This window comes from Pseudomonas sp. GW821-FHT09C10, from assembly GCF_059418085.1.
In genome coordinates this window covers 319358-376497 of record NZ_JBWKPE010000003.1, presented here as the reverse complement: position 1 = coordinate 376497, position 57140 = coordinate 319358, and the positions used below count along the sequence as shown (strand labels likewise).

Sequence of the window (57140 nt, the reverse complement as noted above, 5' to 3'; positions counted from 1 at the left end):
TAGGCATCAGCAACTGGAGATCCGTTGATGCCTACCCCGATCAAGCTCGAATTTTCCGAAAAGTACGACGACCAGCACGCCCACGAATATTTGCTCAAGCATCAGGACAATCTGGCGCGCCGGTTGTCACACAAACGCGACGAGCAACTGGCCCGTGGCGCGTTGGCGATGGCCGGCGAGCCAGGCCTGGTGCTGGACCTGCCGTGTGGCGCCGGGCGTTTCTGGCCGCTGCTGGCGGAAAAACCCAACCGTGTGATCATCGGCGCCGACAATTCGGCCTCCATGTTGAAGGTTGCGATGGCCGCCCAGCCCGCAGAAGTGGTGAAACGGGTACGGCCCTTGCAGACATCTGCCTTCGACATCGATTTGCCGGATAACTCGGTCGACAGCATTTTCTGTATGCGCCTGCTCCACCACATCGGCGATCCGGCGCACCGTCAGGCAATTCTGCGGGAGTTTCAGCGGGTTACCCGTGACAGCGTGATCATTTCGCTGTGGGTCGATGGCAATTTCAAAGCCTGGAAACGCAAGCGTCTGGAAGGAAAGCGTCGCAAGACAGGTGAGCAGGAAGGTTACCAAAACAGATTTGTGTTACCGGCTGCTACTGTTGAATCAGAGTTCGAGCAAGCCGGTTTTCGTGTTCAGGAGTCCCTGGACTTCATACCGCTCTACGCCATGTGGCGGGTGTATGTATTGCGCAAGAGGTAACAGGATGGCAGTTGAGTGCGTAGCAGGCAGTCACGTAACTCCCGAAGAACGCTTCGATTATTTCTGGCGTCAGCAAGGCGAGTGGGTCGAAGAGCCCAATCGCCGGCGTGGCGGTGAAAGTGGTGTACAGCGTGTACTCAGCGCCAATGGCCGTTTGCTCTACAGCAAGCGTCAGACGGGCCATATCTACCGCAGTTGGCTGCATCCGTTTGGACGCCCAACCGTATTGCGCGAGCGGGATGCCCTCAAGGGCCTGCGACTGCTGGATGTTCGCGTGCCCGAAATGGTCTTTTGTGAGGCGCGTCGTGACCCCGAGCACCGCTGGAAGGCACTGCTGGTGACCGCCGCGCTCGATGGCTTCGACGAAATTGAAAACTGGTACGCCGCCGGTGGTCGCGAACAGTATGGCGAGCAGGTGCACGAGCGCTTGCTCAAGGAGTTGGCCGCTACCCTGGCCCGCATGCACAAGGGACGCTGGCAGCACGGTTGCCTGTACATCAAGCATATTTTCGTGCGGGTGACGGGCGAGGGCGACTCGGCCCAGGTGGAAGTGGCGCTGCTGGACTTCGAGAAATGCCGCCAGCGCTTGACCGCTTATCGGGCAGCCTCCCATGACATGTTGCAGCTGCGTCGCCATTCGTCGTGGAACAGCACCGACTGGGAAAAACTCAGCTACTTTTATGAAGCGGCGTTTGGCAGCGCTATCAAGGGTTTAACCAGATGAAGCTAGAAATAGCACGAGGTCTGTTCCTGGTCGGGGCGATGGGCATTGCGGCCCTGGCCCTGGCCGCATGGGAGCAACCTCGCACACAGGTACTCAGTGCGGTGCAAGGCGGCGGGCAATGCCTGTTGCCCCGCGTCGCCAAGGCGAGTGCGGCGGTCAAGCCTGATCATGAGTTGCTGTTGTTCATGTTTGGGATGTCTCAAGGGATGAGGCCGCAAAGTTGAAACGATTCAAACCCCCGAAGAAGGGCCTTGCGATGCGAGGCCCTTTTTTTTTGCCTTTCAAACCTTATCCGCAAGGCATCTGCTACGGGGGCGCGATGTTGGCTAGACGGTATCTACGCAGCTCAGATCAGATGCAGGTGGTTATCCCAGAGCCCTGCCGGCAATTCCAACGGTTTGGCGACCAACTGTTTCTGGCGGCAATCGTAGTAGCGGCAACGCCCTTGGCCCGAGGTGACGACAAACCCGTCCGCCACTGCGCCGACGCCTGCGCAGTCGGGCAGCGGTCCATCCAGGCGCAGCTCGGCAGTGTCCATGTCCCAGATAAAGAAACGGTTGCCACGGGGTGCGGTCAACGCCACCAGGCGCAATTCGCTGTGCACGGCGACACTGGCGGTGTAATGCCCCATGGCCTGCAACTGCTCATCGGCCACCGGGAACGCCACGAACGGCTGGCCCGGGCGCTTGATCGCCAGCAACTCGGAGCGCTCCTGGGACGGCCCCATGAACTGCTGGCCGGTGAGAAGGGTGCCATCGCTGGCGATGCCCATATGGCGCACGCTGTTCATCTGCTGGCCGAGGGTTTCCTTGCTGATCAGCGTGCCGTCACGGTGCATCAGCACCAGGCTCGGTTCCATGGCGTTGAGGTTCATCTCCACGCGGCTTTCGGCTTCGGTGCGAATGCCGCCGTTGGCCACCGCCAGGGTTTCGCCGTCGGGCATCCACGACACCTGGTGCGGGCCGATGCCATGGGTGGAGATCTCGCCGCTGTGCACCAGGCGCTCGCCTTCGAACTTGTACACACCGAGCAGGCCACGGCCGGGGTCGGACGTGTCGTTCTCGGTGGCGTACAGCCAATCGCCGCTCTTGTGGATGACCGCATGGCCATAGAAGTGCCGGTTGGCGTTCGAGGTGATGGTTTGCAACAGTGCGCCATTACGCAGGTCGATCAGGTAACTCTCGGTGCCCGGGCGGCGGGCAACAAACAGTGCAATCGGCAGCGTCGGGTGGTTGATGATGTCGTGGCAGCGCTGGCCGACCTGGGTGGCGAACACCTGCTTGCCGTCCAGCTGAAAGCCCACGGCATAGTGCTTGCCGTCTGCATCATCGCGGGCCGACAGCAGCAGCGGGTGCTTGTCTTTCCCTTTGAACAGCGTCCAGCCACCCAACGTGAGTGCGCTGAGCAGCACGCTGCCGATCGCCAAAGCCTGTCGCCTGAGCATCATCAGTCACCGTCGTTGGCATTGAAGCCCAGTTGGATTCCCAGCGCCTTGGCCAGCTCGCCTTCGTGCAGGCGGTGGACGACGTTGAGGCTGTCGTAGATGTCGTTGAGCTGCTGGCGCCCGGCGTCATCGTTCAACAGTTCGTTGAGGGTGCGCTGGTTGCTGGCGAACAGTTTCAGCGCGGCGGCATAGGCTGCGTCGATCTTGTCGGCAAGCGGCTTCTGATCCGCCGGCAGCAAACCACGCAGGCCCTTGTTGTCCACGCCGACCCATACGGTCTGGGCGGCGGCGAGGCTGGCTTCCAGGCTTTGCAGGGACGACTGGCTGCGCCATGCATCGGCCTGGAACGGCTGCGGGATACCCTTGGTCTGGCGGCCCATGGGCGTGCCGAGTTTTTTCTTCAGGGTGTCCAGTGCGGTCACTTGTACGCGCAGCAGATCGGCGATGGCTTCGTGGGAGTCAGCGTAGCGCTGGTTCGGGAACTTGCTCATCTGCGCGAGCATGCCGTCGGTGCTGTTCCAGCTGGCCAGGATCTCTTCGGCCAGGGCTTTCTGGCGCTCACCGATGGCCACCAGCAGCGGGCAGTAACGGGCTTTCTGCGCCTCGTCGGCGATGTCGGTCTTGGCGTCGTAGAGGATGTATTCGTAGGCCGACAGGCCCTGCACCACCACGCTGGACTTGGCCAGTGCGGCACCGTCGATCTGCGGCTGGGCGGCGACCAGTTGCTCGACCTGGCGGCCCACCAGGTTCTTCTTGTCCGGCCAGAACTGTACCTGCCACGAGCGGTTGCCCTCGGCCAGCGGGCCGATCAGCAGCGGTTGCAACTCGGCCCAGGCTTTTTGCGCGTGGAGGAAGTCGGCGCGGGCAGTGTCCAGGCTTTCCTTGCCCTGGCAGTAGGCGAGGGCGCTGACGGCCAACTGGCGGTCGGCTTCGACCCAGCGGCTGTAGGTCGGCAGGATCACCTGCTTGGCGATCGCCGCCGAGGTCACGGCTTGCGGGTCTTGTGGCGAGCAGGCGCCCAGGGCGAGGGCGGCCAGGCTGGTGAACAACAACTTGGGACGGAACATGTCGAGCTCCCTTCTGTAATTGGGGCGAAGCTTATAAAGAATTCAGGAACGCCAGCAACGCAGCGCGCTGCTCGGCATTGAAGGACAACACATGCTGCTGCGCCGCTTGTGCTTCGCCGCCGTGCCACAGCACGGCTTCGAGCAGGTTGCGGGCGCGGCCGTCATGCAGGAACTGGGTATGGCCACTGACGGTCTGCGTCAGGCCGATGCCCCACAACGGCGGCGTGCGCCAGTCGCGGCCACCGGCCTTGAATTCCGTGCGGTTGTCGGCCAGGCCTGGGCCCATGTCGTGCAACAGCAGGTCGCTGTAGGGGCGAATCACCTGGTTGGCCAACTCGGGTTCGGCGGCATTCGCAGCGGTGGTGAACGTCGGTTTATGGCAACCCTGGCAACCGGCCTGGTAGAACAGGTTTTTCCCGGCCAGCACCTGCGGGGTGTCGACGTCGCGGCGCACGGGCACGGCCAGGTTACGGGTATAGAACAGCACCAGGCGCAGGATGTTATCGCTGACTTCCGGCTCGCCCTCGGGGCCATTGCCGTTGGGTGCCTGTTTGCAGGCGACTTGGGCGTCGGTGCAGTCATCGAAGGGTCTCAGGGAGGTGGTGAGGCCCATATCACCAGAGAACGCGTGAACATTTTGTTGATTGAGATTGGGTTGCCCGGCTTTCCAGCCAAAACGTCCGAGTACGGTTTTTTGCTCGGCGTCATCCCAGACCCGATTCGCGCGGCCGACGAGGGCTTCCTTGTCGGCGGTCTGCGGGTCGGTATTGCGCAGGATGTCTGCGTCGCTGATGGCTTCGAGCAGGCCCAGGCCGATCATCGGCGGGGCGATGCGTGCGGAGAAGCGTGTATCTGGATGCATCGGGCCATAGCCGAGCTGGGTGATTTGCAGGTCGGGCTTGCGCAGCTCGACGACGGTGCCGTCCTTGAAGGTGACGTTGACCGGCGTGTAGTCGACGCGCACCTTGCCTTCCGGCGGCACGCCGGGCACCGCCATGTCCTGCAGTTGCCCGCCGTAGACGGGCTCGGGTACCACCCCGACTTGCTCGATGAGCTTGGCGTAGGGCGGCTGGTCCTGGGTAGACAGGGGAATCGACAGGCGCACCAGCATCGACACCGCATTGGCCGCGTCGGGCAGCGGCGGGTGGCCACGGCCGTCCTTGATATGGCAGTTCTGGCAGGCGTTGGTATTGAACAGCGGGCCCAGGCCATCGCGGGCGGTGGTGGTGGACGGCGCGATCACCCAGGGGCTGCGGAAGAAGCTGTTGCCCACGCTGAAATCCAGGCGGCGCGTGGGCGACAGGTTGGCCGAGGGCAGGGAAAACGCATTCTGGTCGCGCTTGTTCACCGTCGTCGCGCCGCCCGCTCGCGCTTCACCCTGCTCGGCCTTGGTGAAGCGTGGGGCGTCGTCGCAGGCGGCCAGGCTCAAGGCCATCAACGCTGCGCACAGGCGAAAAAGCGAACGAAACATCGAGTTTCCCGGACCAAGGCTGAAAATAAGGTCGCAAAGTCTAACAGGGCGGGGCGGATTGAATAAGAGCAATTATCGTTTGGTGGCATCCCGATTCATTCCCGCTAGAATGACCGCACATTTTTTTCTGGAGGTGGCCAATGCAGGCTCTCGACGCTTTGCTCAACCGTGTTTCCGTGCCGCGTTTGCTGGAACCGGCACCGACCCAGGAGCAGCGCGATGTGCTGTTCGCCGCAGCCATGCGTGCGCCCGACCACGGCCAACTGCGCCCTTGGCGTTTCCTCACCGTGGAAGGTGCCGCCCGTGAGCAGATGGGCACGCTGTTGGCCGAAGCCGCTCGCCTGCAGGACGCCGATGCTCCCCAGGCTGTCATCGACAAGGCCCAGAACGGCCCGCTGCGGGCGCCGCTGGTGGTGGTGGTGATTGCCCGCCTGCAGGAGCACTTCAAGGTGCCCAAGTCTGAACAACTGTTGGCAGCCGCCTGCGCGGCCCACGGTATTCTGCTGGCGGCCTATGCCCAGGGGATTGGTGCGGTGTGGCGCACGGGTGAGTTGTCCTATTCGGCTCATGTCGCCGAAGGCCTGGGGCTGACGGCGGATGAGGAGGTGATTGGCTTCCTTTATTTGGGTACACCGCAGAACCCGCCGCGTACGGCGCCGAAGGAAGATGTGGCGGCGTTTGTGCAGGCCTGGACGGGTATCTAAGCAGTAGGCGGTCAAAATGTGGGAGGGGGCTTGCCCCGATGACTGAGTGTCAGTCTACTTATCTGTAGCTGACACACCGCTATCGGGGGCAAGCCCCCTCCCACATTTGACCGTTGGTGTGTCTTACACCTTGAACTGATCCATGAGTTTCATCTGCTGGCTGGCCAACGCATTGAGCTGGCTGCTGATGGCCGCCGACTCGGTGGCCTGGCCGGTGAGGGTTTCGGTCACGGTGCGGATCGCCGAGACGTTGCGGTTGACCTCTTCGGCCACGGCGCTTTGCTGCTCGGCGGCGCTGGCGATTTGCAGGTTCATGTCGCTGATCACCGTCACGGCATCACTGATCTTGCCCAAGGCCTGCGCGGCTTGATGGATCTGTCCGGCGTTACTCTGGGCCTGGCTCTGGCTCGAGTGCATGGTTGCCACTACACCACGGGTGCCGCTCTGGATGCGTTCGATCACCTGGCGGATTTCCTCCACCGAATCCTGGGTGCGCTTGGCCAGGTTGCGCACTTCGTCGGCCACCACCGCAAACCCCCGGCCGCTTTCCCCGGCGCGTGCGGCTTCGATCGCCGCGTTGAGCGCCAGCAGGTTGGTTTGCTCGGCAATGCTGCGGATCACTTCCAGGACTGAACCGATCTGCTCGCTATTGACCGCGAGGGCTTCGACTTCGCCCACCGCTTTGCTGACTTCTTCGGCGAGGGTGGTGATGTCGCGAGTGCTCTGCTCGATGATCGACATGCCTTCACGGGCCGACTGGTCGGCGCCGCGTGCCGCGCTGGCGGCATTGGAGGCGCTGTTGGCGACGTCATGGGCGGTGGCGCTCATTTCGTTGGACGCCGTGGCCACCTGGTCGATTTCGCGGAACTGCACCTGCATGCCTTCGCTGGTCTGGCGTGCGATGGCCGAGGACTGGTCAGCCGTGCCACGGGCTTCGGTGATGCTCTGCTTGATCTGCGCGATGGTCGGTTGCAGTTTATCGAGGAAGCGGTTGAACCAGTTCACCAACTCGCCCAGTTCATCTTTCTTGGCATAGGCCAGGCGCTGGGTGAGATCGCCGTCGCCGCTGGCGATGTCCTTGAGCATGGCGGCGACGCTGTTGATCGGGCGGGTCACGCCGGTGGCGGTGAGCCAGATCAGCAGCAAGCCGAGCAGGCCGGCGGCGGCGCCGACCAGCAAGGCCTTGAGCGTGCCGCTGGCCTGGGCGTCGTCGAGTACCGCCTGCAGCTTGACGTTATCGGCCAGCATCACGCTTTTGGGCAGTTTGATCACCACGCCCCATGGCTTGGCATCGGCGAGTGGCTTGACCGGGTACACGGCGCGAATAGTGTCGCCCTGTTCACGGATCATGCGGTTGTCACTGGCCAGCAATTGCACGATTTCCTTGCCTTCGGCGCCAAGGGTGTCGATCAGGTTCTTGCCGACCTTGTCCGGTTCGCCGCTGTAGGCGGCAATCAGGCCGGTACTGGAAAGAATCTCCAGGTGCGCCGCGCCGTTGAACAGGTCTTTCTGTGCGGCGTCGGTGGTGGCTTGCAGGGCGGTGAGGGCAATGTCCACACCGATGACGCCGATGAGTTTGCCGTCGACGATCAGCGGCGAAGCGATGGTGGTCATCAGCACCTTTTTGCCGCCCACCGTATCTTCATACGGGTCCAGCAGGCAGGTAGTGCGGGTGTCCCGGGGGCAGGTGTACCAGATGTTGTAGGGCGTACCGTTGAGGGTGAGGGTGGTCTTGTTCAGGTCCTCTTCGACCATGACGGTGTTCAAGCCTTCGCCGCCGGCACGGCTCCAATAGCTGGAGAAGCGCCCTTTTTCGTTGGAGGCGCGCGCTTTGTCATCGACGAATTCGCTGTCCTTGCCATCCAGGCTGTTGGGTTCGAACGACAGCCAGAAACCCAGCACCTTGCTGTTGCGATCGAACGTGGTTTTCAGGCTCTGGTTGATTTCTTCGCGCAGCGCGCTGGCGTCCAGGCCACGCTTGCTGGCCATGGTGCGCAGGTCCTTGACCTGGTCGGCCAGTGCGGTCAGCGCCAGCAGGCTGTCGCCGAAGGTTTTCTGCAGTTGCACTGCCTGTTCGGCCGCCCTGGCTTGCAGCAGTTGTTCCACGCCGTCGGTAAGCATGCGCGAGCTTGAGTCGCTGACCAACTGATCGTTCTGGTTGGTGTTGTAGATGTTGATGCCGACCACCAGCGCAATCACCCCCAACAGGCAGAGCCCGGACAGCAGCACGATTTTCAAGCGGATAGAGAGGGTGTCGAACATAGGTTCACTCACGAATGGGCATGTTGGAGGGCTCGCAGTGCAGGCCAAGTCCATTCAGCGCTATGTCTGAAACATCGGCGTAACAAATTAATTCATGAGAGGCAGGCGATGAGCGGTAGGAGAACGGCTACAGCCGGCGTCACACAGGCTGTGCGAGCCGTTCCGGGCGTGACCAGATCCACAGGTTGCCCAGGCTCATCCCGGCAATCGCCAGGTAGATCGGCCAGCCGTGGTCGAGCATCACCAGCATCAGGATGGCGCACAGCAGCATGCTCACGGTGGCGCTGACTTTGGCCCGGCGCGCGATGATCCTGCCGTTGCGCCAGTTGAACAGGATCGGTCCGAACAGGCGGTGGTTTTCCAGCCAGGCACTGAGGCGCGGTGAGCTTTTGGTCGCGGCCCAGGCGGCCAGGAGGATGAACTCGGTGGTGGGCAAACCCGGCACAACAATCGCCACCAGCCCGATGCCCAGGCTGACGTAGGCCAGCAGGCCGAAGAGGATCTGTGCGATTTTCGAGGTGGATTGGGGTTTGCGGGTCATGGTGTGTGCAAAGTAGGGGATAACAAAAGAGTCGGCATTGAAATGCGGTTTAAATGTGGGAGGGGGCTTGCTCCCGATAGCGGTGCATCAGCCAACAAATAGGTACCTGACCCTCCGCCATCGGGGGCAAGCCCCCTCCCACAGTTGATTGCATTTCAATGTGGGCGATCAGGCCAGTTCAGGGGCGCTAGCGTACGCCTGTTCCAGCAACACGGTGAAGCGTACAAACGCATCCACCGCGCCTTTTTCCGCTGCGGCTTCTTCCTCGGCGCTCAATTGCAACGCATCCAGGGTGCGAGTGAAGCTTTTCCAGCCTTCGGCGCGACCACCGGCCGGCTCACCCAGGTGGCGGGCACCGAAGGTTTCGCTCAGGCCCAGGCCTACGGCGCGCTTGATCAGGAACGCCGCGCCCAGCTTGGAACCTTCGGACACGAACAACCAGCCCAGGGCCTCGGCCTTGCTCGGGTTTTTCAGCGCGCCGGGGAACGGTGCTGGCACTTCGGTATCCAGGTCAGCCAGGTCCAGCCTGGCGGCTTCGGCGCGGCAGCGTTCGGCCAGGTCAGGCACGATCTTGATCAGTTCGGCATCGTTGTACAGGGCCACCAGTTCCGACTGGAACAGGTACTGCGCCACTACGAAACGCGCGAAGTTGGCCTGGGTTTCAAACGGCGCGTGGGCCTTCACCAACGCGTCCAGCTTGGTGTGTGGCTCGTGGGTAATCTGGTTCAGGCGCTGGGAGCGCAGGCTTGGGCGTTCTGCGGTAGAAGAAGCGGTCATGAAAAAGTCCTTGAGAAGGGGGAGCGCCTTATGGCCCTTAAAGAGAGCTGTTATCAACTAGACGAACAAGAAGACGCGGCACAGTAAAAAATCCTCACCTCGCCGCTGACATTTCGACGAGGTGAGTCGGGTGTCGTCAGATGTCCCAGATCAGGTTGATCGCAACGTTGCGGCCCGGCTGGGTCAGGCGGTCGAGGTTGGCCGGTCCGGTCACCGCGGCTTCGCCGACACTGTCGTAGCTGCGTACGTCATCCCAGTTCCAGTACTTCTTGTCGGTGAGGTTGTAGAGGCCGCCGTTGATGGTCACGTCCTGGGTGACTTTGTAGAAGGCGGTCAGGTCGACAACACCGAAGCCCGGAGTCTTGAAGGGCCCGCTGGTGTCGCCGTCCGGCGCGTGGAAGGTACTGCTGTCGACGCGATCTTGTTTTTTCACCAGGGTCCAGCTCAACAGACCACCGTAGTTGTCCTGGTCGTAGCCCAGGCCAAACACGCCCTTGAGCGGGTTGACGCTGTTCAGCGGCTCGCCGTTATCGTCGTTACGACCGTAGGCATAGGACACCGAACCCTGGGTGTAGAGGCCTTGCGGGGCGCCGAATGCATCCAGGTTCAGGCGCCCTTTGGCTTCGGCCCCCTTGATGGTGGCGCGCTTGATATTGATGGCCTGGAACTGTTCGACCGTGCCGCCGACGACGGCGTTGTCCTCATCGATAAAGTCGCGGTACTTGTTGTAAAACACGGCGATTTCAAAGGATCCCTCGTCAAACTTGCCGCGAATCCCGGTTTCGATGCCCTTGCTGGTTTCTGGCTTGAGGTCGGGGTTCGGCTCGACGGTGTAGCCCAGGTTGAGGTTTTCAAAGCGGCCGTACAACGCCTTGGCGGAGGGCGTACGGAAACCTTCGGCATATTGGCCGAACCAGGTGTATTGATCCGTCAGGGCGTAAGTCAGGCCGAACTTGGGCGTCACACGGTGCCAGGTTTTTTCCTTGTCGCTCACCGGGTCCGTCCCCGTCGGGTTGACGGTGTTGAGGAACTCCTGGGTCAGCTTGGGTTTGAGCTGGGTGTAGTCGTAGCGCACGGCGGGCAGGAAGGTCCATTTGTCCCAGCTGATCTGGTCCTGTGCGAACAGCGAATACGTGTTGATGGTCGGGTCGGGGAAGTCACTGGACTTTTTCACACTGTCGGAGGCCATCGGGCTGGGCGCGCCGATGGCGGTGCAGCCACTGCCGACGGCCACACAGGTCGCGCCGCCCTCGCGCGAGCCGGTGACTTTCTGCTGCTTGAGGGTAGTGCCGTAGGTCACTTGGTGATCGGCCTCACCGAGGCTGAACGCTTTGTCCAACTGCGCATCGAAAATCCACTGTTTTTCCTGGTACAGCGTGTCGCGGGTGCGCAGGACACGACGACCTGACTGATAGATCTCGGCAGTGGTCTGGTCGGTCTTGGCGATCTGGTAGTTGAGGCTGGTCTTGATCCGGTCGGCAATCGGCGACTCAAGGGCGAAGCTGTTTTCCAGGCCGAAACGTTCGCGGGTAATGGTGTCGTTACCACGGCGATCACGGTAGAGGTTGAAGCCTCGGCCGCCGATGAACGGGCCGCCCACCGCGTTCTTCAGGTTGACGTCGCGATCATCCTTGTACTTCTCATAGGTCAGGCCCAGGCGGTTGTCATCGCCATAGTTCCAGCCGAGCTTGGCCAGGATGTTGGTGGTGCGCGCGTCCTCGGGGTTGGCGCCGGTACGGGCCAGGCCGGTGGCGTTGTTGCCGTCGTAGGATTCGGTCTCATGGCCATTGCGCTGGCTCAGGTGCAGCAAGCCATCGAAGTCCTGCACGCGGCCGGCGACGGTGCCGGAGGTCAACCAGCTTTCGTCGGCGGAACTGTAGCCGGTCTTCAGGCGTGCGCCGACGTCCTGGCCGGGCTTGATGATGTCGTCCGGGTCGAGGGTGAAGTAACTCACGGCGCCGCCGATGGCGCTGCTGCCGTAGAGGGCCGAGGCCGGGCCGCGCAGGATCTCGACGCGCTTGACGATTTCCGGGTCGACGTAGTTGCGGCGGGTCTTGGCGTAGGGGCCGTTGAAGAAGTTGTCGGGCACTTCCACACCGTCCACCTGGGTAAGGATGCGGTCGCCGTCGATCCCGCGGATGTTGAACCCGGCATTGCCGGCGCGGGTGCCTGCGCCGCCGACCGAGACGCCGGGCTCGTAGCGCACCAGCTCACGGATGTTGTTGACGTTCTGGCGGTCCAGTTCTTCGCGATCATGCACGCTGACGGTGCTCGGTACGCTGTTCACATCCTGCGCGTTACGGGTGGCGCTGATGGTCACCTGTTGCAGGTTGAGGGTGCTGCCCGCCGTGCGCTTTTCCAGGACGATGTTGTTGTTGCCCAGCTTGCGGTAGCTCAGGTTGGTCCCCACCAACAGCCGGTCCAGGGCTTTCTCCGGCGACAGGGCGCCGCGCACCCCAGGGGACGACACACCCTGGCCCAGCTCGGCGGGCAGGCCGACTTGCCAGCCGGTCACGCTGGTAAAGGCGTTCAGCGCCGAAACCAGTGGCTGTTGCTCGATGCTGAAGCTGTAGTTGCCGTGGCTGCGGGCGGCGGGTTCGGCGGCAGTGGCGGCAGTGGCGGCCATCACTGGCGAACCGGCCAGCAGGATGGCGGCGGTCAGCAAGGACAGCACGGGGGAGGAGGACCGGCGGTTGAAACGAGAGGACATCGAGAGCGCTCCGGAAGGTACGAATCTTATAGTTGCGAACCGAACCAAATAGGAATCAGTTGCATTGGCTAAGACGAGACGTACCGCCGAAGGCTATCGAGTAAAAATAATTCTCATTTAGTTCAAAATCACCAGCGCGGGGTATTCCGACAACTTCGCTGAGGTGATGTGGGCCAGGGAGCGCACCACATCCAGCGGTTGGTCGAGGCGGTAGTTGCCGGTGACGGCGACGCTGGCGAGCTTGTCGTTGGTGTTGACGATCCAGCCGGGGTAGTAACGACGCAGTTCGGCGAGCACTTCGCTCATCGGGCAGTTTTCGAAAATCAGCCGGCCTTGCACCCAGGCCAGGTCCTTGCTGGCATCCAGCCGGGCCGGTTGGCCAAAGCCCTTGGGCCCGATGCGGATGCTTTCGCCGGCACTCAGGCGCACGCGGGCATCGTCGAAGGTGTTGCTCAGGTCGACATCGCCGCGCTGCACCTGCACCTGGGCTTCGCCGTTGAGGTAGCGCACGGCGAAGGCGGTATCACGCACGCTGGCTCGCACGGGGCCGGCGTCGATTTCCAGGGGCAGGCCATGGCCGGGCATGATTTCGAAAAAGGCTTCGCCCTGGTACAGGCGAACGATCCGCTGGTGGTCCTTGATGCTGCTGGAAAACGCCGAATTGGTGTTCAGCAACACTTTCGAGCCATCGTCCAATTGCAGGCGCTGGCGTTCGCCCACCACCGTGAGATGGTCGGCTTGCAGGCGTACCGGCAGGTTGCTGAAGCTGAACAGGCCGATCAACAGCACGGCGGCGGTGGCCAGCGGTTTCCAGTGCGGCTTGATCCGGCGCCAGCCCCTGGGCTTGCGCGGCGCGGCCAGGGCGACGGCGGCGCTGTGCACCGGCGCGCCACCCCAGGCGGCCTGGGCCTTGCCGAAGGCGTGGACGTGGGCGGGGTCTTGGGCCAGCCAGGCTTCAAACTCGGCCTGCTGCCCGGGCGCTGGGCACTGCAAGGCGATCAGCCAATCGAGGGCCTGGTCCATAGCCGTGTCTTGCAACACCTCATGAGCCAGCTCATGGGGGCGCAGTTTATTCGGGTCCGTCACGGTGTTCCTCGGGTCTTCGCCACGTTCTATTCATCTTTCCTACAGCTTGGGTCGACAATTCTGTCGGCTGAAGCTTAAGGCCGATCCAGTCTTTCGGCCACACCTACACAAATGGCCATGATCAATTTCAGTTCCTTTTGCACGGTGCTCAAGGACACGTCCAACTGATCGGCGATCTCCTGGTAGCTGCAGCCGTGCAGGCGGCTGAGGATGAAAATCTGCTGCTGGCGCGCGCTCAACTGGCCGAGGCTGATGCTCAGGTGTTCAAGCAATTGCTCGGCCTGGGTTGCATCTTCGGGGGTGCTGATGGGGGCGGCGACGCTTTGCAGGATCTCCAGCGGTACATCTTCCTGCAGGGTGCGCGCTTGAATCCTGCGTGAACGCAAGTGATCCAGCGCCAGGTTACGCGCGGTCTGGTAGACGAAGGGTTCGAGGTGATCGATCGGCCGCTCGCTGAGGGCCCGGGTGACGCGCAGGTAGGTTTCCTGCAACAGGTCCTCGGCGGTGCTGTGGTTATTCACCATCCGCTGCAAGGTGCGTAGCAGAATCACCCGTTGGGTGAGAAAGACTTGGTTGAAGCGAGATTGGCTCACAGTGATACCAGACCGATTTGCAGTTAATGATAATGCTTATCATCAACTCAAATGGCAAGTGGCTATTCCTCTGTGTCTACATAGAACAATTGTGGGAGGGGCGGTGCGACGATTCGAATTGCCCCTCCCGCAGGACCGCATTACTCGGCGTTGCACAACGCCAGGCAGTTATCCAGCATGCGGTTCGAGAAGCCCCACTCGTTGTCATACCAGGCCAGCACTTTCAGCAGCTTGCCGCTGACCTTGGTGTGGTTGGCATCGAAGATCGACGACAGCGGGTTATGGTTGAAGTCACTGGAGACCAGCGGCAGGGTGTTATAGCCGAGGATCTTCGAGTGTTGGCTGGCTTCCTTGAGCAGTGCGTTGACTTCGTCGGCAGTGGCGTCTTTCTTCAACTGCACGGTGAGGTCCACCAGCGACACGTTGATCACCGGTACACGCACGGCCATGCCGGTCAGCTTGCCTGCCAGCTCCGGCAGCACCAGGCCCACCGCTTCGGCGGCGCCGGTCTTGCTTGGGATCATGTTCTGGGTGGCCGAACGCGCGCGGTACGGGTCGGTGTGGTAGACGTCCGTCAGGTTCTGGTCGTTGGTATAGGCATGAATCGTGGTCATCAAGCCGCTTTCGATACCCAATTCGCGATGCAGCACCTGGGCGACCGGCGCCAGGCAGTTGGTGGTGCACGAGGCGTTGGAGATGATCTGGTGGGATTGACGCAGGATGTCGTGGTTCACGCCGTAGACCACGGTCGCGTCCGCGCCTTTGGCCGGGGCGGAGATGATCACCTTGCGTGCGCCGGCGGTAATATGGGCGGCAGCCTTGTCACGGTCGGTGAACAGGCCGGTGCATTCGAACACCACGTCGACCTTGTGCGCCGCCCACGGCAGGTCGGCCGGGTTGCGAATGGCACTGACGGCAATCCGGTCACCATTGACGGTCAGGCTTTCCTGATCGTGGGCAACCTCTGCATCGAAAGTGCCGTGCACGGTGTCGTATTTGAGCAGGTGGGCGTTGATCGAGCTGTCGCCCAAATCATTGATGGCGACGATCTGCAAATCCTGGCGATAGCCTTGGGTATACAGTGCGCGCAGGACATTACGGCCGATACGGCCAAAACCATTGATTGCGATACGAAGAGTCATTGGAAAGTGCCTGTCGTCGATTTGTTGTAAGAATTACAAGATTATTCGCATAAAAATAGAAAACAAGCCTTTTTAGTGGCAATATTTTGTTCAATCTACAACGAGTGACCTGAATCAACTGGTCCGATGATCCAAACGACTCTCTGCCATCCCATGAGCTGCGGGCGTTTGATCAGCATAGACACTCAGGTCGCCACATCCGTTAGCCTGGAGTTCTACACATGCATCCCCGCGTCCTTGAGGTCACCGAACGGCTTATCGCCCGCAGCCGCGCCACTCGTGAGGCTTACCTTGCGCTCATTCGCGGCGCAGCCAGCGACGGTCCGATGCGCGGCAAGCTGCAATGCGCCAACTTCGCCCATGGCGTGGCCGGTTGCGGCACCGAAGATAAAAATAGCCTGCGCATGATGAACGCCGCCAACGTGGCAATTGTTTCGTCATATAACGACATGCTCTCGGCGCACCAGCCGTACGAACATTTCCCGGAACAAATAAAGAAAGCCCTACGCGAAGTCGGCTCGGTCGGCCAGTTCGCCGGCGGCACCCCGGCCATGTGCGACGGCGTGACCCAGGGCGAGCCCGGCATGGAGCTGAGCCTGCTCAGCCGTGAAGTCATCGCCATGTCCACGGCGGTAGCGCTGTCCCACAACATGTTCGACGCCGCGCTGATGCTGGGCATCTGCGACAAGATCGTGCCCGGCCTGATGATGGGCGCGCTGCGCTACGGCCACCTGCCGATGATCTTCGTACCGGGCGGGCCGATGCCGTCGGGCATCTCCAACAAGCAGAAGGCCGATGTGCGCCAGCGCTACGCCGAAGGCAAGGCCACTCGCGAAGAGCTGTTGGAATCGGAGATGAAGTCCTACCACAGCCCCGGCACCTGCACCTTCTACGGCACCGCCAACACCAATCAACTGCTGATGGAAGTGATGGGCCTGCATTTGCCGGGTGCCTCGTTCGTCAACCCGTACACGCCGCTGCGTGACGCCCTGACCCGCGAAGCCGCGCACCAGGTCACGCGCCTGACCAAGGCCAACGGCAACTTCACGCCGATCGGCGAGATCGTCGACGAGAAATCCATCGTCAACGCTATCGTTGCGCTCAACGCGACGGGCGGTTCCACCAACCACACCCTGCACATGCCGGCCATCGCCATGTCGGCGGGCATCATCCTCACCTGGGATGACATGGCCGACCTCTCCGAGGTGGTGCCGACCCTGTCCCACGTGTATCCAAACGGCAAGGCCGACATCAACCACTTCCAGGCAGCGGGCGGCATGTCGTTCCTGATCCGCGAGCTGCTTGAAGCCGGCCTGCTTCACGACGACGTCAACACTGTGGCGGGCAAGGGCCTGAGCCGTTATATCCAGGAACCATTCCTGGTCGACGGCGAGCTGGTGTGGCGCGACGGCCCGATCGAAAGCCTCGACGAAACCATCCTGCGCCCTGTGGCGCGCGCGTTCTCGCCGGAAGGCGGCCTGCGTGTGATGGAAGGCAACCTCGGCCGCGGAGTGATGAAAGTCTCTGCGGTAGCGCCTGAGCATCAGATCGTCGAAGCGCCGGCGGTGGTGTTCCAGGACCAGCAGGACCTGGCCGATGCGTTCAAGGCCGGCCAGCTGGAAAAGGATTTTGTCGCCGTGATGCGCTTCCAGGGCCCGCGCTCCAACGGCATGCCGGAACTGCACAAGATGACGCCGTTCCTCGGCGTGCTGCAGGACCGTGGTTTCAAGGTGGCGCTGGTGACAGACGGGCGTATGTCCGGCGCGTCGGGTAAGATCCCCGCCGCGATTCACGTCAACCCCGAAGCCCAGAGCGGCGGGCCACTGGCACGGGTCAAAGATGGCGATATCATTCGCGTGGATGGCGTGAAGGGCACCTTGGAGCTTAAGGTGGACGCCGAAGAATTTGCAGCGCGCACGCCTGCCACGGGCCTGTTGGGCAATAACGTGGGGGCCGGTCGCGAGCTGTTTGCATTTATGCGCTTGGCCGCAAGCTCCGCAGAGCAGGGCGCCAGCGCCTTTACCTGTGCCTTGGAGACGCTTAAGTGAAGCTAGCGCTGGTCGGTGACATCGGGGGTACCAACGCCCGTTTTGCGTTGTGGCGAGATCAGGCACTGCATTCGATCCGGGTGCATGCCACGGCGGATCACCAAAGCCCTGAGGACGCGATCAAGGTCTACCTCAAGGAAGAAGGCCTGCAAATCGGCGAGATCGGTGCGGTGTGCCTGTCGGTCGCCGGGCCGGTGAGCGGGGATGAATTCAAATTCACCAACAATCATTGGCGCTTGAGCAAGACTGCGTTTTGCCAGGCCTTGCAGGTGGATGAACTGCTGCTGGTCAATGACTTCTCGGCCATGGCCCTGGGCATGACTCGCCTCAAGCCCGACGAATTCCGTGTGGTCTGCGAAGGCACGCCGGAACCGTTGCGCCCGGCGGTGGTGATCGGTCCGGGCACCGGCCTGGGCGTCGGTACCCTGCTGGACCTCGGCGCAGGCCGCTTTGCGGCGTTGCCGGGGGAGGGTGGCCATGTCGACCTGCCCCTGAGCAGCCCACGGGAAACCCAGCTGTGGCAGCATATCTACAGCGAGATCGGCCACGTCAGCGCCGAAACCGCCTTGAGCGGTGGCGGTCTGCCGCGTCTGTACCGGGCGATTTGCGCGGTCGATGGCCACACCCCGGTGCTCGACACCCCCGAAGCCATCACGGCGGCGGGCCTGGCGGGCGACCCGGTGGCCATGGAAGTGTTGGATCAATTCAGCATCTGGCTGGGCCGGGTAGCCGGCAACAATGTGCTGACCACCGGTGGGCGCGGTGGTGTGTATATCGTAGGTGGGGTGATTCCGCGGTTTGCCGACTTCTTCATCCACAGCGGTTTTGCCAGGAGCTTCAGTGACAAAGGCTGCATGAGCGACTACTTCAAGGGCATCCCGGTGTGGCTGGTGACCGCGCCGTATTCCGGGTTGACCGGGGCGGGCGTCGCATTGGAGCAGGCGTTTGCCTGACCCGCACCCCCTATAACAACAAGGAGGACCCCGTGAGCGTAATCAGTAAATCGATTCTCCTCGTCGACGACGACCAGGAAATCCGCGAATTGCTGCAGACCTACCTCAGTCGCGCCGGTTTCCAGGTGCGTGGCGTGCCGGATGGCGCGGGGTTCCGCCAGGCGATGAACGAGGCGCCGTGCGACCTGGTCATCCTCGATGTGATGCTGCCGGACGAAGACGGTTTCAGCCTTTGCCGCTGGATTCGCCAGCACCCGCGCCAGGCGCAGGTGCCGATCATCATGCTCACCGCCAGTTCCGACGAAGCCGACCGCGTGATCGGCCTGGAACTGGGGGCCGACGACTATATCGGCAAGCCCTTCAGCCCCCGCGAGTTGCAGGCGCGGATCAAGGCCTTGTTGCGCCGCTGCCAGTTCGGCCAGGAGCGCAGCGGCAATGGCGATGTGCTGGTGTTCGATGAATGGCGCCTGGACATGATCAGCCATCGGCTGTTCCACGTGGATGGCGAAGAGGTGATCCTCTCCGGTGCCGACTTTGCCCTGCTCAAATTGTTTCTCGATCACCCGCAACAGATTCTCGACCGCGACACCATCGGCAACGCCACCCGTGGCCGCGACCTGATGCCCCTCGACCGGATCGTCGACATGGCCGTGAGCCGCCTGCGTCAACGCCTGCGCGACACCGAAAAACCCCCGAGGCTGATCCGCACCGTGCGCGGCAGCGGTTATCAACTGGCAGCCAGCGTGGTTGCCGGCAATGCCCACTGAGCCGCTGAGCGAACGCCGCCGGCGCTTCCCGGTACCGCGCTCGCTGCTGGGGCGCATGTTGCTGCTGACCTTGCTCGCGGTGCTGTTCGCCCAGGCGCTGTCCAGCGTGATCTGGGTCTCGCAGTTGCGCGCCACCCAGCTCGAAGGCCTGGTCACCAGCGCCCGTAGCCTGGCGCACTCGATGACTGCCAGCGTGAGTTATTTCCGTTCGTTGCCGGTGGCCTATCGGCCGTTGGTCCTTGACCAGCTGCGCAGCATGGGCGGCACCCGTTTTGTCGTGACCCTCAATGATCGGCCCCTCGACATGCAAGTGTTGCCGCAAACCCCGCGCAAGCAGGCGGTGCTGGTGGCCGTGGATGAAGTCCTGCGCCAGACCCTGGGCGCCGACGTGCCTATCTCGGTGGAGTTCGTCAGCGCCGAAGACCTGCGCATCTTCAACGCCGGCTTGAAACTGGATGAGTTGCCGCGTTCCTGGGCCCATTACGCGCTGACCCTGGAACCGGTCAACCCGCCGGTATTGGTGACCCAGATCGAACTCGCCCCCGGCGAATGGCTGTACATCGCTTCGCTGTTGCCCGAGCCCTACACCAGCCTTGAAGAACAGGGCCTGCCGTCCCAGCAAGTGTGGTTTATCGTGCTGACCAGCGGCTTTTTGCTGCTGTTCATCGGCCTGCTGGTGCACTGGCAAAGCCGGCCGCTCAAGCGCCTGGCGCGGGCGGCGCGTGACATGTCCCTGGGCGCCGATGTGGAACCGGTGGCCGAAGGCGGCGGCAGTGAAGTGGTGGAAGTGGGCCGCGCGTTCAATGCCATGCGCGAACGCATCAGCCGTTACCTCACGGAGCGCAGCCAGTTGTTCAGCGCGATTTCCCACGACCTGCGCACACCGATTACCCGCCTGCGCCTGCGCGTGGAATTGCTCGAAGACGAGAACCTGCAAACCAAATTCGGCCGTGACCTGGATGAGTTGGAGTTGCTGGTCAAAGGCGCGCTGCAATGTGTGAAAGACACCGATATCCACGAGAACATCCAGCCGGTCGACCTCAACCATGTGCTCGAATGCCTGGTGGAGCCTTATGTGGCCCCCAACGGCAACGGCCGGGTCACCCTGGACGGCGCAGCGGTGGCGGCGTACCCGGGCAAGCCGCTGGCGCTCAAGCGCTGCATCGGCAACCTGATCGACAATGCCTTGAAGTACGGGCAGAACGCCCATTTGCGTATTGAGGACGATGGCGCGGAGTTCATCCTGCACGTCGACGACGAAGGCCCTGGCGTGCCGGAACAGCGCCTGGAACAGGTCTTCGAACCGCATTTTCGCCTGGCCGGCCAGCAGCAGGGCTACGGTTTGGGCTTGGGTATTGCGCGCAATATTGCCCATAGCCATGGCGGTGAAGTGAGTTTGCAGAATTTGCGTGAGGGCGGCTTGCGGGTCACCCTGCAACTGCCTCGAACCCTGGACTGAAAAACACCATTGGACAAATAGGGGAGGGGCAAGCCCCTTCCCACATTTTGATCGTCTTTGTGTCAGACGCTTTGGCGCAGTCGTGCCAAATCCCTCAGCGGCGGTGCCCCAAACAACCGGCTGTACTCCCGGCTGAACTGCGACGGGCTTTCATACCCCACCCGATACCCCGCCGCCGACGCTTCCAGCCCTTCGGCAATCATCAGCCGACGTGCCTCCTGCAAGCGCAGCTGCTTTTGGTACTGCAACGGGCTCATGGCGGTAATTGCCTTGAAACGGTGATGCAGGGTCGAGACGCTGAGGTTCACTTCCTTGGCCAGGTCATCGATGCGCAGCGGTTGTTCGTAGTTGCCATTGAGCCACTTGATTGCCTGGCTGACGCGATGGCTCTGGCTGTTGGCCACGGCAATTTCATACAGACGATAACCCTGGGGACCGCGTAGCAGGCGGTAGAGGATTTCACGGTTGATCAGCGGCGCCAGCATGGCAATGTCTTTGGGCGTATCCAGCAGGCGCGCCAGGCGCAGCACGGCGTCGAGCAACTGGGGATCGATGCGGTCCACATACATCCCGCGCGATGTCGGGCGCGTGGGCACGCCCATGGGGCCGGCCTCGGCGATCAAGGCAGTCAGCTGCGCCGGGTCGATATTGATGCGCACTGACAGGTTTGGATCTTCCGGCGTGGCATCGATGATTCGCCCGGCCACGGGCATCGCCACCGAGAACACCAGGTAATTGAGCGGGTCGTAGGCAAAGATTTCGTCGGCCAGGCGCACTTCCTTGCTGCCGTTGGCGAGGATGCACAACGCCGGCTCCACCAGTACCGGCATGAAGTCACGCGGCGTGTTGTGGCGGTTCAGGAACAGTGACGTAATCGCCGTGCCATAGGAGCCGTCTTCCCAGGTGTGACGATGTACGATGCTCGCCAACTCGGCGCGCTGTTTTTCCGTCTCGGCGTCGAGGGGCATGGACTGATGTTCGGGCGACGGCATAAGGCGTCCTCTGCATGCTTTTTTGATGGGCTCAGCTTAGCGGCGGCTTTTCAAACAGTGTTAGGTCGATTCTGCACAATCCTTGCCTGATCCTGCGACGCGTCGTGAATCAGGCAAGTTCTCGGGCTGTCATGTCCCTGAAACAAGGCGTTTGCCTGTGGAATCGAATCGGCGGTCCCTCCGTCCTTCCTACGCTTCTCGCAGGATTGTGCAATAAGCCTGCAGGAATTGACTAACCGCGCCCGCACCCGCGCCGTTATCTTTGATCCTGTGGCAACACGCCCCCACAGTGCTTGCCGAGCATCACTTCTCAACGGGAGAGTCGAACATGTCCACCCCCATTCCCGCGAGCCATATGGCCTTTATCCGCGCCCGCACCGGGTGCAGCACCGAACTGGGTGCACGCTTGAGCAGTTTGATCGAACCGGGCCGTCAGGCTCAGGGTTGCCTGCAATTTTCGTTGCAGCATTCCCAGGTCGATCCCGATGTCTGGTTGATCTCGGGTTTCTGGAGCAGCGAGCAGGCGATGAGCGCCTACTTCAACTCGCCGGCCCTGATGATCTTCACTGAGCTGTTGAACGACATGGTCGTGCGCAGCATGGACTTCCAGACCTTCACCGATGCCTCCGCCGCCAATGCCTACGGCGAGTACCTGCAACTGGCCGGTTAATGGTTAGAATGGCCAACTTTTCCATTGGCCAGGACCTGCAACATGGCACGTAAACAATTTGCCCACCACGAAGCCGTTTCCGCCGTAGTACCGGGTGAAGGGGGCTACAGCGCCGCCGTCGCCGTCAAGGCACTGGATGGCATGGGCGCCCCGCAGTTTCACAAGATCCTGGATGGACAGACGTTCAAGACTGCCTCCGACGCCGATGATGCCGCCACCGTGCAGCTTGAGCGGTTGATCGGTGTGGATGAAGAGGGTCAATTGACCTGGGCGAGCGCCGCGAGCTGAGCAACGCCGACCCTCTAATGTGGGAGGGGGCTTGCTCCCGATAGCAGTGTGTCAGCCAACAACGATGTTGGATGTGCCATTGCCATCGGGGGCAAGCCCCCTCCCACTTTTTTGGTGTATTTCAGTCAGGGTTGGGTGGCGCCTGGGCGGTACATCTTGAACAACGCCTCCGGGCCCAGCTGGAAGTAATCCGCCGGGCCACCGCCACGCAAAATAGGCTCCGCGGCTGCGGTGTCGTACACCCCATCCTTGAGCAGCCACTTGGCAATGTGCACCGCGACCACCTCGCCCAGCACCAGCCAGCTGGGCACCAACTGCTGGTCGGCGCGCTGCAGTTGGATGATCTGCGTCACCTTGCACTCGAACGACACCGGGCACTCGCCCACTCGCGGCACGCCGACGATTTTCGACGCCACCGGTGTCAGGCCGGACAACTCGAACTCATTCACCTCCGGCGAGACGGCCGCGCAGCTCTGGTTCATCTGCTCGGCCAGCGGGCGGGTGGCCAGGTTCCACACAAACTCGCCGGTCTGTTCGATGTTGTTCAGGCTGTCTTTGCGCCCGACGCTGGAAAACCCAATGATCGGTGGAATGTAGTTGAACGCATTGAAAAAACTGTAGGGCGCCAGGTTCAGGCGCCCGTTACTGTCGTGGGATGAAATCCAGCCAATCGGCCGTGGCCCGACAATGGCATTGAACGGGTCGTGTGGCAGGCCGTGGCCGTTGGCCGGTTCGTAGAAGTGGATATCGTCAGGCATGGCCGGGTTCCTGCTGCGGGGTTCTGGGAGGCCGTCATAGTGCAATCCACGGCGACGAATTTCCATCGGCCCTATGGAATTTTCATTCAGCGGCCACCTATTTTTCACAGCGGCCCGTTCAGTCTGCGCCCAAGGTCGATACCCCCTATAAGACTGAGCCTCGGAGCCTTCTACCGCATGAATAAACTTCCTCAGATCACGCTGGCGTTCTGGGTCATGAAAATCTGCGCAACCACCCTGGGCGAAACCGCCGGGGACTTGTTGTCGATGACCCTGAACGTCGGTTACGCCATCAGCTCGATGATCCTCATCAGCGTGTTCCTGGTCACTCTGGTGACACAACTCTGGTCGAAAACCTACAACCCGGTGCTGTACTGGATCGTGATCCTGTCCACCAGCACCGCCGGCACCACCATGTCGGACTTCATGGACCGCACCCTGGGCCTGGGCTACGCCACCGGGTCGATGATCCTGATCGTGATCCTGATGATCATCTTTGCCTTGTGGCACCTCAGTGGTGACTCGCTGAACGTGAACAAGGTGCAGACTTTCCGAGGCGAGCTGTTCTACTGGATGGCGATCCTGTTCTCCAACACCTTGGGCACTGCGTTGGGCGACTTCCTGGCGGACGATTCGGGGCTCGGCTTTGCCGGTGGCGCCTTGTTGATTGGCTCGACCATTGCCGCGGTGGTGGCGCTCAAGTACTTCACCCAAATCTCGTCGGTGCTGTTGTTCTGGGTGGCGTTTGTACTGACCCGGCCGTTTGGTGCAACCCTGGGCGACTTCCTGACCAAGCCCCATGAAAAGGGCGGGTTGGATTTCGGCACCATTGGATCATCGGCGGTATTGGCGGCGGTGCTGGTGGTGATGATTGTCGGGGCGTCGTATGCACAGCGACGGTATGGCCGGAGCCCGGTAGCAGAGGTGTCCTGATTCAACAGGTGGGAGCGGGCAAACCCCAATGCCAGTCAGTTAAGGAGGAACACTGTAACTGTGGTGAGCGGGCTTGTCGAATCGTCGCACCGCCCGCGTCGGGCTGCGAAGCAGCCCCAAAACACAGCCCCGGACCTGTCTGACACACTGCAGCGCGCTTATTGGGGCTGCTGCGCAGCCCGACGCGGGGCAAGCCCGCTCGCCACAGGTTACTGTGTGCCCGTTCTATCTCTTAACTAACAGGCATTAGGGCTTGCCCGCTCCCACATTTGTTACTGCATCCAACCGTCAGTCCGTGGTGATGCGCGAATGCTTGCGTGTGTCCTTCATGGTCACATAGACCGCCAGCGACACGGCAATACACGCGGTCACATACCAGTAGTAACCGGTTTCCATGCCGATGCTCTTGAACCACAGCGCGATGTATTCAGCGGTACCGCCGAAGATCGACACGGTCAGTGCATAGGGCAGGCCCACGCCCAGGGCGCGGATTTCGGTCGGGAACAGTTCAGCCTTGACTACGGCGTTGATCGAGGTGTAGCCGCTGACGATGATCAGCGCGGCCATGATCAGGAAGAACGCGCCCCACCAGGTCTGGATAGTGTGCAGGGTGGTGAGGATCGGTACGGTGAACAGGGTGCCGAGGATGCCGAAGGCGATCAGAATCGGCCGACGCCCGACTTTGTCCGACAGCCCACCGACGATCGGTTGCAGGCACATGAACAGGAACAGCGTTGCCGCCGAGATCGTGGTGGAGTCGGAAATGCTCATGCCGACGGTGTTCACCAGGTACTTCTGCATGTAGGTGGTGTAGGTGTAGAAAGCCAGGGTGCCGCCCATGGTCAGGCCGACCACGGTCATCAGTTCCTTGGGGTGGCGCATCAAGGTGCGCATGGCGCTTTCCTTGGCTTTTTCCTTCTTGGTGAACGACTCGGTTTCTTCCATGCCGCGACGCAGGTACAGCGCGACCACTGCGCACAGGGCGCCGATGGCGAACGGGATACGCCAGCCCCAGTCGTACAGTTGCTCTGTGGTAAGGATCTGCTGCAGCACGATCAGCACGGCCAGGGCGATGAGCTGGCCGGAGATCAGGGTCACGTACTGGAAGCTGGAGAAGAAACCGCGACGTTCCTTGGTGGCCATTTCACTCAGGTAGGTGGCCGAGGTGCCGTATTCGCCACCGACCGACAAGCCTTGCAGCAGGCGGGCGAACACCAGCAGGATCGGTGCGCCGACGCCGATGGTTTCGTAACCGGGGCTCAGGGCGATGATCAACGAGCCGAAGCACATCAGCAGGACCGACGCCATCAATGCTGCTTTGCGACCCGCACGGTCGGCGTACAGGCCCATCAGCCAGCCACCGATGGGGCGCATCAGAAAGCCCACGGCGAAGATCGCGGCGGTGTTGAGCAATTGGGCGGTGGTGTCGCCTTTCGGGAAAAAGGCTTTGGCGAAGTAAAGCGAGAACGCGGCGTAGACGTACCAGTCGTACCACTCGACCATGTTGCCGACCGATCCGCTGAAGATCGATTTGATCCGGCTTGTGGTGGTACGTTCTTTGGCCGGCGCGGCCGCTGACCCCAGGGGCAAGGTGTTGGAGTTATCCATTGAAGGATCCTTCATCTAGTTGTTTTTATGGAGCGGCGCGAGCGCAGCCTGGCTGGGGCTATAGCAGGAGCTGTGCCAGGTAGATGAAGGCCCGGTCTAGAAGGGGCTGGGGTTTATTTTGAGCGGAAAGTCGCTGATGTTTTTTAGGGTGATGAGCGGAAATCCGCTCATTCATCTTTCAGGAACATGTCCCTGGCCAACCCATGGCGCTGCATCTTTTCGTTGAAGGTGCGCCGTGGCAGCTGCAACTCCGCCAGCACCGCCTTGATATCGCCTTTATGCCGGGTCAATGCGGCCTTCAGGCAATGGGCCTCGAACGCCTCCTGCTGCGCGGCCAGCGATTGCCCGGCTTCGATCCCTTCCGGCTCCGGCTCGCCAAGGCCCAGCACCTGGCGTTCGGCGACGTTGGCCAGCTCACGCACGTTGCCCGGCCAGTCATGGCTGAGCAGGCGGCCCAACTGCGCGCCGCTCAGCGGTTCCACGTTGCGGCCCAAGCGCTCGGCGGCGCTTTGGGCAAAGTGATCGAACAGCAGCGGGATGTCTTCGCGGCGCTCGCGCAGAGGCGGCAGGCGCAGTTGTGCAACGTTCAGGCGATAGGCCAGGTCTTCGCGAAAGCGCCCGGCGCGGGCTTCTTCCAGCAGGTCCGGCTTGGTCGCGGCAATGATGCGTAAATCCACATGAATGCTTTGATTGGAGCCCAGGCGTTCCAGCTTCTGATCCTGCAACACCCGCAACAGCTTCACTTGCTGGGCCAGGGGCATGCTTTCGATTTCATCGAGGAACAGCGTGCCGCCATGGGCGTACTCCAGTTTGCCGATGCGCTTGCCCTGGGCACCGGTGAAGGCGCCGCTTTCGTGGCCGAACAGTTCAGCCTCGAACAGCTGCTCGGGAATCGCCGCGCAATTGAGCGCCACAAACGGTTTTTTCGCACGGGGGCCGAAGTCATGCAGGCAGCGGGCGACCAGCTCCTTGCCGCTGCCGGTCTCGCCACGGATCAGCACGTTGACCGGCAAGGTCGCCAGGTCGAGTACCTGTCGGCGCAGGTTCTGCAAGCCACGGGACACGCCGAGCAGGCTCGACTCCAACTGCGCCCGATGATCGGCCTGTTGGTGCAGGCGGCGGTTTTCGAGGATCAGCCCGCGCTTGTCCAACGCGCGGCGCAGGCTGTTGAGCAAGGCATCGGGGCTGAAGGGTTTTTCCAGGAAGTCGTAGGCACCGTCGCGCATGGCTTCGACGGCCATCGGTACATCGCCATGTCCGGTCAGCAGGATGACGGGCAGGTCGGCGTCACGGCGCTGCACTTCGGCCAGCAGCTCCAGGCCGCTGAGCCCGGGCATGCGCACGTCGCTCAGGATCACTCCGGGAAAGTCCTTGGGCAGTTGCGCCAGGCAGGCTTCGGCGCGGCTGAACAACTGCACCTCGAACCCCGACAAGCTCAGCCATTGCTCGACGGCCGTACGAATGCTGGCTTCGTCATCGACCACAATCACCGCGTTCAACATAAGTCGGGTGTCTCCAGCGCGATAGGCAAGGTCAGGGTAAATACCGCGCCGTCGCCACGGTTACTGGCGCTCAGGCGCCCGCCCAATTCGTGCACGATAGCGTAGGAAACTGCCAGGCCCAAGCCGAGTCCGTCGCCCACCGGCTTGGTGGTGAAGAACGGATCGAACACGCTGTTGAGGTGCTCCTCGGCAATCCCGCCGCCGCTGTCGCTGACCGTGAGTTGCCACAGTTGCTGGTCGGCATGCAGGCGGATTTCCAGGCGTTTGCGGGGTTTGTCGGCCATGGCGTCGAGGGCGTTGCGCAGCAGGTTGATCAGCACCTGTTCGAGGCGGATCGCGTCGCCGCGTACCCAGGCGGGGCGGGTCAGGTCCAGCACGCTGCCGATGGCTTCATCACGCAGGCGCGCGTCGAGCAGGTGCAGGGACTGGTCGACCACGGTGGCCAGGTCCAGGCGTTCGCGCAGGCCGCTGGGGCTTTTGCGCGCAAAGGTCTTGAGGTGGCCGGTCAGCGCGGCCATGCGTGTGAGCATATCGTCCAGCGGGGTCAGGGCCTTGTAGGCGTCGTCCACCCGACCGTGGTCCAACAGCAACCGCAGGGTCGCCAACTGCATGCGCTGGGCGGTCAGGGGCTGGTTGATCTCATGGGCGAGGGCGGCTGACATCTGCCCCAACGCCGCTAATTTCGCCGATTGCACCAGGCCATCCTGGGCAGTGCGCAGGGCCTGGGTGCGCTCTTCCACAAGCTGTTCGAGTTCTTCGCGGCTGCGCTGGCGCAAACGGGCCAGGCGCCAGCGTTGGCTGAGGAACAGCACCAGGAACACCAGCGCCAGCCAGGAGCCGGCGGCGGCAAGGCCGGCGTTGCGCTGGTCTTCAAAGGCGAGCTGGGGTTTGCGCAACAGGTGCAGGGTCCAGCCCTCGGCTTTCAGCGGCAGGGACTCCCAGATGTAATTGGCGTTGCCTTCGGGGCCGTTGACGCGCATCAGGTGGCTGTTTTCGTCGAAGCGTTGCAACGTTTGGGTGTCCAGTGGCTGCAGTTGTTTCTTGTCGTATTGGCGGGTGGCCTTGAGTTCGACCAGGTCGCTGGCCGACAACGGGTGCAGGTTGCGATAACGCCAGCCCGGTTGGTTGGCGATAAACACGATGCCGCGTGCGTCGCTGACCAGCAACAGGTCATCGCCCTGGGCCCATTCGCGCTCCAGCTCAGGGAATTCCAGTTTCACCACCATGGCGCCAAGGAACTGCTCGTGTTCATCCAGCACGGCGCTGGAGAGGAAATACCCCGGGATCCCGGTGGTTACGCCGACCGCGTAAAAGCGCCCGGTGCCCTGGCTCTTGGTCTGGCTGAAATACGGCCGAAACGCGTAGTTGTGCCCGACATAACTGCTAGGCAAGTTCCAGTTGCTGGCGGCCACAGCCAGGCCGGTGCGGTCCATCAACTCCAGGGTGGAAGACTGCGCCGCCCCATTGATGCGTTCGAGCTTACGGTTGAGCAGGTCCTGGGTGCCGGCGTCCAACGGGCCTTTGAGCGCGTTGATCATTTCCGAGTCCAGCGCCAGCACGGCGGGCAAGGCGCGGTAGCGTTCGATCAGGGTGTGCAGGGAATTGGCGTACAGCGCCAGCTGCTGGTTGGCGCGGGCCGCATCGTCCACCAATGCCTGGCGTTCGGCATGGCGCGTGGCCAGGGCCGCGGCCAGCAGCGCACCGGCGATGATCAGCAGGGAGTAGAAGGTCAGGCGCAGCGGGCGAGGGATCACGATCATACGGTGATAGGCAGGCACGGTAAGGGGAGTGCACCATAACATGAGCGGCTTGGGTCTTGTGGTGAGGGGCTGTCGTGGCTGAAGGGGAGAGTGGGCTTCTTGTGGTGAGCGGGCTTGCCATAGGTGAATCAGCAGGCAATAAAAAAGCGACCGGGCCATGGGCCGCGGTCGCCTCAGTCTTGGGGAGGGTGCTTACTGCACTTCTACCGCCAGGCTTTCACTGATCTTTTTCTGCCAGATGGCCGGACCGGTGATGTGCACGGATTCGCCCTTGCTGTCCACCGCAACGGTGACCGGCATGTCTTTCACGTCGAACTCGTAGATCGCTTCCATGCCCAGTTCGGCGAAGGCCACCACACGCGACTTCTTGATGGCCTGCGCCACCAGGTAAGCGGCGCCGCCCACCGCCATCAGGTACACGGCCTTGTGGTCCTTGATCGCTTCGATCGCGGTAGGGCCGCGCTCGGATTTACCGATCATGCCCAGCAGGCCGGTTTGCTCGAGGATCTGACGGGTGAACTTGTCCATCCGCGTCGCCGTGGTCGGGCCAGCCGGGCCAACCACTTCTTCGCGCACCGGATCAACCGGGCCGACGTAGTAGATAAAGCGACCCTTGAGGTCCACCGGCAGGCTTTCGCCCTTGTTCAGCATCTCGACCATGCGCTTGTGCGCGGCGTCGCGACCGGTGAGCATCTTGCCGTTGAGCAGCACGGTTTCGCCCGGCTTCCAGCTCTGCACTTCTTCCGGGGTCAGGGTGTCGAGGTTGACGCGACGGGCCGATGGGCCGGCTTCCCAGACGATTTCCGGGTAGGCGTCCAGCGGTGGCGCTTCCAGCGACGCCGGGCCCGAACCGTCGAGCACGAAGTGCGCGTGACGGGTGGCGGCGCAGTTGGGGATCATGCACACCGGCAGCGAAGCGGCGTGGGTCGGGTAGTCCATGATCTTCACGTCGAGCACGGTGGTCAGGCCACCCAGGCCCTGGGCGCCGATGCCCAGTTGGTTGACCTTCTCGAACAACTCCAGGCGCATCTCTTCGATACGGTTCTGCGGGCCGCGCTTTTTCAACTCGTGGATGTCGATGGATTCCATCAACACTTCCTTGGCCATCACCGCGGCTTTCTCGGCGGTACCGCCGATGCCGATGCCGAGCATGCCCGGTGGGCACCAGCCGGCGCCCATGGTCGGAACGGTCTTGAGCACCCAGTCGACGATCGAGTCGGACGGGTTGAGCATGGCCATTTTCGACTTGTTCTCGGAACCGCCGCCCTTGGCCGCCACGTCCACTTCCACGGTGTTACCCGGGACGATGGAGTAGTGGATCACGGCAGGGGTATTGTCCTTGGTGTTCTTACGTGCGCCGGCCGGGTCGGCCAGGATGGAGGCGCGCAGGACGTTTTCCGGCAGGTTGTAGGCGCGACGCACGCCTTCGTTGATCATGTCGTCCAGGCCCATGGTGGCGCCATCCCAACGTACGTCCATGCCCACGCGCACGAACACGGTGACGATACCGGTGTCCTGGCAGATCGGGCGATGGCCGGTGGCGCACATGCGCGAGTTGATCAGGATCTGCGCGATGGAGTCACGGGCTGCCGGCGATTCTTCGCGCAGGTAGGCCTCGTGCATCGCCTGGATGAAATCAACGGGGTGGTAGTAGGAAATGAATTGCAGGGCGTCGGCAACGCTCTGAATCAGGTCGTCTTGCTTGATCACGGTCATGAGTCGCGCTCCTCTATAAGGGAACATTCAATAAAGGTGGGCTCAGTGGGGTGCATCGGTCGGCTGAGTCCACCTTTCCAAGGCACGCCAAGTGGTGCAGGCGCGACGCTAAAAAGGCGCGGCAGTATAACCCGGCACGGTGGCCGATACACCCGACTATGGTCAAACTGTCGCAGGCATGATTCCCTGTGCGCACCCCTTGTGATCGAGCCCTGCTATGCCTGAACTGTACGTCGGTGAACGCCATTGGTCGGTAGCCACCGGCAGCAACCTGCTGGATGCCTTGAACCAGGCGGGTGTGGCCGTGCCCTACAGTTGCCGGGCCGGCAGTTGCCATGCGTGCCTGGTGCGGTGCCAGGGCGAGGTCGAGGACCGTCAGCCCGCTGCCTTGAGCCCGGCACAACGCCAGGAGGGCTGGCGCCTGGCGTGCCAGTGCCAGGTGATCGGCGATCTGCAGGTCGAGGCGTTCGACCCGCTGCGGGACGGCCTGCCGGCCCTGGTGGTGGGGGCCGATTGGTTGAATGCCTCGGTGCTGCGCCTGCGGCTGCAAGCGGAGCGTGGACTGCGGTATCGCGCCGGGCAGCACCTGGTGTTGTGGGCCGGGCAGGTGGCACGGCCTTATTCCCTGGCCAGCCTGCCTCAGGAGGACGCCTTCCTGGAGTTTCATATCGATTGCCGTCAGCCCGGCGCATTCAGTGATGCCGCGCGCGCGTTGTCGGTGGGTGATCGCCTGCGCCTGGGAGAACTGCGTGGCGGCGCCCTGCAATACGATCCCGACTGGCAATCCCGGCCGCTGTGGCTGCTGGCTTCCGGTACCGGCCTGGGCCCTTTGTGGGGTGTGCTGCGCGAGGCGTTGCGCCAGGATCACCAGGGCGCCATCCGTATGATTCACCTGGCCCATGATGCCGACGGTCATTACCTGGCCGAGCCCCTGGCCGAACTGGCTGCGCGTCATCCGAACCTGACGGTGGAGCTGTGGACTGCGGCCGAGTCGGCCCAGGCATTGGCGCAACTGCGGCTTGTTTCCCGGCAAACCCTGGCCTTACTCTGCGGGCATCCTGTCAGCGTCGAGGCCTTCTCCAAGCGGCTGTTCCTGGCGGGGCTGCCGCGCAATCAACTGCTGGCCGATGTGTTCCTGCCCCGTGGTTGAGTGCTGAATTCCACTGCCGTGAGATTCGCCATGACCGACGCCATCCTGCTGCAACACGAGCGCGGGCTGCTGACCCTGCAGCTCAATCGCCCGGATAAGAAAAACGCCCTGACCCGAGCCATGTACAGCCAATTGGCCGAGGCGTTGGAGCAGGCCGATGCGGACCCGCAGATCAATGCCGTGCTGATCCAGGGCAGCAGCGAGTGTTTTACCGCCGGCAACGATATCGGCGACTTTCTTGAACAGCCGCCCAGCGACCTCGACAGCCCGCCGTTTCACTTTATGAAAAGCCTGCTCAACTGCCGCAAGCCGGTGATCGCAGCCGTAGCGGGTGCTGCGGTGGGTATCGGCACCACCCTGCTGCTGCATTGCGACCTGGTCTACATCAGCCGCGATGCACGGTTGCGCATGCCGTTCGTCAATTTGGGGCTATGTCCGGAGTTTGGGTCGAGCCTGATCCTCCCCCGTTTGCTGGGACACGCGAAGGCGGCTGAACTGCTGTTGCTGGGTGAGGGCTTCAGCGGCGAACAAGCGGCCGCGTGGGGGATTGCGACCGAAGCGTTGGGCAGTGGCGAGGCGGCGTTGGCCAAGGCGCGGGAAATGGCCGAGCGCTTTGAAACCCTGGCGCCGGGAGCGGTGCAGGTCTGCAAGCAGTTGATGAAGAGCGTGGACCGGGAGCAGTTGCGGCAAGTGATCGAGGAAGAGGGGGCGTTGTTTGTGCAGCGCTTGAAGTCGCCGGAAGCGATTGCGGCGCTGTCGGGGTTTATGGACAGGCGTTAACCCCATGTGGGTGCGACGATTCGACATGCTCCCTGCCACACGGAAAGCAAAAAGCCCCGCCATTCACATGGCAGGGCTTTTGTTTTTCAGCCTGTCACTCAGACCATTGGGTCGCCAACGTGCAGGATCTTCATGCCGTTGGTGCCGCCGATGGTGTGGTAGCTGTCGCCTTTGGTCAGGATGACCCAGTCACCTTTCTCCACTACGCCGCGCTTGATCAACTCGTCGATGGCCGCCTGGCTGACTTCATGGGGCGGCAACGACGCCGGGTCGAACGGCACGGTGTAGACGCCACGGAACATGGCCGCACGGGCCTGGGTTTCGCGGTGCGGGGAGAACGCGTAGATCGGTACCGAAGAACGGATACGCGACATGATCAACGGCGTATAGCCACTTTCGGTCAGGGCAATGATCGCTTTCACGCCCGGGAAGTGGTTGGCGGTGTACATGGCGGCCAGGGCAATGCTCTGGTCGCAGCTTTCGAACACTTTGCCGATGCGGTGGCTGGAGGTCTTGCTGGTCGGGTGCTTTTCGGCACCGACGCAGATACGCGCCATGGCCTGCACGGCTTCCAGTGGGTACGGGCCGGCGGCGCTTTCGGCCGAGAGCATCACGGCGTCGGTGTAGTCGAGCACGGCGTTGGCCACGTCGGACACTTCGGCGCGGGTCGGCATCGGGTTCTGGATCATCGACTCCATCATCTGGGTCGCGACGATCACCGCTTTGTTGTGGCGGCGCGCGTGCAGGATGATCTTTTTCTGGATGCCGATCAGCTCGGCGTCGCCGATTTCCACACCCAGGTCGCCACGGGCAACCATCACGGCGTCGGACGCCTTGATCAGGCCGTCGAGGGTTTCGTCATCGGCCACGGCTTCGGCGCGTTCGATCTTCGCCACCAGCCAGGCGGTACCGCCGGCTTCGTCGCGCAGTTTACGGGCGTATTCCATGTCGGCGGCATCGCGCGGGAAGGACACGGCGAGGTAGTCCACTTCCATTTCAGCGGCGAGCTTGATGTCGGCCTTGTCTTTTTCAGTCAGGGCCGGGGCGGTCAAGCCACCGCCGCGACGGTTGATGCCTTTGTGATCGGACAGCGGACCGCCGATGATCACGGTGCAATTCAGTTCGGTCGGGGTCGCGGTGTCTACGCGCATCACCACGCGACCGTCGTCCAGCAGCAGCTCGTCACCGACGCCGCAATCCTTGACCAGGTCCGGGTAGTCGATACCCACGACGTCCTGGGTGCCTTCGGTCAGCGGGTGGCTGGTGGAGAAGGTGAATTTGTCACCGATCTTCAGCTCGATACGCTTGTTGGCGAATTTGGCGATACGGATTTTCGGGCCTTGCAGGTCACCCAGCAGTGCGACGAAGCGGCCGTGCTTGGCGGCCAGGTCACGCACCAGCTTGGCGCGAGCCTTGTGCTCGTCCGGGGTGCCGTGGGAGAAGTTCAGACGGGCAACGTCCAAACCAGCCAGAATCAGCTGTTCGAGGACTTCCGGCGAGTTGCTGGCCGGGCCAAGGGTGGCGACGATTTTGGTACGACGGACGGACATGCACAGACTCCTGAGTTCAAGCGCTGAGGAAGGCTACTATGCTCTTTGGTTGTAGTCATTGTTCGTTTGCACTACTTATCGACGATTCGCTTGTTTTCGCGCCGGTTGAATAGATGAACATCCTTGAAGATTTTTGACGAGGGGTCGATACACTGCACAAGACAGGAGAACTTCATGCGAATTTTGCTCATTGCTGCCCTGGCCGTCAGTGTTGTCGGCTGCACCCGTTGGTCGATGGACCACCATTTGAACAATGCCTACCGTGCATACAAGGTCGGTGATTGCGAGCGCGTCACCTTGGAGCTATCCCAGGTCGACCGCGAGAGCCGTACACGGCGTTATGTACAACCGGAAGTTTCGATGTTGCGCGGGCAATGCCTGGAACGCCAGAAACTGTTCGTCGACGCCGTGCAAACCTATCAATTCATCATTAACCAGTACCCGTCGAGCGAGTATGCCTACCGTGCCCGCGCGAGGCTGGATACCTTGCAGCAACTGGGCCATTACCCCGGTGCGAGCGTGGCACAGCCGCGGCCTGCCTCTTTGTAATGGCATTCGTCATTTAATAACTGGCCCGTTGCCAGTCTTGGGCTATTCTTTCAACGTTCGTTTGTACAAGTTTCTATTCGAACGGATGCAGGGCCCGGATTCGGCAGCTGTCGAGTGACAAAATGTTGTCCGTTGTCACACCGAGATCCAGGGAGAGCGAGCAATTGCGCTCGTTCCGAATCACTGGCACGGCCAGAGTCATGGCCACTGGATGGCGATCTCACCATGTTTACCGACCGACGGATCGAGCGGCATCAACTACCGTATTTCCTGCAAGTGTTTAACCGTGTCACCGACAAACCCATAGGTTTTCTGGGTAACGTCTCTGACGACGGGCTGATGTTGGTCAGCCAGTTACCCATGATGGTCGATGTGGATTTCGAGTTGCGCTTGAAGATACCCGGGGCTGACGACACGTTCCATGTCATTGACATCACGGCGACCTGCCTGTGGAGCCATGAAGATATCAACCCGCAGCACTACGATTCCGGGTTCAGCGTGCTTGAGGCTCCCGAGGAATATGGGCAACTGATCAACGTGCTGTTGCAGTACTTCAGTTTTGATCCCTTGCAGGCTTCGGCCTAGAAGCGGCGCGCTGTCGACGCGGCCGGGGTGCTGCTGTCCCTGCCGCAGTCGTGCGCTTTTTTAGAATACTCCGGCTTTCTTCCAACCCAGGTAGCGTGTTACCAGGGCCGCGCCCATTTCTGATGGCAACGTATCCAACGCCGACAGGCCGTGGGCGTTCATGCGGTCATGCAATTCATCCCGAGTATTGAGGTAGTCGACAGTGCCGCTGTAGGCCAGGGCTTCGGGCAAGGTTTGTACGGGGGATTGGCGCAGTCGATCGAGTACTTCCTCACGCATGCTCGCCACCAGCACCCGATGTTGACGACTGATGCGCTTGACGGCGGAGAGTAGGGCTTCGTCGTCCTCATCCCGCAGGTTGCTGACAATAATGACCAATGCCCGACGTTTTTGCCGGGCCAGCAGTTGGCTGGCCGCTGCCTGGTAGTCGGCGGTTCGGCGGCTGGTGTCCAGGTCATAGACCGTATTGAGCAACAGATTCAATTGGCTGCTGCCCTTGACCGGTGCCAGGTAGCGTGGCTGGTCAGTGGCAAAGGTGCACAACCCCACCGCATCGCCCTGGCGCAGGGCCACGTAGCTAAGCAGCAGGCAGGCATTGAGGGCGTGGTCGAAATGGGACAGCTCGTCATCCTGGCTGCGCATGCGTCGGCCGCAATCGAGCATGAACACGATCTGCTGGTCGCGCTCGTCCTGATACTCCCGGGCGATGGGAGTACGTTGCCGCGCGGTCGCTTTCCAATCGATTTGCCGCAGGCTGTCGCCCTCACGAAACTCGCGCAGTTGATGAAATTCCAGTCCCAATCCTCGTCGTTGCCGTTGACGGACCCCCAGTTGGCTCAACCAGTTATCCACACCCTGCAGTTGTGCCCCGTACAGGCGGGCGAAGTCCGGATAGACGCGGGTGGCGTCCTCGGCTTCGATAAAGCGCCGTGCAGACCAGAGCCCCAAGGGACTGGGCAGGTGGATTTCGCAGCGACTGAACGCGAAATGCCCACGGCGCAAGGGGCGCAGGCGATAACCCAGCTCACTGCGTTCACCTGGGCGCAATTCGATGGACTGGGGCAGGTTTTCCACGCTCAGTCCGTCGGGGACGTGATCGAACACCTGCACTGTCAGCGCCTGTGGGTAGTCATGTTCCAGGGACAGGCGGACTTCGCCCCAGCGCCCCAGCGCCAGGCTGCCGGGCATCTGCCGGTGCACGCGCGGTGACGGTCGGCGCCGCAGTCGCAGCGCGTCGAGCACGGCCAGCAGCAACAGCGCCAGGAGCAAGCCCCACGTTATTGAGTGCAGGGTCTCGGGTACCTTGAACTGCAAAGCAGCCGCAGCGCCCAGCAGGATGCTCAAGCCCAGCAGTACGCTGAGCCAGGCTAATAACAGACGGGTCGGTTTCATGAACGGGTCATTGCCGGGGGGCCGGAATCTGGTCCAGCAGCTGCTTGAGCACCTGGTCGACCTCCAGCCCGTCTATATCCAGTTCTGGCGCAAGACGTACCCGATGACGCAGTACCGCCAGGGCACAGCCCTTGATGTCATCCGGTGTGACGAACTCGCCCGCACGTAACAAGGCCCGTGCGCGGGCGCCGCGTACCAGGGCGATGGAGGCTCGCGGGCCGGCGCCTATGGCCAACCCCGGCCAACTGCGGGTTGCTCGCGCCAGGCGCACGGCATAGTCGAGCACGTGTTCATCCAGGGGCAGTTCACTGGCGACCAACTGCAGCTGCAGCACGTCCTCGGCCTCCAGCACGGTGCGCAACGGTTGCACGTCCAGCATGTCGGCCCGTGATGAGCGTGTCACTTCGCGCACCATATCCAGTTCCTGCTGCGCATCGGGGTAGTCCATGCGTACCTTGAGCATGAAACGGTCCAGTTCGGCTTCCGGCAGCGGGTAGGTGCCTTCCTGTTCGATGGGGTTTTGCGTGGCAAGTACCATGAACGGCTGGCCAATGGGCAGCGCCTCCCCCTCGAGGGTGACTTGCCGTTCCTGCATGGCTTCGAGCAGGGCTGCCTGGGTCTTGGCCGGAGCGCGGTTGATTTCGTCGGCCAGCAACAAGTGGGTGAATACGGGCCCCTTGCGCAGCTTGAACTGTTCGGTGTGCAGGTCGTACACCGCGTGGCCGGTGACATCGCTGGGCATCAGGTCCGGGGTGAACTGGATCCGCGCGAATTCGCCGTCAAAGCAACGGGCCAGGGCCCGCACCAGCAAGGTCTTGCCCAGCCCGGGAACACCCTCGAGCAATACGTGGCCGCCGGCGATCAGCGCGGTGAGTACATCATCGATCACCTGATCCTGGCCGATCACCGCCTTGCGCAGTTCAATGCGCAGGGCCTGGGCCTGCTGGCTGGCGCGTTGCAGAGAGTCGCCGGGCAGGGTGGTAGCGCTGGGAAATTCGCTCATAGGGCATTCCTGAGGGTTTGCAGGCACGCCACCTGCCGGCTGAAATCGGCACTGGAAAGCCGTTTCGTCGGGAGTGGGCCGAGGGCCTGGCTGATGACGTGAGAGGGTTGGCGCGTCAGGTGGGCAAGTACTCGCCCCTGTTCCGTGTTGTCGAGATGTTCAAAGCCGGGGTGACGCTGCCGTGCGGCGCGCAGGATGTCGCGCTGCACGGCCTGCAACAGGGTGCCTTGGCCGCTGCGACGCAGCAGGAAGTCGGCGCTGGCTTTCAGGTGCTCCTGCAATTGCCGGCGTGCCTTGGGGGCGGGCGCCTGGATTGGGCCCTGGCGCATACCTGCCTGCCAGAGTGCCAGGGCAATCAGGGCAGTGAGCGCCACCAACGCCTGGGGGAAATAACGCAGCAGCAGGGTGAACAGATCATCTACGTCGCTGTTGAACAACAAGGTTACGGCAGTGCCCTGGGTCAGATACCACAGCAGCCAGGCATTGTCGTGTTTGCCGATATCCGGCGTTTTCCACAGCTCGCTGTCGGTGATCACCGTTACGCGGCCTTGCCCGAGGTCGAGTTGCATCAAGTGGCTCGACCGCGCGCTATTGGCTGAAAATTGTGCCAGGTGCTTGGGGTCGATAAGGTTGAAGTCAGTGTCGAAACTGAAATAGGCCGGGGCTGTGTCGTTGTCGACATACAGTTTGGTCAGGTCCGGTGCTTTTTTCTTGCGGGCGGGGGAAGGGTCATCGGGTTCGTCGCTGAGGGCCTGGTGGATAGGCAGGCGATCGAGCAGCAGGTCGCCGCTCTTGCCGGTTTCTTCGTCCCACAGGGCCTCGGCGACTACCAGTAGATGGCCGCCGGACCTGGCCCAGTCCAGGAGTTGCCCTGCCTGGCGTGGCGACATGTTGCCGCGTTCGCCCAGCAACAGCAGGCTGTTGCCCTTGGCGGGCAGGCTCGCCAGGCGTTCCAGGCCGTTGGCGTGCACCACGGCCAGGCCTTGCTGGCGCAGAAAGTGTTCGGCTGCCAGGTAAGGATTGGCCAGGGCTTCCGGGGAGGGGCCGCGGTCCACCACTTCTTCATAGGGAATCGCTTTGCTCCAGGCGTAAAAACCGCCCGCTCCAAGCAGGCACGCCAACAGCAGCCCCACCCACAGTAATGGCCGGTTCATCGGGCGCCTCCCGCACTGAACAGGGCACGCCAATCGTTGCACAGTTTCTGCTGGACTGAGACCGGGGGCAGGTGATGGCCATAGGCGAGGTTTCGCCAGTGCCGCGTCAATTCATCACTGAAGGCCAGCAACTGCGGCTGCTGCAATTGGTGAACCCGTTGCAGGACCTGGCCTTCGGTGTCAGCGCTTTTAAGGGGCAGGTTGAAGTCATGCAGCAACCTGCTCAGCAGGCCACGATACAAAAGGCCGAGGGCCTCCCGTGGCTGGGTAGACCAGAGTTGCTCGGCGGCGCTGGCGATATCCTCGGGCAGGGTCTCGGCGCCCAGTTCCAGGCCGAACAATTGCGCGGGTGGTGGCTTGGCTGCTTTGGGCGTACGTGCCCCGCGCAGGCTGACAAAGGTGCGCAACCAGTCCCGATAACGCCAGGCCACGAGGGCCACGCCACCGATCAGCAGGCTCCATAACAGCACTTCCAGGCCTTGGGCGACGGGCTTGAACGTGTTGCTGTTGAGGTTGTCCAGCAATGCCTGCAGCCACGCCGGAAGTTTGCCGTCACTGTGTGCCTTGTTTTTAACGACGGGCTTTTCTTCGCCAAAGCGATAGCGGGTGACGGTTTCAGGATTTTTGAAGGGGGGCTTGTCCAGCAGCGACTTGATGGACTGGCTTGCGCTTTGGGGAGGCAGTGGCTTGGCGTCATCCGCCATGGCGGGCGGGTTGAATGGCAGCAAGGTCAGCCCGATCACCAACACTAACAGTGGCGCCACACTGCTCAGGCGCTGGCGCAGACGGCGGAATACCAGCTCCAGGTCCCACGCCTCCAGCAGGGTGCGGCGATTGAGATAAAGGCTGAAACCGCAGGCGACATAGATGGGCTCCCAAAACACCAGGATCAAGGCGTAGAAGGCATTGCTCAAGTGTTCCAGCCAGACCCCCTCGGAGCCCGTCGCCAGCGCCAGCCGTTGCCAATCCCAATCCAGTTCAAGTTGTTGCGGAATGAATAGATAGAACAGCGCCATGCAGCCGAACCACAGGCCGATTTCCAGGTGCACCCCAACGGTGGTCAACCAGCGCGCGGCTCCTGCATTGCGCTGCTGCAGCACGCCCAGGCGTTTCTGACGCGCCTGGCCGTCCAGGCCTTCGAGCTGGCTGACCGGCATTACAAAACTGCGGCTGAGGCTAAGTCGGCGCCAGGTCAGGCTGGCCAGCAGTTGGTGGTTAAGCAGTCTTGGCCATTGGCGCACGGCCTGCTTAAGGCTGGGCGTTTCGCCGAACAGGGCTTTGGAGAGGATATATAAAGGCAAGCGGTCGAACGCCGGTTTGAGCCACCAGAACAGGAACATGGCTGTGGACGGGTATTGCCATAGCAACGCAGTAAGCAGGGCAAAAACCGGCAGGGTCACCAGCGCCCAACTGCTCATCAACAGCAGGCGATGTTCCCGGGCCATTAATACCCCAAGGTCCATAGCCTCCCATGCGGTACGCGGGCGAATCGCCACGCTGGCATTACTCAGGCGCATGGCGAGTCCGTCCGGCAAGGGTCAGGTAAGTCGCCACCAGCAGCCAAAGTGCAGCACCCACCAGGTATTTGATCCAAGGGGCGATCTGGGTGGTGGAAGACCAGTAGGCCTCGATAAAAGCTGCGATCAGCAGGAGCACCATGACACCGCACAGCAGTTGCACACTCTTGCGAGCGGCGAGCCGCAGGGATTCGCCACGGGTCAGTTGCCCCGGGGCGATCAGCGCCCAGCCCAGTTGCAGGCCCGCGGCACCGGCGAGTGCAATGGCCGTCAACTCAAAGGCCCCATGGCCGATGACAAATGACCAGAAGGTCTGCCCATAGCCGATTTCTGTCAGGTGCCCGGAAATCGCGCCGATGATCAGCCCGTTGAATATCAGGAAAAACACACTGCCCAGGCCGAACAGCAAACCGGCGGCAAATGTCTGAAAGGCGATACCGATGTTGTGCATCACGTAGTAGCCAAACATCATCCAGTCTTCGCTCGAAGCACGTTCGGCAGCGCGCCCCAGCCGGCTGGCCTCGGGGTCATACATGCCCTGCATCTCGGCCACCTGCTGGGGGCTGACAATGCTGTAGATCAGGTCGGGAAACAGGTAGACCAGCAGGGCAATGCCCAGCAGGCTGCCAAAGAACAGCAGGCTGGCAATCAACACGAAACGCCACTGTTCTCGCACCAGACGCGGAAAGTCGGCCAGGACGAAACTCAGCACATTCGCCGCCAGTTGGCTGCGGTGGCGATACAGTTGTTGATGGCCGCGCAATGCCAGTTGTTGCAGCGGGTCCACCAGGTAACTGCTGTAGCCGCGCTCCTGGGCGAGGGCCAGGAGCTGGCATAGACGCCGGTATTGATGAGGGAAATCGGCCATATCACTGGCCTTGGCCTTGCCGTGTTCCAACTGCTTCAGTTGTTCGGCAAACGCTTGCCATTGGTGTTGGTAACGGCTTTCGAAAAGACTCTGCTTCATGTCGGCCCCAGCAGGCCGCGGGCCACACCGTTGAGTTGCTCCACCGCGCGGGCCGGGGACACCTGCAGCGGCGTCGCAAGGATCGAGGCGAGTTCGTGTACCCGTTCAGGGGACAGTTCGCCCTGGCGTTCGGCGAAGCCAAGAATCGCTCGCTGTTCACTCAGGTCCAGGGCAAACGGCAAGCGCAGGGCTGCAGCTTGGGGCACCTGGGGACGTGCCAGCGGCTGTTCGCGGTAGACCACCAGGGCGCCGGCGGCCAGGTCGCCAAGGCGTTTGAAGTGAGGATGTTGCAGGCAACTGATGGCGCCGAGAAAGTAGCCGAAAGGCAGCATGTCGACAAACCGCAGGAGGTTGCGGATCAGCGACGCCGACCAGCCTATGGGGGTGCCGTCGTCCTGCACGACCCGTAAGCCCATGACCTGTTTGCCCGGTGAGCAGCCTTGGTTGAGCACCTCGAACAGCACCATGTACCACCAACTGACCAGGAACAGCAGAAGCGATCCCAGGCCGATACCGATATTGCCGAGCAACGCCAATGGCACCAGCAGCACGCCCATGATCACTGCGCGCGCGCCGAGGTCGAAGGCAAATGCCAGCGCCCGTGGCACCAGGCCGGCTGGGCGCAGCGGCAGGTCGATGCCCTCCGGGGTCTCGATCTGGTAGAGGGTGTCCAATGGGGCTGATGGCATCGCGATCCTTGGCAGTGCAGAGCGGCTGGAGACACGGATGCTAACAGTGTCCGTGATGGAAGCAACTACTCAAGGTTTTGCTGGGTGTTTGTACAGTAGAATTGGTGCTGGCTCCGAACACGGCTGAACGCCTAGACTTTGTCGATCTTCAGCACAGGAATAGCCCGTGACCACCATTTTCTGGTACGACTATGAAACCACCGGCATCAATCCGCGTAGCGATCGCCCCCTCCAGGTTGCCGGCATTCGTACGGACCTCGATCTCAACGAGGTCGGCCCGCCGGTCAATCTTTACTGCCAGCCCAGCGACGACATCCTGCCCCATCCCGCCGCCTGTGCCATTACCGGTATAACCCCTGGAATACTGGCGGAAAAAGGCCTGGCCGAGGCCGATTTCATGACCCGTGTACATGCCGAACTGGCGGCCCCGGGGACGTGCGGCGCAGGTTACAACACCTTGCGGTTTGACGACGAAATGACGCGCTATAGCCTGTATCGCAATTTTTTCGACCCCTACGCGCGGGAGTGGCAGGGCGGTAACAGCCGCTGGGACCTGATCGACGTGGTTCGCACTGCCTACGCCTTGCGCCCGGAAGGCATCGAGTGGCCCCAGCAGGATGGGCGGGTGACCCTCAAGCTTGAGCGCCTGACTGCCGCCAACGGCATTGACCATGGCCAGGCCCACGATGCGTTGTCCGACGTACGTGCCACCATCGCCCTGGCGCGCCTGGTGCGCGAGAAGCAGCCCAAGCTTTACGAATGGCTGTTTCAACTGCGCAGCAAGCAACGGGTGATGGACCAGGTGCGCCTGCTGCAACCCATGGTGCATATCTCCGGACGTTTTTCCGCCGAGCGTCATTACCTGGGTGTCGTGCTGCCCCTGGCCTGGCACCCGCGCAACCGTAATGCGCTGATTGTCTGCGACTTGGGGCTCGACCCCCAAGGGCTGCTGGACATGGATGCCGCGGCCTTGCGCCAACGCCTGTACACCCGTCGCGAGGACCTTGCTGAAGGCGAGCTGCCGGTGCCGCTCAAGTTGGTGCATATCAACCGTTGCCCCGTGGTCGCGCCCTTGAACGTACTGCGGGCTGAGGACCGTGGGCGCCTGCAATTGGATATGGATATTTGCCAGGCGCGAGCCCTGCGGCTAACTGACGCACAGGAACTTTGGCGGGATAAGTTGGCGGTTATTTACGCCGAGGAAGATTTTGCCCCGAGCGCAGACCCGGAACAGCAGCTTTACGAAGGTTTTATCGGGGATCGTGATCGACGCTTATGCGAGCAAGTCCGGGCGGCGGAACCTGCGCAGTTAGCCAGCCAGCAGTGGCCTTTTGATGATCACCGTTTGCCTGAATTATTGTTTCGTTACCGGGCGCGTAACTTCCCCGATACGCTGAACGGCGAGGAGCTACAACGTTGGAAACTTTTCTGTCAGCAACGTTTGGCAAATCCTGAATTCGGCGCGCCGAATACCTTGGAGGCATTTAATCAAGCCCGGCAGGAGTTGGCCGTTAGTGCGACGCCGTTTCAGCAGCAGGTGCTGGAGCAATGGCAGAGATATGCCGACTCTTTAGCCGCTCGTGTGAATCGGTAATAGCGGTTTGTAGAAAAGACGGTCAATAAAAAACGCCAGCAAGCTGGCGTTTTTAATGGGTTGCGTATCAAGCGCAGACCGGGTGAGGCTTAGCCCAGCAGGGTAGCCCAGCCTTCAACCACGTCACCGCCCCACTTGGCTTTCCACTCTTTCAGGGTTTTGTGGTTGCCGCCTTTGGTTTCAATCACTTCACCGTTGTGCGGGTTTTTGTATTGCTTGACCTTGCGCGCACGCTTGGTACCGGTAGTTTTCACGGCGCCACGGGGTGCTTTAACTTTCGACTCTGGATCCAGCAGCGCGATGATGTCACGCAGGGATTTGGAGTATTCACCCATGAGGGTGCGCAGTTTGCCTTCGAATTCCAGCTCGGTTTTCAGTTTGTCATCTTGGGACAGGTTCTTCAAACGAGCTTGCAGCTCTTTGATAGCTTCTTCGGTGGCACGGTATTCGTTGATCAGAGACATGTGGACTACCTTATGTAGAACGCTGATTGACAGGGATAGTGGCCCAATAATAGTCAGGCGGTTTCCCCAAGTAAACATTTAAGCGCGTATTCAGGTGAATTACTTTGAATGTTTGTGAAGACGCTATGCAATCGAGTTAATTAGTAGGGGCTACCCCGAAAATAATCTCCTTGAAATTCGCATAATTGCTGCAGCGTGCGCTGTTCATTCATATAGCAATGGTAAAACCATGCGCTATTAAGGGATGTGGCCAGGGCAACGGATCAGAATAAGGCTCATCGAATACTGCAGTTTTTCTGCACAATCGCTAGAATGGCGGCCTTTGCGAAGTTCTGGAGTTCCCCCCTAATGCGCACTTTTCGGCTGGTGATTGCTTGCCCGGACCGGGTCGGCATCGTTGCCAAAGTCAGTAACTTTCTGGCCTCCCACAACGGCTGGATCACCGAGGCGAGCCATCACTCGGACAACCTCAGCGGTTGGTTCTTCATGCGTCACGAAATCCGTGCCGACACGCTGCCCTTTGGTCTTGAGGCTTTCCGCGAGGCATTTGCGCCCATCGCGGAAGAGTTTTCGATGACCTGGCACATCACCGACACCGAGCAGAAAAAGCGCGTGGTGTTGATGGCCAGCCGCGAATCCCACTGCCTGGCCGATTTGTTGCACCGCTGGCACAGCGACGAGCTGGACTGCGAGATCGCGTGCGTGATCTCCAACCATGACGACCTGCGCAGCATGGTCGAGTGGCATGGCATCCCTTACTACCACGTGCCGGTCAACCCGCAGGACAAGGAGCCGGCGTTCGCCGAGGTCTCTCGCCTGGTCAAGCAGCACGAGGCCGATGTGGTCGTGCTGGCGCGCTACATGCAAATCCTGCCGCCTGAGCTGTGCCGCGAATACGCAGGCAAGGTGATCAACATTCACCACAGCTTCCTGCCGTCGTTCGTGGGGGCCAAGCCTTACCACCAGGCTTCCCTGCGGGGCGTGAAGTTGATTGGCGCAACCTGCCATTACGTCACCGAAGAGCTGGATGCCGGTCCGATCATCGAGCAGGACGTGGTGCGTGTCAGCCACAGTGACAGCATTGAGGACATGGTGCGGTTTGGCCGTGATGTCGAGAAGATGGTGCTGGCCCGTGGCCTGCGCTATCACCTGGAAGACCGCGTGCTGGTGCACGGCAACAAGACGGTCGTATTCTGATTCAAGCGTCTTGGTTGAACAAAGAAGGGCCTGGGCGTTAAATCGCTGCAGGCCCTTTTTTCATTCCCCGCACTTTTCAGGACCAGGCCATGACCGACCCACTTGATAAAGCCACGTCCAAGGCACCTGCTACGTTGGGTGAGGGCTGCCTGAGTCGTTACGACCCGGATGCGCTGGAGCCGGAAGACGGTACGGACTTTCCGGGAGCCGCCGAGCTGTGGGAGCAATTGCAGGAGGCCGATGAATTGCCCGTTTCCCCTGGCCGAGGTGCTTGAGCGACCACCTGTTCAGCCAGCCAGGCAGCCTTGGTCAGCGGTGTTCGCCCTGCGTCGAGTAGGCGTTGTACGGTTTCAAGCCAATAGCAGCGAGAGAATGCGTGACGCATGTCCACCGGGTGCACGCCCAGGCGAATCACCGGGGCGGCGTGCCAGCGCTGTTCGCGACGATCGCTGATGACTCTGGACACCCCTCGGCGCCATGCACTGCGCGCACTCCAAGTCAGGCCCGGGGCGTCGATCGGCGTGAAATCGGGCAGTCGATACAGATGCTGCGGGCTGCTGGTGTAGCTCAGCGGTAGTTGGCGCAGGGCCTCGCGAGTGCCCTGGCTCATTAACCAGGCGGGTGCGACGAAGCCGTGCAACGGCCAGTCATGACGCCGGAATACTTCAATGCCATCCTGAAGACGATCAAGAGCCTGGGCTTGAGACAGTTGATAGAACTCAGCCTCATGGGTGTAGAGGCGGCGCATGAACCAGTCTTTGGGTGTGCGCGGTGCCGGTTGGTCATCGCAATGGTAGTAACCGTGCAAGGCAAGTTCATCGCCCTTGGTCACGCGGCGATCCAGCAGGCGTTGAAAATCGCCGTGGGCAGTCAAGGGGGCGCGATGATGGAAGTCCGGCACCACCAACCATGTGATAGGCACGGCGCCCAGGGCATCGACGGCTTCGACAAAGGGCCGATAATCGGGCCAGTTGTGCGGCGCCACATCGTGCAGCACCAGTAATACCGAGCGCTCAGGCATGGGAAGGCATCGGCTTGTGACTGCCCAGTACTGCGTGGTAGTGGCCGAGCAGGCTGTCGACCACCGTATACCAGGCGTAATGTTGTTCTACATGACGCCGAGCCTGCGCGCCCAGGCGCCTGCTGCCGAAGTTGAACAGCTCGCGCACCGTATCGGCCATCGCCCTTGGATTGTTTGGCGCGCACAGCAGGCCGCAGCGTTCGTCGACTATCTCCGTGAACGCGCCAGCCGCCACCGCGATTACCGGTATGCCGCAAGCCATGGCTTCGAGGATGACGAGGCCAAAGGTTTCCTGGTCGCCGCCATGCAGCAAGGCATCGGCACTGGCCATCAGCCGGGCGACATGCTGTGCCGGGCGAAACCCCTCGATGACGGTGACATTGGCCGGCACGCTGGTCGGCATGCCGGAGCCCACCAGCACCAAGTGATAGCCGTCCCCCAGGCGTTTCATGCAGCGAAGCAGGATCGGCAGGTTTTTTTCCTTGGAACCGCGCCCGGCAAAGATCAGCAGGCGGGTGTCTGCGCCGATCCCCAGCTCGGCGCGCAGGCCTGGGTCGCGGGCGTCAGGGGTAAAGGTTTGCAGGTCCACGCCCAGTGGTTGGACGAACACATTCTTCACGCCGAGCCCCATGAGCTTGTCGGCCATTACCTGGCTGGGCGCCAGCACCCGGTCGAAACTTCCATAGAGTTTGCTGACATAGGCTTCAACGTTCGGGGCAAACCAAGACCCCATGCGGTTGCTCACCAGTAACGGTAAGTCGGAGTGGTAAAAGCCGATCACCGGCACATCCAGCTGACGCCGGGCATCCAGCGCGGCCCAGGCGGTGAGATAGGGATCACCTACCTCGATCAGATCGGGCTGTAAATCGTGCAGGACATTTCGCCAAGGGGCGAGGCGAAGAGGGAAGCGGTAGCCTTTGCCGAAAGGCAGCGCGGGAGCCGGTACCTTGAAGATGCCATCCTGATTGCTCCATTGCGCGCCGGGAATCAGCAGGCTATGGCGAATGCCGGGCTTCAGCCTCAGGCGTCGGTGCTTGGCGTCCAGGTAAGTGCGCACGCCGCCGCTTGTCGGGGCGTAGAACATGGTTATGTCAGCGATATGCACGATGAACATCCCTCCGATCCATTGCTCTCCTAACGTGGACCTGAGCTAAGGATAGATGTTCGGTTGGCGTTCATCGTGAAAACAGTGCAGGAGCCTGACCGGCTCCTGCGGTAGTTCAGATCCGGAAGCTGCCCACCAGCTGTTTCAACCGCGCCGCCTGCTGTTCCAGGTCGGCGCAGGCGCGCAGCGTCGATTGCAGGTTTTCCACGCCTTCCTGATTGAGGGTGTTGATCTCGGTGATGTCCATGTTGATCGACTCCACGACCGAGGTCTGCTCTTCAGTGGCGGTGGCCACCGACTGGTTCATGCCGTCGATCTCGCCAATGCGCTGGGTCACGCTGTTCAAGCGTTCGCCGGCCAGGTTGGCGATTTCCACGCTGTCATGACTGTGGCGCTGGCTGTCGCTCATGGTGCTGACTGAGTCACGGGCACCGATTTGCAGTTCCTCGATCATCTTTTGTACTTGCTGTGCCGACTCCTGGGTGCGATGGGCCAGGTTGCGCACTTCATCGGCGACCACCGCAAACCCGCGCCCGGCCTCCCCGGCGCGCGCGGCTTCGATGGCTGCGTTCAGTGCCAGCAGGTTGGTTTGCTGGGAAATACTGGTGATTACCTCAAGAATCTGGCCGATATTCACCGTCTTGCTGTTAAGTGCTTCGATATTGCTGCTTGAAGTGCTGATCATTGCAGACAGCTGAGTCATCGCCTTGATATTGCGTTCAACCACCAGTTGACCGTCCTCGGCCAGGTGCCGCGCATCGCTGGCCTGGTTGGAGGCCTGTGCGGCGTTACGCGCGATTTCCTGTGCGGCGGCGCCCAGTTCGTTGATCGCGGCGGCAACGCTGTTGGTGCGGTTGGCCTGTTCGTCGGAGTTGACCATCGACGAGTTGGATGCACTGACAACCCGCAGTGCGACTTCATTCACCTGTTGGGTGGCTGAGGACACTTCGCGGATCGATGTATGAATGCGCTCTACGAAGCTGTTAAACGCGTTACCCAGGGTGCCGAACTCATCGTGATTCTGGATGGCCAGGCGGCGAGTCAGGTCACCCTCGCCGTCGGCGATGTCCTGCATCGCGCGAGTCATCACGTGCAGCGGCTGCAGCAGCACGCGTATCAGCATGCCGAGCAGGGCGATGATAATCACCACGGCAATCACGGTGGCGATTACGGCGGAGGTGCGGAATTTGCTGAGCATTGCGTAGGCTTCGTCCTTGTCCACCGATACCCCGAGGTACCAGTTCACCGAGGGCAGCCCCTTGATCCGTGTGAAAGTAACGATGTTGTCCTTGCCGTTGGCTTCGACTTCGCTGAAGTCGCCGCTGATGGTGGGCGTGTGTTTTGGGTAGACATCGGAGAGGGACTTCATCACCAGGCTTTTGTCCGGGTGTACCAGCACCTTGCCGTCGGCACTGACCAGGAACGCATAGCCCATGCCACCGAAGTTCAGTGCACCGATGTTGTCCACCAGGGTCTGCAGGCTCAGGTCGCCGCCGACCACGCCGATGCTCTGGCTGCCCTTGGCGCTGGGGGTGGCGATGGAGATGATCAACTGCCCGGTGGCTGCGTCGATGTAGGGCTCGGTCAGGGTCGAACCGTTGCTGCTCTGGGCGCCTTTGTACCAGGGGCGAACGCGTGGATCGAAGCCGTCCGGCATCTTGGTGTCGGGACGGATGGTGAAGGCGCCCTGACTGTCACCCACGTAGGTGGCCATGAACGATGACGTCAGGGTTTTCTGCTCCAGCAGGCTGGCAACCGCAGCGGGTTCAGGGTTGATGGCGATGTTCTGTGCGGCGTTTTCCACCAGTGCGATACGTCCGGTCAGCCAGGTCTGGATACTGCTGGCGGTGACGTCGCCCATCTCGTGCAGGTAGCTATTGAGGTCTTCGCGTATCGCGTTACGTTGCAAATAGTCGTTATAAAGCGTGAACAGCGTAAATGCCGCGATGACGATAAGGGAGGCTGCAAGCAGGATTTTATGGCTGAAGCGCAGATTTTTATTCATAGCTTGAAGGGTCCGCTAAGGTCTTAATATCCGAAGCGCGTCCTTGTGGAACACGCGGAAGGGTAGCGTCAAAAAAAGTTTGATATTTCCGTTGGTCCCTGTAGGAACTATCTGAGCGTTTTTTAGACTTTGTGGGTCTCACATCTGTCTTATCGACCTGGCGACACTAAAGATTAACCATGGGTGACGAAATGCCTGATTCCACGCAACTCCTTATCGGTGCCGGTCTTGACGGCCAGCCTATTGCCCAGGCCATGCGCCTGGCCAACCGTCACGGTTTGATCGCCGGCGCCACGGGCACAGGCAAGACGGTCACGTTGCAACGTCTGGCCGAAGCGTTCAGTGATGCGGGCGTCGCAGTATTTGCCGCGGATATCAAAGGTGACCTCTGTGGCCTGGGTGCCGCCGCCAACCCTCAGGGCAAAGTCGCAGAGCGCATCGCCGGCATGCCGTTCCTTAATTACACGGCCAAGGCGTATCCGGTCACGCTGTGGGACATCCACGGGCAGTCCGGTCATCCATTGCGCACCACCATCAGCGAAATGGGGCCGTTGTTGCTCGGCAGCTTGCTGGAACTCACGGACAGCCAGCAGTCGGCCCTTTATGCAGCGTTCAAGGTGGCGGATCGCGAAGGCCTGTTGCTGCTGGATCTCAAGGACCTCAAGGCCCTGCTCAACCACCTGCGTTATCACCCGGAGTTGCTCGGCGAGGATGCGGCGCTGATGACCACCGGCTCCAGCCAGGCGCTGTTGCGGCGTCTGGCAGTATTGGAGCAGCAGGGCGCCGAGGCGTTGTTTGGCGAGCCGGCCCTGCAGCTTGAAGACATCTTGCAGCCCACCCGCGAGGGACGCGGGCGTATCCATCTGCTGGACGCCAGCCGCCTGGTGCATGAAGCCCCGAAAGTGTACGCGACCTTCCTGTTGTGGCTGTTGGCGGAATTGTTCGAGCAACTGCCCGAGCGCGGCGATGCCGAAAAACCGTTGCTCGCGCTGTTTTTCGACGAGGCGCATTTGTTGTTTGCCGACACGCCCAAGGCTTTGCAGGAGCGCTTGGAACAAGTGGTGCGGCTGATCCGTTCCAAGGGCGTGGGGGTGTATTTCGTCACCCAATCGCCGGGCGACCTGCCGGACTCCGTGCTGGCGCAACTGGGTTTGCGCATCCAGCATGGCCTGCGGGCGTTCACCACGAAAGAACAGAAATCCTTGCGGGCGGTCGCAGACGGGTTCCGGCCGAACCCGGCGTTTGATGCGTTATCGGTGTTGACCGAGCTGGGCACGGGTGAGGCATTGGTGGGCACCTTGCAGGAAAAAGGTACGCCGGAAGTCGTCCAACGCGTACTGGTCGCGCCGCCGCAATCGCGAATCGGGCCGCTCAGCGTCGCTGAACGCGCCGCATTGGTGGCCAGTTCGCCCTTGCAGGGGCGCTATGACAAGCCGATTGATCGCGAGTCGGCCTATGAAGTATTGATGGCGCGCAAGGCGCTTGGATCGACCGAAGAGGCCGGGCAGGCCGACGAGGAGCCCAGCTTCACCGACAAGGCCGGGGCGTTTCTGGGAACCACCGCAGGCAAGGCGCTGAAATCCGCGATGCAGCAGGCCGCCAATCAGATGGGGCGCCAACTGGTGCGTGGTTTGCTGGGGTCTTTGCTGGGCGGCAGCAAGCGCAAGTAGCGGTTCAGGGTTTGGGCTTGCCATGGGCGGCCAGCCGCTCAAGTGCCGCGCGCAGGCCCGGATCGCTGATGCCGTCGGCCGTGGCCTGAATCGTCTCGGCCGCCGTCTCCGATAAGTCCATCGTGTGGCCCGCCGCGCCTTGCTGCACGGTCGGCGGCTGCACCTTGAACTGGATGCGCGTCAAGCTGGCGAACTCATCGAACGCCATCAATTGACGCTGCAGGCGTTTTTGCTGATAGCGCAAGCGGGTCGCCCAGTGGCCATCTGTGACAATCAGCAGCAGGTTGCCTTCACGCCAGGACGCCACGTGGCAGTGCTCACGGGCGGCCGGTTGAAGTTGGCTTTCGAGCAGGCGTTGCAAATGGCCCAAGCGTTGCGCATGGCCAAAGATGGCTTTCAACGGCTTGGCTTCGCGAAGCAACACGCTGGGCGCGCGGGCTGTAAGAGGGCGAAATGCCATGATTGGACACCTTAAGTAACAGAGCGGCCATCTTAGCAGAAAGCGTCTACGCGGCCCCGGGCAATGCATTGCCGGGGCTTTATCCACAAAATCAATGAGCTCCACGGGTTGAAGTTCGCGCAAAAGCCCTTATTTTAAACAAGCCCTCTCACAGCCCCATGCCAGCATCGGGAAACAACGCCACTTTCCTCACCCACGATTCCGGGTAGAATGCGCGTTCGCATGCGGCCGTGAGGGCTGCTCGGGCCACTCACGGTGCGCCCTCCATCCCTATGTGTGGAAGAACCTGCCGATATGTTTGCGCCTTTGTTAAAGAAACTTTTTGGAAGCAAGAATGAGCGCGAAGTCAAACGCATGCTCAAGACGGTGCAGCTGGTCAATGCCTTCGAAGAGCAGATGGTTGCCCTTTCGGACGAGCAATTGCGCGCCAAGACCGAAGAGTTCAAGGCCCGCATAGCCAAAGGTGAAACCCTCGACAAGCTGCTTCCCGAAGCCTTTGCGGTTGCCCGTGAAGCCGGTAAGCGTGTCATGGGCATGCGCCACTTCGACGTCCAGTTGATCGGCGGCATGACCTTGCATGAAGGCATGATTGCCGAAATGCGTACCGGTGAAGGCAAGACCCTGGTAGCAACCCTGGGTGTTTACCTCAACGCACTGTCCGGCAAGGGCGTGCACGTGGTGACGGTGAACGACTACCTCGCTCGCCGGGACGCCAACTGGATGCGCCCGCTGTATGAATTCCTCGGCCTGACCGTCGGCGTGGTAACGCCGTTCCAGCCGCCGGAAGAGAAGCGCGCCGCCTACGCCGCCGACATCACCTACGGTACCAACAACGAATTCGGTTTCGACTACCTGCGCGACAACATGGCGTTCAGCATGGAAGAAAAATTCCAGCGCGAACTCAACTTTGCCGTGATCGACGAAGTCGACTCCATCCTCATCGACGAAGCCCGTACCCCGCTGATCATCTCCGGCCAGGCCGAAGACAGCTCGCGCCTGTACACCGAGATCAACAAGTTGATCCCGCGCCTTGAGCAGCACATCGAGGAAGTGGAAGGCGTGGTGACCAAAGAAGGTCACTTCACCATCGACGAGAAGACCCGCCAGGTCGAACTCAACGAAGCCGGTCACCAGTTCGTCGAAGACATGCTGACCCAGATCGGCCTGCTGGCCGAAGGCGAGAGCCTGTACTCGGCCCACAACCTGGGCCTGCTGACCCACGTGTATGCCGGCCTGCGTGCCCACAAGCTGTTCCATCGCAACGTCGAATACATCGTGCAGGATGGCCAGGTTGTACTGGTCGACGAACACACCGGCCGTACCATGCCGGGCCGTCGTCTGTCCGAAGGCCTGCACCAGGCCATCGAAGCCAAGGAAATGCTCAACATCCAGGCCGAAAGCCAGACGTTGGCGTCCACTACCTTCCAGAACTACTTCCGCCTGTACAACAAGCTGTCCGGCATGACCGGTACCGCCGACACCGAAGCGTTCGAATTCCACCAGATCTACGGCCTGTCGGTGGTGGTCATCCCGCCGAACAAGCCGCTGGCCCGTAAAGACTTCAACGACCTGGTGTTCCTGACCGCCGAAGAGAAATACGCGGCGATCATCAACGACATCAAGGACGGTATGGCCCAGGGGCGTCCGATCCTGGTAGGTACCGCCACCATCGAGACTTCCGAGCACGTGTCCAACCTGCTCAACAAGGAAGGCATCGAGCACAAGGTCCTCAACGCCAAGTTCCACGAAAAAGAAGCCGAGATCATCGCCCAGGCCGGTCGCCCAGGCGCGCTGACCATCGCCACCAACATGGCCGGTCGTGGTACCGACATCCTGCTGGGCGGCAACTGGGAAGTGGAAGTGGCTTCGCTGGACGATCCGACCCCTGAGCAGATCGCCCAGATCAAGGCAGACTGGCAGAAACGCCACCAGGCCGTGCTGGAATCCGGTGGCTTGCAGGTGATCGCCTCCGAGCGCCACGAATCCCGTCGTATCGACAACCAGCTGCGCGGTCGTGCCGGCCGCCAGGGTGACGCCGGTTCCAGCCGTTTCTACCTGTCCCTGGAAGACAGCCTGATGCGTATCTTCGCCTCGGATCGGGTGAAGAACTTTATGAAGGCCCTGGGCATGCAGTCCGGTGAAGCGATCGAGCACCGCATGGTGACCAACGCCATCGAGAAGGCCCAGCGCAAGGTAGAAGGCCGTAACTTCGACATTCGTAAGCAACTGCTCGAGTTCGATGACGTCAACAACGAACAGCGTAAAGTGATCTATCACATGCGTAACACGTTGCTGGCCGCCGACAACATTGGCGAAACCATCGCCGACTTCCGTCAGGATGTGCTCAACGCCACTGTCAGCGCACATATCCCGCCACAATCGCTGCCTGAACAGTGGGATGTCGCCGGTCTGGAAGCTGCGTTGAAGAGCGACTTCGGTGTCGACTTGCCGGTCCAGCAATGGCTCGACGAAGACGACCACCTGTACGAAGAAACCCTGCGCGAGAAGCTCATGACCGAGCTGCTGGCCGCGTACAACGAGAAAGAAGAGCAGGCGAGTGCCGAAGCACTGCGCACCTTCGAGAAGCAAATCGTACTGCGCGTGCTGGACGACCTGTGGAAAGACCACCTGTCGACCATGGACCACCTGCGTCACGGCATCCACCTGCGTGGCTATGCCCAGAAGAACCCGAAGCAGGAGTACAAGCGCGAGTCGTTCACGCTGTTCTCCGAGTTGCTGGATTCGATCAAGCGCGATTCGATTCGCGTGCTGTCCCACGTTCAGGTGCGTCGCGAAGACCCGATCGAGGAAGAGGCGCGCCTGCGCCAGGAGGCCGAGGCACTGGCTGCGCGCATGCAGTTCCAGCACGACGAGGCACCGGGTCTGGAAGCGCCTGAAGTTCTGGGTGAAGAGGTCGATGTAGTCCTGGCCCAGACCCCGGTTCGCAACGAGCAGAAGCTGGGCCGCAACGAACTGTGCTGGTGCGGTTCGGGCAAGAAGTACAAACACTGCCACGGCGAAATCAACTAAGATTTTTGCCTGACGCTGCTACACCCCGCGCCGCGACCGGCCCCTGCCGTCGCGGCGTTTTGCCATTAATTTCACCGTCGATCACGACGGCACAGACATCACCTATTTTTAAGGAGCGCATTCATGGCTGTTGGTCTTGGTCCTTTGCCCACATTGCACCCGGTTGCCGGTTTTGAGCTCGGTATCGCTTCGGCCGGCATCAAGCGCCCAGGGCGCAAGGATGTGGTGGTGATGCGCTGTGCCGAAGGCTCGACCGTTGCGGGCGTGTTCACCCTCAACGCCTTCTGCGCCGCGCCGGTGATCCTGGCCAAGCAGCGTGTTGCCGGCTCGATTCGTTACCTGCTGACCAACACCGGCAATGCCAACGCCGGTACCGGTGAGCCTGGGCTGGTCGCCGCCGCACGTACCTGCGCCAAGCTGGCCCAACTGGCCGGCGTGGACGCCAGCCAAGTGCTGCCATACTCCACCGGCGTCATCGGTGAGCCGCTGCCGGTCGAAAAAATCGAAGGCGCCCTGCAAGCCGCGCTGGACGACCTGTCTGTGGATAACTGGGCGGCAGCCGCCACCGGCATCATGACCACCGACACCCTGCCAAAAGGCGCGAGCCGCCAGTTCGTGCACGACGGTGTGACGGTTACCGTGACTGGCATCAGCAAGGGCGCGGGCATGATTCGCCCGAACATGGCCACCATGCTTGGCTATATCGCCACCGACGCCAAGGTTTCCCGCGATGTGCTGCACAGCCTGATCCTGGACGGCGCCAACAAGTCGTTCAACCGCATCACCATTGATGGCGACACGTCCACCAATGACTGCTGCATGCTGATCGCCACCGGCCAGGCCAACCTGCCGGAAATCACCGAAGCCAGCGGCCCGCTGTTCGCGGCGCTGAAGCAGGCGGTGTTCGAGGTGTGCATGGACGTGGCCCAGGCCATCGTGCGTGACGGTGAAGGCGCGACCAAGTTCGTGACCGTTGAAGTCAACGGCGGCGGCAACCATCAGGAATGCCTGGATGTCGGCTATACCGTGGCCCACTCGCCGCTGATCAAGACCGCGCTGTTCGCCTCCGACCCGAACTGGGGTCGCATTCTGGCCGCCGTCGGCCGTGCCGGCGTGCCGGACCTGGACGTGAGCAAGATCGACGTGTTCCTGGGCGACGTATGCATCGCCAGCCGTGGCGCCCGTGCCGAGACCTACACCGAAGCCCAGGGTTCGGCGGTGATGCAGCAGGAAGAAATCACTATCCGCATCGAACTCGGTCGCGGTGAGTGCAGCGAAACCATCTGGACCACCGACCTGTCCCACGAGTACGTGAAGATCAATGCGGAATACCGCACCTGATAGAAGAGGATAAGCGCGGTGAAACGAGTGCATGTAGCAGCAGCGGTGATCCGCGGTGTCGACGGCAGGATCCTGCTGGCGCGCCGTGCCGATACCCAGCATCAGGGCGGCCTGTGGGAGTTTCCCGGTGGCAAGGTGGAGGCCGATGAGTCGGTCGCCACGGCCCTGTCCCGTGAGTTGCAGGAAGAGCTGGGTATTCAGGTCTCCACGGCGCGACCGCTGATCAAGGTGCAGCATGACTACCCGGACAAGCAGGTGTTGCTGGATGTCTGGGAAGTCTCGGCCTTTACCGGCGAGCCCCACGGTGCCGAGGGACAACCGCTGGAATGGGTGACCCCGCGCGATCTGCCCCACTATGAGTTCCCGGCGGCCAACGCGCCGATCGTGGCGGCTGCGCGCTTGCCGGCCGATTACCTGATCACGCCGGGCGAGCTGGAAACGCCCACGCTCTTGCGCGGGATCCAGAAAGCTATCGCCGGTGGCATCAAGCTGATCCAGCTGCGGGCGCCCAACGGTTATGACCCCAAATACCGCGATCTTGCGGTAGATGCGGTGGGCCTGTGCGCCGGTAAGGCGCAGTTGATGCTCAAGGGTCCGTTTGAATGGCTCGGGGACTTCCCGGCGGCCGGCTGGCATATGACCTCGGCCCAACTGCGCAAATATGCGAGCAAGGGCCGGCCGTTGCCGAAGGACCGCTGGTTGGCGGCGTCATGCCATAACGCGGAAGAACTGGCGTTGGCGGAGTTGATGGACGTGGATTTTGTCACGCTGTCGCCGGTGCAGCCGACCCAGACCCATCCCGATGCGCAGCCGTTGGGCTGGGAACAGGCGGCAGAGTTGATCCGTGGGTTCAGCAAACCGGTGTTTCTGTTGGGTGGGGTAGGGCCTGCTGAGCGGGAACAGGCTTGGGAAGCCGGCGCTCAAGGTGTCGCAGGGATTCGAGCGTTCTGGCCTGAGGTTTGATGCTGTTCTGAAGGGCCCTATCGGGAGCAAGCCCCCTCCCACATTCGACCGGGTTCCAACTTTGGAGTGTGATCAAAATGTGGGAGGGGGCTTGCCCCCGATGAGGCCCTGTCAATCAGCAAAAAATATCAATGTGGCTTCGCGGCGGCCTGCCACAAAACCTCAGCCACCCCCTGGCGCCTGGCGATCACCCTTGCCGCCACAAACAGCAAATCCGACAGCCGATTGATATACGCCAACCCCACCCCTTCCAACGGCTCGACAGCATTCA

The 57140-nt window shown here is 61.6% G+C and carries 50 protein-coding genes and 2 pseudogenes (1 of these 52 cut by a window edge); 22 read left to right on the top strand and 30 right to left on the bottom strand.

Features of this window, described 5'->3' with window-relative positions:
• Positions 1-27: 27 nt before the first annotated feature.
• The 3 genes from AC07OT_RS08775 to AC07OT_RS08765 are packed head-to-tail and all read left to right on the top strand — an operon-like array spanning position 28 to position 1656.
• Positions 28-708: a class I SAM-dependent methyltransferase gene (locus AC07OT_RS08775; protein ID WP_027605484.1), complete on the top strand. Its 681-nt coding sequence runs from the start codon at positions 28-30 to the stop codon at positions 706-708.
• Between the two features lie 4 nt (positions 709-712).
• A complete protein-coding gene (locus AC07OT_RS08770; RefSeq protein WP_141155920.1) occupies positions 713-1432 on the top strand; it encodes a lipopolysaccharide kinase InaA family protein in 720 nt (239 codons plus the stop codon).
• On the top strand, positions 1429-1656 hold the full coding sequence (locus AC07OT_RS08765) for a hypothetical protein (protein ID WP_027605486.1): 228 nt from the start codon (positions 1429-1431) through the stop codon (positions 1654-1656). The genes AC07OT_RS08770 and AC07OT_RS08765 overlap by 4 nt, the downstream gene beginning before the upstream one ends.
• A 122-nt stretch (positions 1657-1778) precedes the next feature.
• On the opposite strand, the gene AC07OT_RS08760 is transcribed toward AC07OT_RS08765, so the two are convergent.
• From AC07OT_RS08760 to AC07OT_RS08750, 3 genes are read right to left on the bottom strand one after another with little or no spacing between them, the layout of a single operon-like run.
• Positions 1779-2876: a DUF1513 domain-containing protein gene (locus tag AC07OT_RS08760; protein WP_495100723.1), complete on the bottom strand. Its 1098-nt coding sequence runs from the start codon at positions 2874-2876 to the stop codon at positions 1779-1781.
• Positions 2877-2878: 2 nt separating this feature from the next.
• Positions 2879-3943 carry an imelysin family protein gene (locus tag AC07OT_RS08755; RefSeq protein ID WP_495107899.1) on the bottom strand — a complete coding sequence of 355 codons (1065 nt, stop codon included), beginning with the start codon at positions 3941-3943 and terminating at the stop codon, positions 2879-2881.
• 31 nt (positions 3944-3974) lie between these two features.
• Positions 3975-5414 carry a di-heme oxidoreductase family protein gene (locus AC07OT_RS08750; RefSeq protein ID WP_495107898.1) on the bottom strand — a complete coding sequence of 480 codons (1440 nt, stop codon included), beginning with the start codon at positions 5412-5414 and terminating at the stop codon, positions 3975-3977.
• Between the two features lie 140 nt (positions 5415-5554).
• On the opposite strand from AC07OT_RS08750, the gene AC07OT_RS08745 reads away from it, so the two are divergent.
• On the top strand, positions 5555-6118 hold the full coding sequence (locus AC07OT_RS08745; RefSeq protein WP_115487203.1) for an NAD(P)H nitroreductase: 564 nt from the start codon (positions 5555-5557) through the stop codon (positions 6116-6118).
• A gap of 123 nt (positions 6119-6241) precedes the next feature.
• Here the strand turns inward: AC07OT_RS08745 and AC07OT_RS08740 are convergent, their stop codons facing one another.
• The 7 genes from AC07OT_RS08740 to gap form a co-directional block, all read right to left on the bottom strand.
• A complete protein-coding gene (locus tag AC07OT_RS08740; protein WP_495107897.1) occupies positions 6242-8380 on the bottom strand; it encodes a methyl-accepting chemotaxis protein in 2139 nt (712 codons plus the stop codon).
• A gap of 139 nt (positions 8381-8519) precedes the next feature.
• Positions 8520-8921 carry a YbaN family protein gene (locus AC07OT_RS08735; protein WP_027605492.1) on the bottom strand — a complete coding sequence of 134 codons (402 nt, stop codon included), beginning with the start codon at positions 8919-8921 and terminating at the stop codon, positions 8520-8522.
• Between the two features lie 168 nt (positions 8922-9089).
• On the bottom strand, positions 9090-9698 hold the full coding sequence (locus AC07OT_RS08730) for a biliverdin-producing heme oxygenase (protein ID WP_141155916.1): 609 nt from the start codon (positions 9696-9698) through the stop codon (positions 9090-9092).
• A 136-nt stretch (positions 9699-9834) separates the two neighbouring features.
• Positions 9835-12408, bottom strand: a complete 2574-nt coding sequence (locus AC07OT_RS08725; protein WP_495107896.1) for a TonB-dependent receptor — start codon at positions 12406-12408, stop codon at positions 9835-9837.
• A 117-nt stretch (positions 12409-12525) separates the two neighbouring features.
• On the bottom strand, positions 12526-13494 hold the full coding sequence (locus tag AC07OT_RS08720) for a FecR family protein (RefSeq protein WP_098478837.1): 969 nt from the start codon (positions 13492-13494) through the stop codon (positions 12526-12528).
• Between the two features lie 74 nt (positions 13495-13568).
• Complete coding sequence (locus tag AC07OT_RS08715) at positions 13569-14087, bottom strand: RNA polymerase sigma factor (protein WP_027605496.1); 519 nt, start codon at positions 14085-14087, stop codon at positions 13569-13571.
• Between the two features lie 140 nt (positions 14088-14227).
• Positions 14228-15229, bottom strand: a complete 1002-nt coding sequence (gene gap / locus AC07OT_RS08710) for a type I glyceraldehyde-3-phosphate dehydrogenase (RefSeq protein WP_065925864.1) — start codon at positions 15227-15229, stop codon at positions 14228-14230.
• A gap of 221 nt (positions 15230-15450) precedes the next feature.
• On the opposite strand from gap, the gene edd reads away from it, so the two are divergent.
• From edd to AC07OT_RS08690, 4 genes are read left to right on the top strand one after another with little or no spacing between them, the layout of a single operon-like run.
• Positions 15451-17277, top strand: a complete 1827-nt coding sequence (gene edd / locus AC07OT_RS08705; RefSeq protein WP_115487197.1) for a phosphogluconate dehydratase — start codon at positions 15451-15453, stop codon at positions 17275-17277.
• On the top strand, positions 17274-18230 hold the full coding sequence (locus tag AC07OT_RS08700) for a glucokinase (RefSeq protein ID WP_495107895.1): 957 nt from the start codon (positions 17274-17276) through the stop codon (positions 18228-18230). The genes edd and AC07OT_RS08700 overlap by 4 nt, the downstream gene beginning before the upstream one ends.
• Before the next feature lie 32 nt (positions 18231-18262).
• On the top strand, positions 18263-18997 hold the full coding sequence (locus tag AC07OT_RS08695; protein ID WP_024077192.1) for a response regulator: 735 nt from the start codon (positions 18263-18265) through the stop codon (positions 18995-18997).
• A complete protein-coding gene (locus AC07OT_RS08690; protein ID WP_027605500.1) occupies positions 18987-20456 on the top strand; it encodes an ATP-binding protein in 1470 nt (489 codons plus the stop codon). Before AC07OT_RS08695 ends, AC07OT_RS08690 begins: the two co-directional genes overlap by 11 nt.
• A gap of 62 nt (positions 20457-20518) precedes the next feature.
• On the opposite strand, the gene AC07OT_RS08685 is transcribed toward AC07OT_RS08690, so the two are convergent.
• Positions 20519-21448 (bottom strand): AraC family transcriptional regulator, encoded by a 930-nt coding sequence (locus AC07OT_RS08685; protein WP_027605501.1) that lies wholly within the window; start codon positions 21446-21448, stop codon positions 20519-20521.
• A gap of 328 nt (positions 21449-21776) precedes the next feature.
• On the opposite strand from AC07OT_RS08685, the gene AC07OT_RS08680 reads away from it, so the two are divergent.
• Both AC07OT_RS08680 and AC07OT_RS08675 read left to right on the top strand, forming a co-directional pair.
• Positions 21777-22118 (top strand): antibiotic biosynthesis monooxygenase family protein, encoded by a 342-nt coding sequence (locus AC07OT_RS08680; protein WP_065925866.1) that lies wholly within the window; start codon positions 21777-21779, stop codon positions 22116-22118.
• Between the two features lie 42 nt (positions 22119-22160).
• The gene (locus tag AC07OT_RS08675; RefSeq protein ID WP_027605503.1) at positions 22161-22406 is read left to right on the top strand and encodes a hypothetical protein; all 246 of its coding nucleotides are present in this window, start codon (positions 22161-22163) and stop codon (positions 22404-22406) included.
• Positions 22407-22531: 125 nt separating this feature from the next.
• On the opposite strand, the gene AC07OT_RS08670 is transcribed toward AC07OT_RS08675, so the two are convergent.
• On the bottom strand, positions 22532-23164 hold the full coding sequence (locus tag AC07OT_RS08670; RefSeq protein ID WP_495107894.1) for a flavin reductase family protein: 633 nt from the start codon (positions 23162-23164) through the stop codon (positions 22532-22534).
• A gap of 177 nt (positions 23165-23341) precedes the next feature.
• On the opposite strand from AC07OT_RS08670, the gene AC07OT_RS08665 reads away from it, so the two are divergent.
• A complete protein-coding gene (locus AC07OT_RS08665; RefSeq protein WP_065939190.1) occupies positions 23342-24097 on the top strand; it encodes a COG4705 family protein in 756 nt (251 codons plus the stop codon).
• 288 nt (positions 24098-24385) lie between these two features.
• Here AC07OT_RS08665 and AC07OT_RS08660 read toward each other — a convergent pair whose 3' ends face one another.
• From AC07OT_RS08660 to AC07OT_RS08645, 4 genes are all read right to left on the bottom strand, one after another.
• Positions 24386-25705 (bottom strand): MFS transporter, encoded by a 1320-nt coding sequence (locus tag AC07OT_RS08660; protein WP_065939189.1) that lies wholly within the window; start codon positions 25703-25705, stop codon positions 24386-24388.
• A 167-nt stretch (positions 25706-25872) separates the two neighbouring features.
• The gene (locus AC07OT_RS08655) at positions 25873-27207 is read right to left on the bottom strand and encodes a sigma-54-dependent transcriptional regulator (protein ID WP_065939188.1); all 1335 of its coding nucleotides are present in this window, start codon (positions 27205-27207) and stop codon (positions 25873-25875) included.
• Positions 27201-28967: a sensor histidine kinase gene (locus AC07OT_RS08650; RefSeq protein ID WP_495107893.1), complete on the bottom strand. Its 1767-nt coding sequence runs from the start codon at positions 28965-28967 to the stop codon at positions 27201-27203. The genes AC07OT_RS08655 and AC07OT_RS08650 overlap by 7 nt, the downstream gene beginning before the upstream one ends.
• A gap of 192 nt (positions 28968-29159) precedes the next feature.
• Entirely contained in the window at positions 29160-30683 is a 1524-nt protein-coding gene (locus tag AC07OT_RS08645) for a fumarate hydratase (RefSeq protein ID WP_027605509.1), read from the bottom strand.
• Between the two features lie 217 nt (positions 30684-30900).
• Between AC07OT_RS08645 and AC07OT_RS08640 the strand changes: the two genes are divergently transcribed.
• The gene (locus AC07OT_RS08640) at positions 30901-31833 is read left to right on the top strand and encodes an iron-sulfur-binding ferredoxin reductase (protein WP_141155911.1); all 933 of its coding nucleotides are present in this window, start codon (positions 30901-30903) and stop codon (positions 31831-31833) included.
• A 30-nt stretch (positions 31834-31863) separates the two neighbouring features.
• Positions 31864-32613, top strand: coding sequence for an enoyl-CoA hydratase-related protein (locus AC07OT_RS08635; RefSeq protein WP_495107892.1), 750 nt, complete (start codon positions 31864-31866; stop codon positions 32611-32613).
• Positions 32614-32711: 98 nt separating this feature from the next.
• On the opposite strand, the gene pyk is transcribed toward AC07OT_RS08635, so the two are convergent.
• Positions 32712-34163 carry a pyruvate kinase gene (gene pyk, locus AC07OT_RS08630; RefSeq protein WP_027605512.1) on the bottom strand — a complete coding sequence of 484 codons (1452 nt, stop codon included), beginning with the start codon at positions 34161-34163 and terminating at the stop codon, positions 32712-32714.
• A 174-nt stretch (positions 34164-34337) separates the two neighbouring features.
• Between pyk and AC07OT_RS08625 the strand changes: the two genes are divergently transcribed.
• Together AC07OT_RS08625 and AC07OT_RS08620 are read left to right on the top strand one after the other, a co-directional pair.
• Entirely contained in the window at positions 34338-34712 is a 375-nt protein-coding gene (locus AC07OT_RS08625; protein ID WP_025854787.1) for a tol-pal system YbgF family protein, read from the top strand.
• 225 nt (positions 34713-34937) lie between these two features.
• Complete coding sequence (locus AC07OT_RS08620) at positions 34938-35297, top strand: PilZ domain-containing protein (RefSeq protein WP_092358374.1); 360 nt, start codon at positions 34938-34940, stop codon at positions 35295-35297.
• Between the two features lie 60 nt (positions 35298-35357).
• Here the strand turns inward: AC07OT_RS08620 and AC07OT_RS08615 are convergent, their stop codons facing one another.
• Genes AC07OT_RS08615 through AC07OT_RS08590 form a run of 6 tightly spaced genes read right to left on the bottom strand, consistent with a single transcriptional unit; the run spans position 35358 to position 42019 of the window.
• Complete coding sequence (locus AC07OT_RS08615) at positions 35358-36689, bottom strand: DUF58 domain-containing protein (protein WP_495107891.1); 1332 nt, start codon at positions 36687-36689, stop codon at positions 35358-35360.
• 7 nt (positions 36690-36696) lie between these two features.
• The gene (locus tag AC07OT_RS08610) at positions 36697-37692 is read right to left on the bottom strand and encodes an AAA family ATPase (RefSeq protein WP_495107890.1); all 996 of its coding nucleotides are present in this window, start codon (positions 37690-37692) and stop codon (positions 36697-36699) included.
• The gene (locus tag AC07OT_RS08605; protein WP_495107889.1) at positions 37689-38846 is read right to left on the bottom strand and encodes a DUF4350 domain-containing protein; all 1158 of its coding nucleotides are present in this window, start codon (positions 38844-38846) and stop codon (positions 37689-37691) included. The genes AC07OT_RS08610 and AC07OT_RS08605 overlap by 4 nt, the downstream gene beginning before the upstream one ends.
• The gene (locus AC07OT_RS08600; protein ID WP_495107888.1) at positions 38843-40363 is read right to left on the bottom strand and encodes a DUF4129 domain-containing protein; all 1521 of its coding nucleotides are present in this window, start codon (positions 40361-40363) and stop codon (positions 38843-38845) included. The genes AC07OT_RS08605 and AC07OT_RS08600 overlap by 4 nt, the downstream gene beginning before the upstream one ends.
• Positions 40350-41330: a stage II sporulation protein M gene (locus AC07OT_RS08595; protein ID WP_495100509.1), complete on the bottom strand. Its 981-nt coding sequence runs from the start codon at positions 41328-41330 to the stop codon at positions 40350-40352. The genes AC07OT_RS08600 and AC07OT_RS08595 overlap by 14 nt, the downstream gene beginning before the upstream one ends.
• Positions 41327-42019 (bottom strand): RDD family protein, encoded by a 693-nt coding sequence (locus AC07OT_RS08590; protein ID WP_108574619.1) that lies wholly within the window; start codon positions 42017-42019, stop codon positions 41327-41329. Before AC07OT_RS08590 ends, AC07OT_RS08595 begins: the two co-directional genes overlap by 4 nt.
• A 166-nt stretch (positions 42020-42185) precedes the next feature.
• Here AC07OT_RS08590 and sbcB point away from each other — a divergent pair, with 166 nt between their 5' ends.
• Positions 42186-43613 carry an exodeoxyribonuclease I gene (gene sbcB, locus AC07OT_RS08585; protein ID WP_495107887.1) on the top strand — a complete coding sequence of 476 codons (1428 nt, stop codon included), beginning with the start codon at positions 42186-42188 and terminating at the stop codon, positions 43611-43613.
• Between the two features lie 89 nt (positions 43614-43702).
• Here the strand turns inward: sbcB and mvaT are convergent, their stop codons facing one another.
• Positions 43703-44077 carry a histone-like nucleoid-structuring protein MvaT gene (gene mvaT, locus AC07OT_RS08580; RefSeq protein ID WP_003175830.1) on the bottom strand — a complete coding sequence of 125 codons (375 nt, stop codon included), beginning with the start codon at positions 44075-44077 and terminating at the stop codon, positions 43703-43705.
• Between the two features lie 348 nt (positions 44078-44425).
• On the opposite strand from mvaT, the gene purU reads away from it, so the two are divergent.
• A complete protein-coding gene (gene purU, locus AC07OT_RS08575; RefSeq protein WP_015885632.1) occupies positions 44426-45274 on the top strand; it encodes a formyltetrahydrofolate deformylase in 849 nt (282 codons plus the stop codon).
• An 89-nt stretch (positions 45275-45363) separates the two neighbouring features.
• Positions 45364-45549, top strand: coding sequence for a hypothetical protein (locus AC07OT_RS08570; RefSeq protein WP_495107886.1), 186 nt, complete (start codon positions 45364-45366; stop codon positions 45547-45549).
• A gap of 8 nt (positions 45550-45557) precedes the next feature.
• On the opposite strand, the pseudogene gpgD reads toward AC07OT_RS08570, so the two are convergent.
• The 4 genes and pseudogenes from gpgD to AC07OT_RS08550 form a co-directional block, all read right to left on the bottom strand.
• Positions 45558-46295, bottom strand: a pseudogene (gene gpgD, locus AC07OT_RS08565) (N-acetylglucosaminyl phosphatidylglycerol deacetylase); the annotation flags it as partial.
• Positions 46288-47409: an N-acetylglucosaminyl phosphatidylglycerol synthase gene (gpgS, locus tag AC07OT_RS08560; RefSeq protein ID WP_495107885.1), complete on the bottom strand. Its 1122-nt coding sequence runs from the start codon at positions 47407-47409 to the stop codon at positions 46288-46290. The pseudogene gpgD and the gene gpgS, both read right to left, overlap by 8 nt.
• Before the next feature lie 106 nt (positions 47410-47515).
• Positions 47516-48280, bottom strand: coding sequence for a methyl-accepting chemotaxis protein (locus tag AC07OT_RS08555; RefSeq protein WP_495107934.1), 765 nt, complete (start codon positions 48278-48280; stop codon positions 47516-47518).
• Positions 48281-48373: 93 nt separating this feature from the next.
• Positions 48374-49405 (bottom strand): annotated as a pseudogene (locus AC07OT_RS08550) (HAMP domain-containing protein); the annotation flags it as partial.
• Positions 49406-49596: 191 nt separating this feature from the next.
• Here AC07OT_RS08550 and AC07OT_RS08545 point away from each other — a divergent pair.
• The gene (locus tag AC07OT_RS08545; protein WP_495107884.1) at positions 49597-51075 is read left to right on the top strand and encodes a helicase HerA-like domain-containing protein; all 1479 of its coding nucleotides are present in this window, start codon (positions 49597-49599) and stop codon (positions 51073-51075) included.
• Positions 51076-51079: 4 nt separating this feature from the next.
• Here AC07OT_RS08545 and AC07OT_RS08540 read toward each other — a convergent pair whose 3' ends face one another.
• On the bottom strand, positions 51080-51535 hold the full coding sequence (locus tag AC07OT_RS08540) for a DUF721 domain-containing protein (RefSeq protein WP_027605525.1): 456 nt from the start codon (positions 51533-51535) through the stop codon (positions 51080-51082).
• Positions 51536-51829: 294 nt separating this feature from the next.
• On the opposite strand from AC07OT_RS08540, the gene secA reads away from it, so the two are divergent.
• The 3 genes from secA (at position 51830) to AC07OT_RS08525 (ending at position 56869) form a co-directional block, all read left to right on the top strand.
• Positions 51830-54565: a preprotein translocase subunit SecA gene (gene secA / locus AC07OT_RS08535; protein ID WP_065939173.1), complete on the top strand. Its 2736-nt coding sequence runs from the start codon at positions 51830-51832 to the stop codon at positions 54563-54565.
• Positions 54566-54688: 123 nt separating this feature from the next.
• Positions 54689-55906 carry a bifunctional glutamate N-acetyltransferase/amino-acid acetyltransferase ArgJ gene (argJ, locus tag AC07OT_RS08530; protein ID WP_027605527.1) on the top strand — a complete coding sequence of 406 codons (1218 nt, stop codon included), beginning with the start codon at positions 54689-54691 and terminating at the stop codon, positions 55904-55906.
• 18 nt (positions 55907-55924) lie between these two features.
• Positions 55925-56869 (top strand): Nudix family hydrolase, encoded by a 945-nt coding sequence (locus AC07OT_RS08525; RefSeq protein ID WP_495107883.1) that lies wholly within the window; start codon positions 55925-55927, stop codon positions 56867-56869.
• A gap of 128 nt (positions 56870-56997) precedes the next feature.
• Here AC07OT_RS08525 and AC07OT_RS08520 read toward each other — a convergent pair whose 3' ends face one another.
• Positions 56998-57140 carry the 3' portion of a cob(I)yrinic acid a,c-diamide adenosyltransferase gene (locus AC07OT_RS08520; RefSeq protein WP_027605529.1) on the bottom strand. It continues 436 nt past the right edge of the window, so 143 of the gene's 579 nt are visible here — the last part of the coding sequence; its start codon lies off the right edge, out of view; its stop codon occupies positions 56998-57000.

Coding starts and splice junctions, on each gene's coding strand:
- AC07OT_RS08655 (WP_065939188.1), bottom strand. CDS start 27,207: ATGTTGAACGCGGTGATTGTGGTCGATGACGAAGCCAGCATTCGTACG.
- AC07OT_RS08735 (WP_027605492.1), bottom strand. CDS start 8,921: ATGACCCGCAAACCCCAATCCACCTCGAAAATCGCACAGATCCTCTTC.
- AC07OT_RS08755 (WP_495107899.1), bottom strand. CDS start 3,943: ATGTTCCGTCCCAAGTTGTTGTTCACCAGCCTGGCCGCCCTCGCCCTG.
- pyk (WP_027605512.1), bottom strand. CDS start 34,163: ATGTCCGTCCGTCGTACCAAAATCGTCGCCACCCTTGGCCCGGCCAGC.
- gap (WP_065925864.1), bottom strand. CDS start 15,229: ATGACTCTTCGTATCGCAATCAATGGTTTTGGCCGTATCGGCCGTAAT.
- mvaT (WP_003175830.1), bottom strand. CDS start 44,077: ATGTCTCTGATCAACGAATACCGTGCCACCGAAGAAGCTATCAAAGAG.
- AC07OT_RS08625 (WP_025854787.1), top strand. CDS start 34,338: ATGCGAATTTTGCTCATTGCTGCCCTGGCCGTCAGTGTTGTCGGCTGC.
- AC07OT_RS08570 (WP_495107886.1), top strand. CDS start 45,364: ATGACCGACCCACTTGATAAAGCCACGTCCAAGGCACCTGCTACGTTG.
- AC07OT_RS08595 (WP_495100509.1), bottom strand. CDS start 41,330: ATGAAGCAGAGTCTTTTCGAAAGCCGTTACCAACACCAATGGCAAGCG.
- AC07OT_RS08750 (WP_495107898.1), bottom strand. CDS start 5,414: ATGTTTCGTTCGCTTTTTCGCCTGTGCGCAGCGTTGATGGCCTTGAGC.
- AC07OT_RS08775 (WP_027605484.1), top strand. CDS start 28: ATGCCTACCCCGATCAAGCTCGAATTTTCCGAAAAGTACGACGACCAG.
- AC07OT_RS08650 (WP_495107893.1), bottom strand. CDS start 28,967: ATGATCGTGATCCCTCGCCCGCTGCGCCTGACCTTCTACTCCCTGCTG.
- purU (WP_015885632.1), top strand. CDS start 44,426: ATGCGCACTTTTCGGCTGGTGATTGCTTGCCCGGACCGGGTCGGCATC.
- AC07OT_RS08605 (WP_495107889.1), bottom strand. CDS start 38,846: ATGAACCGGCCATTACTGTGGGTGGGGCTGCTGTTGGCGTGCCTGCTT.
- AC07OT_RS08640 (WP_141155911.1), top strand. CDS start 30,901: ATGCCTGAACTGTACGTCGGTGAACGCCATTGGTCGGTAGCCACCGGC.
- AC07OT_RS08620 (WP_092358374.1), top strand. CDS start 34,938: ATGTTTACCGACCGACGGATCGAGCGGCATCAACTACCGTATTTCCTG.
- secA (WP_065939173.1), top strand. CDS start 51,830: ATGTTTGCGCCTTTGTTAAAGAAACTTTTTGGAAGCAAGAATGAGCGC.
- AC07OT_RS08680 (WP_065925866.1), top strand. CDS start 21,777: ATGTCCACCCCCATTCCCGCGAGCCATATGGCCTTTATCCGCGCCCGC.
- AC07OT_RS08725 (WP_495107896.1), bottom strand. CDS start 12,408: ATGTCCTCTCGTTTCAACCGCCGGTCCTCCTCCCCCGTGCTGTCCTTG.
- AC07OT_RS08685 (WP_027605501.1), bottom strand. CDS start 21,448: ATGCCGTCGCCCGAACATCAGTCCATGCCCCTCGACGCCGAGACGGAA.
- AC07OT_RS08740 (WP_495107897.1), bottom strand. CDS start 8,380: ATGTTCGACACCCTCTCTATCCGCTTGAAAATCGTGCTGCTGTCCGGG.
- argJ (WP_027605527.1), top strand. CDS start 54,689: ATGGCTGTTGGTCTTGGTCCTTTGCCCACATTGCACCCGGTTGCCGGT.
- AC07OT_RS08615 (WP_495107891.1), bottom strand. CDS start 36,689: ATGAAACCGACCCGTCTGTTATTAGCCTGGCTCAGCGTACTGCTGGGC.
- gpgS (WP_495107885.1), bottom strand. CDS start 47,409: ATGTTCATCGTGCATATCGCTGACATAACCATGTTCTACGCCCCGACA.
- AC07OT_RS08660 (WP_065939189.1), bottom strand. CDS start 25,705: ATGGATAACTCCAACACCTTGCCCCTGGGGTCAGCGGCCGCGCCGGCC.
- AC07OT_RS08590 (WP_108574619.1), bottom strand. CDS start 42,019: ATGCCATCAGCCCCATTGGACACCCTCTACCAGATCGAGACCCCGGAG.
- AC07OT_RS08645 (WP_027605509.1), bottom strand. CDS start 30,683: ATGACCGTGATCAAGCAAGACGACCTGATTCAGAGCGTTGCCGACGCC.
- AC07OT_RS08600 (WP_495107888.1), bottom strand. CDS start 40,363: ATGCGCCTGAGTAATGCCAGCGTGGCGATTCGCCCGCGTACCGCATGG.
- AC07OT_RS08665 (WP_065939190.1), top strand. CDS start 23,342: ATGAATAAACTTCCTCAGATCACGCTGGCGTTCTGGGTCATGAAAATC.
- AC07OT_RS08690 (WP_027605500.1), top strand. CDS start 18,987: ATGCCCACTGAGCCGCTGAGCGAACGCCGCCGGCGCTTCCCGGTACCG.
- AC07OT_RS08635 (WP_495107892.1), top strand. CDS start 31,864: ATGACCGACGCCATCCTGCTGCAACACGAGCGCGGGCTGCTGACCCTG.
- AC07OT_RS08540 (WP_027605525.1), bottom strand. CDS start 51,535: ATGGCATTTCGCCCTCTTACAGCCCGCGCGCCCAGCGTGTTGCTTCGC.
- AC07OT_RS08760 (WP_495100723.1), bottom strand. CDS start 2,876: ATGCTCAGGCGACAGGCTTTGGCGATCGGCAGCGTGCTGCTCAGCGCA.
- AC07OT_RS08610 (WP_495107890.1), bottom strand. CDS start 37,692: ATGAGCGAATTTCCCAGCGCTACCACCCTGCCCGGCGACTCTCTGCAA.
- AC07OT_RS08555 (WP_495107934.1), bottom strand. CDS start 48,280: ATGGTCAACTCCGACGAACAGGCCAACCGCACCAACAGCGTTGCCGCC.
- AC07OT_RS08730 (WP_141155916.1), bottom strand. CDS start 9,698: ATGACCGCTTCTTCTACCGCAGAACGCCCAAGCCTGCGCTCCCAGCGC.
- AC07OT_RS08545 (WP_495107884.1), top strand. CDS start 49,597: ATGCCTGATTCCACGCAACTCCTTATCGGTGCCGGTCTTGACGGCCAG.
- AC07OT_RS08745 (WP_115487203.1), top strand. CDS start 5,555: ATGCAGGCTCTCGACGCTTTGCTCAACCGTGTTTCCGTGCCGCGTTTG.
- AC07OT_RS08770 (WP_141155920.1), top strand. CDS start 713: ATGGCAGTTGAGTGCGTAGCAGGCAGTCACGTAACTCCCGAAGAACGC.
- AC07OT_RS08675 (WP_027605503.1), top strand. CDS start 22,161: ATGGCACGTAAACAATTTGCCCACCACGAAGCCGTTTCCGCCGTAGTA.
- AC07OT_RS08670 (WP_495107894.1), bottom strand. CDS start 23,164: ATGCCTGACGATATCCACTTCTACGAACCGGCCAACGGCCACGGCCTG.
- AC07OT_RS08765 (WP_027605486.1), top strand. CDS start 1,429: ATGAAGCTAGAAATAGCACGAGGTCTGTTCCTGGTCGGGGCGATGGGC.
- edd (WP_115487197.1), top strand. CDS start 15,451: ATGCATCCCCGCGTCCTTGAGGTCACCGAACGGCTTATCGCCCGCAGC.